The 57,671-nt window shown below is 70.8% G+C and carries 54 protein-coding genes, 3 tRNA genes and 1 pseudogene (1 of these 58 running past the window's edge); 22 read left to right on the forward strand and 36 right to left on the reverse strand.

Translation table 11 applies throughout. The features are described 5' to 3' along the window. Positions 1-58 precede the first annotated feature (58 nt). The 3 genes and pseudogenes from BIU89_RS15345 to BIU89_RS15355 form a co-directional block, all read right to left on the reverse strand. Entirely contained in the window at positions 59-499 is a 441-nt protein-coding gene (locus BIU89_RS15345) for a hypothetical protein (RefSeq protein WP_071247963.1), read from the reverse strand. A gap of 62 nt (positions 500-561) precedes the next feature. Beyond that, on the reverse strand, positions 562-1,227 hold the full coding sequence (locus BIU89_RS15350) for a hypothetical protein (RefSeq protein ID WP_139179259.1): 666 nt from the start codon (positions 1,225-1,227) through the stop codon (positions 562-564). 146 nt (positions 1,228-1,373) lie between these two features. Then, positions 1,374-1,580: pseudogene (locus BIU89_RS15355) on the reverse strand (winged helix-turn-helix transcriptional regulator); the annotation flags it as partial. Between the two features lie 394 nt (positions 1,581-1,974). Here BIU89_RS15355 and BIU89_RS19070 point away from each other — a divergent pair. Further along, the gene (locus BIU89_RS19070; protein ID WP_260678857.1) at positions 1,975-2,130 is read left to right on the forward strand and encodes an aldo/keto reductase; all 156 of its coding nucleotides are present in this window, start codon (positions 1,975-1,977) and stop codon (positions 2,128-2,130) included. 47 nt (positions 2,131-2,177) lie between these two features. Here the strand turns inward: BIU89_RS19070 and BIU89_RS15365 are convergent, their stop codons facing one another. From BIU89_RS15365 to BIU89_RS15400, 8 genes are all read right to left on the reverse strand, one after another. After that, a complete protein-coding gene (locus BIU89_RS15365; RefSeq protein WP_071247969.1) occupies positions 2,178-2,420 on the reverse strand; it encodes a hypothetical protein in 243 nt (80 codons plus the stop codon). Positions 2,421-2,609: 189 nt separating this feature from the next. Further along, complete coding sequence (locus tag BIU89_RS15370; RefSeq protein ID WP_071247972.1) at positions 2,610-3,248, reverse strand: 4'-phosphopantetheinyl transferase family protein; 639 nt, start codon at positions 3,246-3,248, stop codon at positions 2,610-2,612. 21 nt (positions 3,249-3,269) lie between these two features. Further along, positions 3,270-3,500: a tautomerase family protein gene (locus tag BIU89_RS15375; protein WP_071247975.1), complete on the reverse strand. Its 231-nt coding sequence runs from the start codon at positions 3,498-3,500 to the stop codon at positions 3,270-3,272. Further along, entirely contained in the window at positions 3,500-7,279 is a 3,780-nt protein-coding gene (locus BIU89_RS15380; RefSeq protein ID WP_083404412.1) for a non-ribosomal peptide synthetase family protein, read from the reverse strand. Before BIU89_RS15380 ends, BIU89_RS15375 begins: the two co-directional genes overlap by 1 nt. Before the next feature lie 26 nt (positions 7,280-7,305). Continuing rightward, positions 7,306-8,220 (reverse strand): EamA family transporter, encoded by a 915-nt coding sequence (locus tag BIU89_RS19000; protein ID WP_071247981.1) that lies wholly within the window; start codon positions 8,218-8,220, stop codon positions 7,306-7,308. Further along, positions 8,217-8,906, reverse strand: a complete 690-nt coding sequence (upp, locus tag BIU89_RS15390; protein ID WP_071247985.1) for a uracil phosphoribosyltransferase — start codon at positions 8,904-8,906, stop codon at positions 8,217-8,219. The genes BIU89_RS19000 and upp overlap by 4 nt, the downstream gene beginning before the upstream one ends. Beyond that, positions 8,903-9,595 (reverse strand): HAD family hydrolase, encoded by a 693-nt coding sequence (locus tag BIU89_RS15395; protein ID WP_083404414.1) that lies wholly within the window; start codon positions 9,593-9,595, stop codon positions 8,903-8,905. Before BIU89_RS15395 ends, upp begins: the two co-directional genes overlap by 4 nt. Continuing rightward, on the reverse strand, positions 9,592-10,551 hold the full coding sequence (locus tag BIU89_RS15400) for a pseudouridine-5'-phosphate glycosidase (RefSeq protein ID WP_071247989.1): 960 nt from the start codon (positions 10,549-10,551) through the stop codon (positions 9,592-9,594). Before BIU89_RS15400 ends, BIU89_RS15395 begins: the two co-directional genes overlap by 4 nt. A 100-nt stretch (positions 10,552-10,651) precedes the next feature. Here BIU89_RS15400 and BIU89_RS15405 point away from each other — a divergent pair, with 100 nt between their 5' ends. After that, positions 10,652-11,158: a MarR family winged helix-turn-helix transcriptional regulator gene (locus BIU89_RS15405; RefSeq protein ID WP_071247992.1), complete on the forward strand. Its 507-nt coding sequence runs from the start codon at positions 10,652-10,654 to the stop codon at positions 11,156-11,158. A gap of 137 nt (positions 11,159-11,295) precedes the next feature. Here BIU89_RS15405 and BIU89_RS15410 read toward each other — a convergent pair whose 3' ends face one another. Further along, the gene (locus BIU89_RS15410; RefSeq protein ID WP_083404415.1) at positions 11,296-12,267 is read right to left on the reverse strand and encodes an SDR family NAD(P)-dependent oxidoreductase; all 972 of its coding nucleotides are present in this window, start codon (positions 12,265-12,267) and stop codon (positions 11,296-11,298) included. A gap of 100 nt (positions 12,268-12,367) precedes the next feature. On the opposite strand from BIU89_RS15410, the gene BIU89_RS15415 reads away from it, so the two are divergent. Continuing rightward, complete coding sequence (locus BIU89_RS15415) at positions 12,368-13,207, forward strand: helix-turn-helix transcriptional regulator (RefSeq protein WP_071247995.1); 840 nt, start codon at positions 12,368-12,370, stop codon at positions 13,205-13,207. An 8-nt stretch (positions 13,208-13,215) separates the two neighbouring features. Here BIU89_RS15415 and BIU89_RS15420 read toward each other — a convergent pair whose 3' ends face one another. Next, entirely contained in the window at positions 13,216-14,148 is a 933-nt protein-coding gene (locus tag BIU89_RS15420) for an AraC family transcriptional regulator (protein WP_071247998.1), read from the reverse strand. A 172-nt stretch (positions 14,149-14,320) separates the two neighbouring features. Between BIU89_RS15420 and BIU89_RS15425 the strand changes: the two genes are divergently transcribed. After that, positions 14,321-14,677 (forward strand): putative quinol monooxygenase, encoded by a 357-nt coding sequence (locus BIU89_RS15425; protein WP_071248173.1) that lies wholly within the window; start codon positions 14,321-14,323, stop codon positions 14,675-14,677. Positions 14,678-14,724: 47 nt separating this feature from the next. Here the strand turns inward: BIU89_RS15425 and BIU89_RS15430 are convergent. Together BIU89_RS15430 and BIU89_RS15435 are read right to left on the reverse strand one after the other, a co-directional pair. Continuing rightward, positions 14,725-14,797 (reverse strand) — tRNA-Val (locus BIU89_RS15430). Positions 14,798-14,851: 54 nt separating this feature from the next. Continuing rightward, entirely contained in the window at positions 14,852-17,020 is a 2,169-nt protein-coding gene (locus BIU89_RS15435) for a hypothetical protein (RefSeq protein WP_139179267.1), read from the reverse strand. 248 nt (positions 17,021-17,268) lie between these two features. Here BIU89_RS15435 and BIU89_RS15440 point away from each other — a divergent pair, with 248 nt between their 5' ends. The 5 genes from BIU89_RS15440 to BIU89_RS15460 all read left to right on the forward strand — a co-directional run bounded on the left by BIU89_RS15440 (position 17,269) and on the right by BIU89_RS15460 (position 20,949). After that, complete coding sequence (locus tag BIU89_RS15440) at positions 17,269-17,913, forward strand: SatD family protein (protein ID WP_071248004.1); 645 nt, start codon at positions 17,269-17,271, stop codon at positions 17,911-17,913. Then, positions 17,913-18,767: a hypothetical protein gene (locus tag BIU89_RS15445; protein ID WP_071248007.1), complete on the forward strand. Its 855-nt coding sequence runs from the start codon at positions 17,913-17,915 to the stop codon at positions 18,765-18,767. Before BIU89_RS15440 ends, BIU89_RS15445 begins: the two co-directional genes overlap by 1 nt. 42 nt (positions 18,768-18,809) lie before the next feature. Beyond that, positions 18,810-19,343 (forward strand): hypothetical protein, encoded by a 534-nt coding sequence (locus BIU89_RS15450; RefSeq protein WP_071248010.1) that lies wholly within the window; start codon positions 18,810-18,812, stop codon positions 19,341-19,343. 77 nt (positions 19,344-19,420) lie between these two features. Beyond that, positions 19,421-20,401, forward strand: a complete 981-nt coding sequence (locus tag BIU89_RS15455) for an aldo/keto reductase (RefSeq protein WP_071248013.1) — start codon at positions 19,421-19,423, stop codon at positions 20,399-20,401. Continuing rightward, positions 20,398-20,949, forward strand: a complete 552-nt coding sequence (locus BIU89_RS15460) for a hypothetical protein (protein WP_071248016.1) — start codon at positions 20,398-20,400, stop codon at positions 20,947-20,949. Before BIU89_RS15455 ends, BIU89_RS15460 begins: the two co-directional genes overlap by 4 nt. An 18-nt stretch (positions 20,950-20,967) precedes the next feature. Here BIU89_RS15460 and BIU89_RS15465 read toward each other — a convergent pair whose 3' ends face one another. Further along, positions 20,968-22,542 carry a phenylacetate--CoA ligase family protein gene (locus BIU89_RS15465; RefSeq protein WP_254791666.1) on the reverse strand — a complete coding sequence of 525 codons (1,575 nt, stop codon included), beginning with the start codon at positions 22,540-22,542 and terminating at the stop codon, positions 20,968-20,970. Then, positions 22,539-23,576, reverse strand: coding sequence for a hypothetical protein (locus BIU89_RS15470; protein WP_071248019.1), 1,038 nt, complete (start codon positions 23,574-23,576; stop codon positions 22,539-22,541). Before BIU89_RS15470 ends, BIU89_RS15465 begins: the two co-directional genes overlap by 4 nt. A 106-nt stretch (positions 23,577-23,682) precedes the next feature. Here BIU89_RS15470 and BIU89_RS15475 point away from each other — a divergent pair, with 106 nt between their 5' ends. The 5 genes from BIU89_RS15475 (at position 23,683) to BIU89_RS15495 (ending at position 28,149) form a co-directional block, all read left to right on the forward strand. Then, a complete protein-coding gene (locus BIU89_RS15475; protein ID WP_171907809.1) occupies positions 23,683-24,057 on the forward strand; it encodes a holo-ACP synthase in 375 nt (124 codons plus the stop codon). A gap of 81 nt (positions 24,058-24,138) precedes the next feature. Next, a complete protein-coding gene (locus BIU89_RS15480) occupies positions 24,139-24,426 on the forward strand; it encodes an acyl carrier protein (protein ID WP_051596691.1) in 288 nt (95 codons plus the stop codon). Next, positions 24,423-25,598 carry an acyl-CoA dehydrogenase family protein gene (locus BIU89_RS15485; protein WP_071248024.1) on the forward strand — a complete coding sequence of 392 codons (1,176 nt, stop codon included), beginning with the start codon at positions 24,423-24,425 and terminating at the stop codon, positions 25,596-25,598. Before BIU89_RS15480 ends, BIU89_RS15485 begins: the two co-directional genes overlap by 4 nt. Then, positions 25,595-26,566 carry an amino acid--[acyl-carrier-protein] ligase gene (locus BIU89_RS15490; protein WP_083404418.1) on the forward strand — a complete coding sequence of 324 codons (972 nt, stop codon included), beginning with the start codon at positions 25,595-25,597 and terminating at the stop codon, positions 26,564-26,566. Before BIU89_RS15485 ends, BIU89_RS15490 begins: the two co-directional genes overlap by 4 nt. Continuing rightward, entirely contained in the window at positions 26,563-28,149 is a 1,587-nt protein-coding gene (locus BIU89_RS15495; RefSeq protein WP_071248027.1) for an alpha/beta fold hydrolase, read from the forward strand. The genes BIU89_RS15490 and BIU89_RS15495 overlap by 4 nt, the downstream gene beginning before the upstream one ends. Before the next feature lie 15 nt (positions 28,150-28,164). Here the strand turns inward: BIU89_RS15495 and BIU89_RS15500 are convergent, their stop codons facing one another. Next, complete coding sequence (locus tag BIU89_RS15500; RefSeq protein ID WP_071248030.1) at positions 28,165-29,091, reverse strand: alpha/beta fold hydrolase; 927 nt, start codon at positions 29,089-29,091, stop codon at positions 28,165-28,167. Positions 29,092-29,147: 56 nt separating this feature from the next. Further along, a complete protein-coding gene (locus BIU89_RS15505; protein WP_071248033.1) occupies positions 29,148-29,636 on the reverse strand; it encodes a peroxiredoxin in 489 nt (162 codons plus the stop codon). Between the two features lie 241 nt (positions 29,637-29,877). On the opposite strand from BIU89_RS15505, the gene aceE reads away from it, so the two are divergent. From aceE to BIU89_RS15535, 6 genes are all read left to right on the forward strand, one after another. Then, a complete protein-coding gene (gene aceE, locus BIU89_RS15510) occupies positions 29,878-32,622 on the forward strand; it encodes a pyruvate dehydrogenase (acetyl-transferring), homodimeric type (protein WP_071248036.1) in 2,745 nt (914 codons plus the stop codon). A 7-nt stretch (positions 32,623-32,629) separates the two neighbouring features. Then, entirely contained in the window at positions 32,630-33,856 is a 1,227-nt protein-coding gene (locus BIU89_RS15515; protein WP_027465341.1) for a PucR family transcriptional regulator, read from the forward strand. Between the two features lie 78 nt (positions 33,857-33,934). Continuing rightward, positions 33,935-34,876, forward strand: a complete 942-nt coding sequence (locus tag BIU89_RS15520) for an ACP S-malonyltransferase (protein ID WP_071248039.1) — start codon at positions 33,935-33,937, stop codon at positions 34,874-34,876. Further along, positions 34,873-35,925 (forward strand): beta-ketoacyl-ACP synthase III, encoded by a 1,053-nt coding sequence (locus BIU89_RS15525; protein WP_071248042.1) that lies wholly within the window; start codon positions 34,873-34,875, stop codon positions 35,923-35,925. Before BIU89_RS15520 ends, BIU89_RS15525 begins: the two co-directional genes overlap by 4 nt. A 121-nt stretch (positions 35,926-36,046) precedes the next feature. Beyond that, positions 36,047-36,295: an acyl carrier protein gene (locus tag BIU89_RS15530; protein ID WP_017886710.1), complete on the forward strand. Its 249-nt coding sequence runs from the start codon at positions 36,047-36,049 to the stop codon at positions 36,293-36,295. Positions 36,296-36,382: 87 nt separating this feature from the next. Next, entirely contained in the window at positions 36,383-37,627 is a 1,245-nt protein-coding gene (locus BIU89_RS15535) for a beta-ketoacyl-[acyl-carrier-protein] synthase family protein (protein ID WP_071248045.1), read from the forward strand. Between the two features lie 244 nt (positions 37,628-37,871). Here the strand turns inward: BIU89_RS15535 and BIU89_RS15540 are convergent, their stop codons facing one another. The 6 genes from BIU89_RS15540 to BIU89_RS15565 form a co-directional block, all read right to left on the reverse strand. Then, positions 37,872-38,372: a DUF3145 domain-containing protein gene (locus BIU89_RS15540; RefSeq protein WP_027465337.1), complete on the reverse strand. Its 501-nt coding sequence runs from the start codon at positions 38,370-38,372 to the stop codon at positions 37,872-37,874. Between the two features lie 176 nt (positions 38,373-38,548). Next, positions 38,549-39,394, reverse strand: a complete 846-nt coding sequence (locus BIU89_RS15545) for a DUF1684 domain-containing protein (RefSeq protein WP_071248048.1) — start codon at positions 39,392-39,394, stop codon at positions 38,549-38,551. Beyond that, on the reverse strand, positions 39,391-40,515 hold the full coding sequence (locus tag BIU89_RS15550; protein WP_081827323.1) for an AI-2E family transporter: 1,125 nt from the start codon (positions 40,513-40,515) through the stop codon (positions 39,391-39,393). Before BIU89_RS15550 ends, BIU89_RS15545 begins: the two co-directional genes overlap by 4 nt. A gap of 7 nt (positions 40,516-40,522) precedes the next feature. Next, a tRNA-Ile gene (locus tag BIU89_RS15555) sits at positions 40,523-40,597 on the reverse strand. Between the two features lie 13 nt (positions 40,598-40,610). Beyond that, entirely contained in the window at positions 40,611-41,822 is a 1,212-nt protein-coding gene (locus BIU89_RS15560; RefSeq protein WP_071248051.1) for a glycosyltransferase, read from the reverse strand. A 113-nt stretch (positions 41,823-41,935) separates the two neighbouring features. Further along, entirely contained in the window at positions 41,936-42,850 is a 915-nt protein-coding gene (locus tag BIU89_RS15565; protein ID WP_027465334.1) for a DMT family transporter, read from the reverse strand. Between the two features lie 39 nt (positions 42,851-42,889). Here BIU89_RS15565 and def point away from each other — a divergent pair, with 39 nt between their 5' ends. Continuing rightward, a complete protein-coding gene (gene def, locus BIU89_RS15570; RefSeq protein ID WP_071248054.1) occupies positions 42,890-43,465 on the forward strand; it encodes a peptide deformylase in 576 nt (191 codons plus the stop codon). A gap of 58 nt (positions 43,466-43,523) precedes the next feature. Here def and BIU89_RS15575 read toward each other — a convergent pair whose 3' ends face one another. The 11 genes from BIU89_RS15575 to dusB all read right to left on the reverse strand — a co-directional run bounded on the left by BIU89_RS15575 (position 43,524) and on the right by dusB (position 57,449). Then, positions 43,524-44,012 (reverse strand): hypothetical protein, encoded by a 489-nt coding sequence (locus BIU89_RS15575; RefSeq protein WP_139179269.1) that lies wholly within the window; start codon positions 44,010-44,012, stop codon positions 43,524-43,526. 137 nt (positions 44,013-44,149) lie between these two features. Further along, a tRNA-Asn gene (locus BIU89_RS15580) sits at positions 44,150-44,222 on the reverse strand. A 115-nt stretch (positions 44,223-44,337) separates the two neighbouring features. Continuing rightward, the gene (locus tag BIU89_RS15585; RefSeq protein ID WP_071248060.1) at positions 44,338-45,396 is read right to left on the reverse strand and encodes a D-isomer specific 2-hydroxyacid dehydrogenase family protein; all 1,059 of its coding nucleotides are present in this window, start codon (positions 45,394-45,396) and stop codon (positions 44,338-44,340) included. Next, positions 45,393-46,322 carry an ATP-binding cassette domain-containing protein gene (locus tag BIU89_RS15590; protein ID WP_071248063.1) on the reverse strand — a complete coding sequence of 310 codons (930 nt, stop codon included), beginning with the start codon at positions 46,320-46,322 and terminating at the stop codon, positions 45,393-45,395. The genes BIU89_RS15585 and BIU89_RS15590 overlap by 4 nt, the downstream gene beginning before the upstream one ends. A 147-nt stretch (positions 46,323-46,469) precedes the next feature. Then, complete coding sequence (locus BIU89_RS15595) at positions 46,470-48,167, reverse strand: ABC transporter ATP-binding protein (protein ID WP_071248066.1); 1,698 nt, start codon at positions 48,165-48,167, stop codon at positions 46,470-46,472. Beyond that, on the reverse strand, positions 48,164-49,234 hold the full coding sequence (locus BIU89_RS15600; protein WP_071248069.1) for an ABC transporter permease: 1,071 nt from the start codon (positions 49,232-49,234) through the stop codon (positions 48,164-48,166). The genes BIU89_RS15595 and BIU89_RS15600 overlap by 4 nt, the downstream gene beginning before the upstream one ends. Positions 49,235-49,236: 2 nt before the next feature. After that, a complete protein-coding gene (locus BIU89_RS15605; protein WP_083404423.1) occupies positions 49,237-50,313 on the reverse strand; it encodes an ABC transporter permease in 1,077 nt (358 codons plus the stop codon). A gap of 117 nt (positions 50,314-50,430) precedes the next feature. Continuing rightward, the gene (locus tag BIU89_RS15610; RefSeq protein WP_071248075.1) at positions 50,431-52,047 is read right to left on the reverse strand and encodes an ABC transporter substrate-binding protein; all 1,617 of its coding nucleotides are present in this window, start codon (positions 52,045-52,047) and stop codon (positions 50,431-50,433) included. Positions 52,048-53,024: 977 nt separating this feature from the next. Beyond that, a complete protein-coding gene (gene dnaG / locus BIU89_RS15615) occupies positions 53,025-54,944 on the reverse strand; it encodes a DNA primase (RefSeq protein WP_027465327.1) in 1,920 nt (639 codons plus the stop codon). Between the two features lie 40 nt (positions 54,945-54,984). After that, entirely contained in the window at positions 54,985-56,280 is a 1,296-nt protein-coding gene (locus tag BIU89_RS15620) for a deoxyguanosinetriphosphate triphosphohydrolase (protein ID WP_071248078.1), read from the reverse strand. After that, on the reverse strand, positions 56,277-57,449 hold the full coding sequence (dusB, locus tag BIU89_RS15625; RefSeq protein WP_071248081.1) for a tRNA dihydrouridine synthase DusB: 1,173 nt from the start codon (positions 57,447-57,449) through the stop codon (positions 56,277-56,279). The genes BIU89_RS15620 and dusB overlap by 4 nt, the downstream gene beginning before the upstream one ends. 47 nt (positions 57,450-57,496) lie before the next feature. Here dusB and BIU89_RS15630 point away from each other — a divergent pair, with 47 nt between their 5' ends. Further along, positions 57,497-57,671, forward strand: partial view of an aminoacyl-tRNA deacylase gene (locus tag BIU89_RS15630; protein WP_071248084.1) — the 5' end (the start) only. It continues 311 nt past the right edge of the window; the window shows 175 of its 486 coding nt (coding positions 1-175); it begins with the start codon at positions 57,497-57,499; its stop codon lies off the right edge, out of view.

The following is a 57,671-nucleotide window of genomic DNA, read 5'->3' on the forward strand; positions in this document are numbered from 1 at the left end:
TGGCACCGGGCCTCCCGTCCCGTCTCGTGACCGTCTCACGTCCGTCCCGCGTGCCGTCTCACGCGTCGGCGTCGGCGTCGGCGTCGGCTCGCGCAGCCTGCCGGGCCAGCGCCGCGTCCAGGAAGCGTTCGACGAACGGCAACGCCACCACGATCGCACCGACGACGGCCGCGACGGGGACGATCACCGTCCAGCCGCGCAGGATCGAGTAGATGGTGGCGCCGAGGACGACCCACACGACGACCGTGAGCGGCCGCACCGGACCGGCGCTGGCGGGCAGGTTGACCGCGTCGACGGCCGCGGGCATCGCTCGCCGTCCGAGCAGTGTCAGCATGACCCCGATGACGATGAACCCCGTCGCCCGGACGGTGCCGACCCAGGCGACGTCGCTCGCCGGATCCGCCAGCACACGCTGGATGAACACCACCGCCGACAGGACCCCGACGGCGAACAGGGTGACGATCACGAGGACGGTCAGGAGACGGACGGAGCGGCGCACGAGGACTCAGCATAGGGACCCGTCCCGGCGGCCCGACGCGGCGCCCCCGTCGCACCGGCTCGCTAGGCGACGACCACCTGCGCGTTGACCAGGATGTCGTGCAGGTCGGGACGGAGCGCATCCTGCGAGGTCGTCCGGACCTTCACGATGAGCGCCGCTCCGGGCTTCGCGAAGGCACGCGCGACCGTTGCCGACCAGGACCCGTCCGTGTTGTGCCCGGCGATCGACAGGAATTGCGCCGTGCCGCCCGTGATCGTCGGCAGGAGCTGCTCCTCGAGCCGGTCGGCCGGCAGCCCCGCAGCCGTGAACAGCTGCTCGGTGGCGGCACGGTCCCCGATCGTCGGGTCGAGGTCGGTCAGCCGCTGCTGCGTGATCGTCGCCACGGAGCCGTCCGTGTTCGTGTACTCCCGCGACCCGGTGGTCTGGTCCTCGCCGGTCTGCTCCCAGCCGTCGAGTGCCGAGACCTGGAGCCCGAACGCGGGCAGCGTGCTCGCCGAGAGCGCGTCGCCGTCCTCGAACGTGAGGTCCTTCGTGGCCGAGTCGACGGTGGCCGGCGCGGTCGGCGTCTCCGTCGGTGCCTGGGTCGGCGCTTGTGTCGGTGCCGACGACCGCGGTGTGGCCCGCTCCACTCCCGGTGCCGTGGTGCCGGTCCCGGCGCAGCCGGAGAGTGCGAGCGCGACGATCACGGTCGCCGTCCCCGCTGTGGTGATCCTGGATGTGATGGACATGTGGTTCCCCCTCGGATCCCGCCGTGCGCCCCGTGCACCGGTGGGTCCGTCTGGAGCCTACGGGTCGGAGCGGTGGTGCGCCCAGGACCGCGGCCACCACGAGGACGCCCCTTGACGACGTGTCACTCGGTGACGTCGAACCGTGCCTAGTGTGCGGCGACGTCGTCACGGTGGGCCTCCGACCAGCGCTTGAGCTGACGGACGGTCTCGTGCAGCGACAGCCCGAGTCCGGTGAGCTCGTAGGTCACGGACACGGGGACCGTCGCGATCGCGGTCCGTGCCACCAGGCCGTCGCGCTCGAGGGACCGGAGCGTCTCCGTCAGCATCTTCGGACTCACCCCGGCGAGCACCCGCGCGAGCTGACTCCCCCATGAACGACCCCATCACCGCAGGACTCCCCGGCGGCGCCTGGACACTCGGCGATCGCGTCGTCAGCCGGTTCGGGTACGTCGCGATGCAACTCGCCGGCCCCTGGGTCGTCGGCCCGCCGGAGGACCACGACGGCGCGATCGCGGTGCTCCGCGAAGCAGTCGCCAGCGGCATCACCCACGTCGACACCTCCCAGACGAAAGGCCCGCGGGTCGTGAACGACCTGATCCACGAGGCCTTGCCCCCTTACCGGTCCGACCTGCTCATCGCGACCAAGGCGGGCGGGCGACGGGGACGCGCAGGGCGGTTGGCCGCCCGGGAGCCGGACGAGATCCGGACGCGTGCAGAACGGCTACAACCCGGCTCGGAGCGACGTCGATGTCCGTCGCGCTCGCCTGGCTGCTGCAGCGTTCCCCGAACGTACTGCTCACCCCGGGCACGTCGTCGGTGGCGCACCTGCGCGAGAACATCGCCGGTGCAACGATCACACTGTCGAAGGACGACGTGCGGCAGCTCGACCAGATCGCGGGGTGATCCGCGGTGCCGGGCGTGCGCACACGCGACGTCCGACACCGGGTCGGCTACGAGTCCTCGGCCGCGTTTCGAGCACGGTTCCGTTCCTGCCTGCGGGTGAAGGACACCGACGCGAGTTGCAGGGCGGCGAGGATGATCCAGACGATCGCCATGGTGGTGTGGAACCCGGACGGTTCGACGATGGCGAGGACGAGCCAGATCAGGGCGAGGACCACCCACGTCCAGGCCAGCCACGGTAGGGGCCTCCCGATCATCCGTTCGAGCAGGGTGCGCTGCTTCGTCTCGGTCATGGGGGTGACGCTACCGCTCCTCCCGACGCCTCCGTCAGCCTGCTGGTGGCGTCTCGCGCAGTTCTGGGGACGTCGTCGTCCGGCGCAGCGGTCCCGGAGAGGAGGCCGATCGAGACTTGGCCGGCGGACGCTTCCCTTCGCTGCCGTCACCGGAAGCGTCTCGTCCTTCTCGAGCTGGACTGCCGCTGGCTACTGCTGCACACGGCGGGCAGTCGCCGCGGTGACGATGAGGCCCGACCCGGTGACCCATCTGACGTCGATGTGCACGCCAGGCAGCCCGGGTGTGGTCTGGATCGTTCCGTCTGCGTGTACCTCGGTGATCGCGATGTGGAGTGCTGGTTGGAGTTGGGTCTGCAGCTTGAAGACGGATTCCTTGGCGCTGAAGAGCAGGCGGTCCCAGTTGGTGCCGGCCGACAGGTAACGGGTTGCTGCGGTCTCCCCCGCGGTGAGGGTTCCTTCTGCGACCCCGGGCGGCAGGGGTGCGTCGGGTTCGGCATCCACGCCGACGGCGAGGACGTGTTCGCGTTTGGCGACGACCGCGGCCCGGTACCCGACGCAGTGGGTGATGCTTCCGACGATTCCTGCCGGCCAGACAGGCGCACGGTCCACGCCGACGGGGATGCTGGTCATGGGTTCGCCGAGCGCCCGGAGGGCTTCTCGTGCGCAGGACCGTGCTGTGCGGAACTCGGCGAGGCGTTCGGGCGATGCGTACGCGAGGGTCGTCTCTTCCTGTTCGAAGAGTTCGAGGTCAGTTCGGTTGCCGAAGGTCTCGTCGGTCGCCGTGTGGTTCTCGAAGAGGGCCGCGGCAAGGGAGCCTGATCCGTTCACACTTGCCGCCGCCCCTGGCCGTCACATGGAGTAGCCCGGTTTGCGGACGAGGTCTTCGTGGCGCGGAAGGATCTCGACGTCGAACACGTCGGCCTTCCAAGCGTCCTCCGGAACGCCGATCTCGTCGACGGACACAGCGCTCGGCGAGGTTCCGAGGATGTCCACCGCGACGGTCTCGAGGGCAGCCGCGAGACGCTGCCGTTGGTCATCGGTGAGCTCTGGGTGGAAGTGCCAGATCTTGAAGTGGGGCATCAACCCTCCTGCAGTTGTCGGTCGCCGAGCAGTTCGGCGATGATCGCTGCCGTCGGGTCACGGAGGATCGTGTAGTGGTCGACGGGGAGGTGGCAGAGCCGACCAGCGTCTTCGAGGGTCGTCTCCGTTGCTCGGAGGAACGACGGGCTGTCCCCGGTGGCGGTGAACACTTCCAAGCTCTCCAGCAGCCCGGTGACGTCCGGGGCTGGCGCTGCCCGGAACTGGAACGTGGTCGATGCGACCCGCAGGATCCTCCTTGCTAGTTCGGTGTCGAGATCGGGCCGCCATGCCTGCAACGCGGCAAGGAAGTGCCCCTCGTCGGTGATCGTGTCCAGGCGTCCTGACGCGTCGGCGTCCGGGAGCCGCCCGAGGAAGACGGAGTACGCCATCCTGAGGAAGTACGGGTCAGTGAACCGGTCGCCGGGGGTGACGTGGAGCCCCGGAACGAACGGTGAACCCGGAGCGACGAGGATGAGCCGACTGATCGTGCGTCCTCCCCGCTGCAGGGCGGCGGCAACGGTGGTCGCGACTCGAGCGCCGAACGAGTAGCCGGCGAGGGTCAGGTCCTGGTCGGGGAACGCTCCGCCGAGGAGCGCGACGTCCCGGTCGACCATCTCCTGCAGCGTCGGGTACGGGGTCTCTCCGACGTTCAGCCCATGGGTTTGGACGGCGTAGACGGCGAACTCCGAAGACAGGTGCTTCGCCAGCGCGCGGAGGTTCATCGGGTAGCCACCGAGGCCCGGCCAGATGATGCAGGGCTGCCCTGAGCCGTCGGCGAGTTTGATCAGCCTGGACGTGGGCGGGTCGGCGCTCAGCGCCGCGGCAAGGGCGCGGACCGTGGGCCGCTCGAAGACGGTCTGCACCGGGAGCGTCCCTCGGAGTTCCCGGTTGATGCGGTTGATCAGTTGCACCGCGTCGAGGGAGTTCCCACCGACGTCGAAGAAGTCCGCTGTGACGGAGTGCTGCTCGGCGCCGAGTACCTCGTTCCAGAGGGTGAGGATGCGCCCCTCGACGTCGCTTCCTGGTGGAACCGTTTCCACCGCGGGTGCGACGGTCGTCTCCATCGTGGTGATGAGCGCGGATCGATCGTGCTTCCCGCTGTTGGACACGGGGATGCTGTCGGTGACGGTGACCCGTGACGGCACCATGTAGTACGGGAGGGTCTTCCGGAGATCGTCGCGGAGGATCTCCTCCGGACCGCGCGTGTGCACGGAGTCTTCACGCATGCCGACCGACTCGACCTGCCCGTCGGACACCGCCCCGGCGACAGCGAAGTACATCAGAGGGTCACCTCCGACGATGCTCCGGTAGCGAACAGCGGATGGCAGGTCACGTCCCGTCATCGATGAGTACCCCGCCGACATCAGTCCGATGTTGGATGAGTTCATCTGCAGTCGTTGCAGGGTTCGACCGAGTTCCACGAAACCACGCCAGCCTGCTCCGGCGGGCACTGACATCGCCACTCCGAAACTGGACCGGTCGTACGTTTCCTGGTTGATGGCGATGACGTGCCGTCGTTCGATGACGTCCGCGCTCACACGTTCCAGGCCGTTCGGCCCGACATCGTAGGTTCCGGCGCGTCCGTCGGTGACGTTGCTGTGGAGCTGCACTGTCGTCCGCACCGGGAAGTCGTCCGGAGCCGGCCGTTCCGTGTGGAGGTCGATGACGGCGGTGCAGACCCGGTGGGTGTCGGAGATCCGCGGATCTTGCACCGGGGTGCGGTGGTGGGTGAAGTAGCCGAGCTCGGCGGACGCGTGGTCGAGGAGGCCAGCAATGTGCCCTGCTTCGAAGTGCAGCACCTCGTCGACGTTCGTGGCGTACACCGCTTCGATCGCGTCGCGGTCACCGACGAGCTGCACGCGGATGAGTCCGGGTGCTGTCTCGGTGGGCGCTGCTCCGACCTGCTGGAGCGCGTGGGTGTCGGGGTGGTACTCGTGGAGTCCGTCGTCGATGCCGTCGACGCCGACGACCTCGAGGTAGATGGTGGTGGCGTTGAGGGCGCCAGGGGACGCGTATGCGTACTTGGGAAGGAGCCGTTCACTGCTGCTGAACGGCCCGAACCAGCGGAGCAAGTGTCCGATGCGTTCGACGTTCATCGGCGCGGGCGGCACGGCCGGTTCCGGTTGCCGGGAGTCGGCGATGAACGTGGCGATGTCGTCCTTGGTCAGGTCGCCGCCGTCGTAGAAGCGGTACGTCTTCCGGGCGAACGCCGTCTTCCGCTGTTCGGGGGTGCCGTTCGCGGTGGGAAGGGCGGTTTCGTCCGATGGCGAGTGGGCGCTGTCGCGCTTGAGCGCGGCGAGTTGTGCCCGGACTTGGTCGTGTCCCTTCTTCGACCGGTGATGCTGTCCAGCACGGTCGGCGTCCATGACCGCGGCCTCTTCCGGGTCGAGTTCCACGAACGCGGCGAGGCGCGCGAGGCCGTCGCGTGGGTCGGTCCAGGGGACGACCGCGGCGGAGCGCACCCAGTGATGCTGTTCGATGGCGAGGCGGACTTCTTCCGTCTCCACACGGTGGCCGTTGATCTTCACCTGGTCGTCCACGCGGCCGTGGAAGTGCAGGTCCCCGTTCGGGTGCTGGGCGACGAGGTCCCCGGTGACGTACACGCGCGTGCGTTCCCCATCGACGTCGATGTCGATGAACCGTTCCGCTGTTCGCTCCGGGTCGTTCTTGTACCCGGATGCGACCTGGGGGCCTCCGATGACGAGCTCGCCGACGTCTCCGGCGGCGACGGGTCGGCGTGCGTCGTCCAGGACATGGATGGTGCAGCCGGGTACCGGCTGTCCGATCGTGATCACCGACTGGACATCGTCGATGTCGCGTGGGCCTACCCGGTGGAAGGTGGCGTTGATCGTCGTCTCGGTCGGGCCGTACAGGTTGATGAGCGCCGCGCGGGGTACCGCGTCGACGAGCTCTCGCGCGTCAGCGTTCGTCAACGCCTCGCCGCCGCTGAACACGTGGGTGAGCGTGTCGTTGGCGGTGAACGACGGCTCTCGGACGAGTGCGCGCCACAGTGTTGGAACGCACTGCAGATGCGTGACCCGTTGGGCGTGGACGAACTGCGCGATCCGTGCCGGGTCTCTGTGGATGCCGGCGGGGCCGATGATGATGGTTCCGCCGGTGGCGTTTGCGAGGAGTTCCCACTGCGCGGCATCGAAACTCGTCGGCGTCTTGAGGAGGACGCGGGAGCTGCTGAGTGTCATCTCCTGGGCGAGCCACCGCATCTGGTGGCTGATCGCCCGATGCGGAACCACGACGCCCTTCGGCTTCCCGGTTGAACCGGACGTGAAGATCACGTACGCGGGTCCGGCGGGATTCGAGATGTGCTGGTCCGCCGTCGGGTTGACGGTTGACAGAGCGTGGTCGCCCGTCTTGTGCACCCGCACGGTGTCCGGCGTCAACCTCCGGACGGCCGCGCCGGATCGCTCATCGGTGATGACGTGCTCGAGCTTCGAGTGGTTGATCATGTACCGGATGCGTTCCGCGGGGTAGTCCACAGCCAATGGGACGTACGCGGCGCCGGCGAGGAGGACACCCCAAGCCGCGGTGATGAGTCCGGCACCTGGTTCCAGGAAGAGCCCCACGGCATCGCCGGGGCGGACACCGGACTTCATGAGATGCGTCGCCTGTGCGTGCGCATGTGTCCACAGATCCGCGAAGGTGACGGTGGTGTCACCGTCGATGACCGCAGCGTTCCGAGGATTCTCCTCGACTGCGGCTCGCAGCAGTGCGGTGAGTGTCTCTGCGTCCCCAGATGCAGCGACCGATGTGAGTGTTGCCATCAGATTCCCCTTCCTGACGGTGGTGCTTACGAGATGGCTTGGCGCAGAGCGGCGCGTGGCTTGTACGCCGGTGTCAGCTGCCCGCCGAGCGAGCCGCCGAGCGCGACGACGAACCCGATGATCTGCACGGGGGTGAGTGCCTGCCCGAGGACGACCCAGCCGAGGACGGCTGCGGTGACCGGGCTGAGGACACCGAGGAGTGCGATGCCGGTGGGAGCGAGGGTCCGAGCCCCTCGGAACCACAGGCTGTACGCGAGCGCCCCGCCGACGAAGGTCAGCCATGCGTACCCCACGAGGCCGCCCGTTGTCGGGTCCCACGGCCCCCGGTCGAAGACAGGGATGAGCGGGATGATGGCAGCACCACCGACGATGAGCTGCCAGGCAGTGGAGTTCAGCGGATGTGTGTTCGGTGGGGTGCCCCACCGACGGGTGAGGAGGATGCCGGACGCCATCGACACGGTGCCAAGAACGGACGCGCCGAAGCCGAGCAGGTCGAACGACGCTCCCCCGGTCACGGACACCAGGGACACTCCGAGGAGGGCGACGATGCCCCACAGCAGGTGTGCCAGCGACGGTCTCCCCCATCGAAGCATCAGCGTCAACGCGATGATGATGAGGGGTTGCAGTGCGCCGACGACCGACGCGAGTCCGCCGGGAAGGCGGTACGCGGCGATGAACAGCAGCGGGAAGAAGCAGCCGATGTTGAGCATTCCGAGGACCGCGGTCCGGAGTCGCCAGCCACGAGGCGGGATGCCGGGCCGCATCGCCAGCAGCAGCAGCCCCGCCGGCAGCGCGCGGAGGACGCTGGCGGTCATCGGGTGGGCGGCGGGGAGCAGCTGGGTGGTCACGACGTAGGTGGTTCCCCAGACGATGGGTGCCACTGCGGCTGCCGCGGTGATGCCAGCGACACCGATGGCTGGCGTGTTCGCGGGGGCGGTCATCGGTACGTTCCGTAGTACCTGTCGCCGAAGTCTCCGATACCGGGACGCATGAACGCCTGTTCGGTGAGCCCCTCGTCGATGAAGCTCGTGACGACGCGGATCTCCGGGTACTCGTCGAAGAGCCTCTCGAGCGCCTCAGGGCAGGTGAGGAAGTTGACGAGGATGATGTCCGCTGGCCGGACGCCGGCAGCAGCGAGGACGCTGACCGCCATCTTCACTGTGCCCGCGGTCGCCATCATCGGGTCGAGGAGGAGCACCTCGCTGCCGGCGAGGCCGTCCGGCAGCTTGCTCCAGTGGAAGACGGGGACCTTCCGGTCGGGGTCCCTCTGGATGAGGATCTTCCCCAGCCGCGCATCCGGGACGATCGCCCGCAGCTCCGCTTCGAGGGCGTCGCCTGCCCGTGGCACCGACACGGCGAAGGTCTCCTGCTGGACTCGGCGGCGTCCGGGGAACGGAGCGCCGATGGGAGTGGTCGGGGTGCTGTCCGTGTGTTGCAGCCTGCCGAGTGCGTCCTCGAGGAGGAGCCGCATGATCCGTTGCGTTGTGAGGACGAACTCCAGATGGGTGGCGTCGGCGTCCCGCGCTGCCGCGTGCAGGGTCAGGAGGGCGTCAGTGCGGGCGAGTTCGTGGACCTGACGGCCAGCTCCTGTCGGCCGGTCGAGCGTTTCGGTGCTGTGGTTGCTCACGAGTGGACCGCATCCTTCGCAGTGGAGTCGAAGGCGAGCGCCGATGCGACCGCCGGGAAGTTGTTCGCGATGAAGGTGGGGTGCAGGGCTGCCATCGCCGCTGCGCTGGTCGCCCCGTAGGTCACCCCGATGGACCGCATGGGGACCGCGTCGGCCATGTGGATGTCGTCGGCGGTGTCCCCGACCATCACTGCCGCAACCGGGTTCGCGGAGAGCAACTGCAAGGCGTGCTGGCCAGCGTCCGCCGCGGGTTTCGGGGTTCGGACGTCGTCAGCGCCGACGATGACGTCGAAGAACGGAAGGAGGCCGGCCGAGTCGAGAATCAGTTCCGCGGCACCGTGGTTCTTGCTGGTGACGATGGCGAGCTGCTTCCCGTCCGCTGCCAGCGCCGCGACGCCGGCGGCGACGTCGGGGAACAGCAGGTTCTTCGCGTTCGGGACGATGTCGCGCCGGTAGTGGTCCTGGTACGCGGCGGTGACAGCGGTCGTCACCGGGTCGTCTTCGTCCCGGTTGACGAGCTTCCCGCACAGTGCCGGCAACGGTCTGCCGATCAGCGGGATGATGCTGGCGAGGTCCAGTTCCGTACCGGTGGTGTCGACGACCGCCGCGCGAAGCGCGACCGCGATGGCGGGAGGGGTGTTGATGAGTGTGCCGTCGAGGTCGAACAGGACCACTTCGACCGCGTTCACGACCGCGGCTCCCTCGTTGCTTCGGCGTACGCGACTGCTGTCTCCGCGCCGATCGTGGTGGTGCTGATGAGGACGGCCGCGTTCGCTGTGCTCGCCCGCCCCTGCGTTGCGTCGTCCACCGCGTCGAGGAGGTACCGGGTGACGCGTTGCCCGCTGACGCGTTCCGATGCCACCCGGAGGAGCGCTTCGTCGATGGCTGCGTCGACCTCGGCGGATGGCAGTGCGTCCGCTTCGGGGATCGGGTGCGTGACGAGGACCGCCCCGCTGTCCCGCATCGACCAGTGGCTGAGTGCTGTTCGCACGATCTCTGACATGTCGTCGGCTCGGTGTGGCACCGGGAGGCCACTGGAAACGCAGTAGAACGCCGGGAATTCATCGGACCGGTAGCCCACGACGGGGACGCCCGCTGTCTCCAGGTACTCCAAGGTGGCTGGCAGATCCAGGATCTTCTTCGCTCCTGCGGACACGACGATGACCTTGGAGCGCACGAGTTGTGGCAGATCTGCGGAGATGTCGAAGCTCTCGCTCGCACCGCGATGCACGCCGCCGAGCCCCGCAGATGACACGACGGCGATGCCGGCGAGGTCCGCGATGGCCATGGTCGCAGCGATCGTCGTCACGCCGGTGCCGCCGCGTGCCAGGCACGCGCCGAGGTCTCGGGTGGAGAGTTTCGGCAGTGTCGGCGAGGACGCGACCCGTTCGAGTTCCTCTCGGGTGAGGCCGACGCGGACGACACCGTCGAGGACCACAGTGGTCGCGGGGACGGCGCCAGCCTCCCGCGCCGTTTCCTCCACCCGCAGCGCAGTGTCGAGGTTCCTCGGGTACGCCAGCCCCTGGGCGACGACGTTCGACTCGAGTGCCAGTACGGCAGCACCGTCGGCGAGTGCGTCGGCGACCTCGTCGCCGAGGTGCAGTTCCATCGCGCCTCGAGTGGTGCCCCTCGCGTTGTTGTTCATCCGCTCGTCCCCCCAATTCTCTCAACGTCGTACTGTTGAACGTTGGTCAGTATAGGCAGCGTAGAGTTGATGTCAAACAGTTCAACGTGAAGGAGTGTGGATGCCCGACGCTGTCGATCGCGTGCTCGCGCAGTGGGCGAAGGAACGTCCGGAACTCGATGTGAGCCCGATGGCTCTGATCGGACGCATCAGCCGCGCGGAAGCGATCCTTGACAGGCGCATCGCCGCGGTCCTCGCCGAACACGACCTCCTGCCGGGTGAGTTCGACCTGCTCGCGGCGCTCCGCCGCGCCGGCACACCACACCGGCTGACCGTCGGAGAGATACTCGCCAGCACGATGGTCACATCCGGCGCCATCACGAACCGCCTCAACCGGCTGGTCGCGAAAGGGTTCGTGACTCGAGAGACCGACCCCGAGAACCGCCGCAGCGTGATCGTGACCCTCACGTCACAAGGCCTGGCAACCGTCAACGACGCGCTCGTCAGCCACGTCGAGAACGAGCGGGCCCTGCTCGCGGCGCTCGACGACGACGAGCGGTCGCAGATGATCGGCCTTCTCAGGAAGTTCCTCGAAGGCCTCGGTGACGTCGGCGGCCGTCAGCCGTGACCTGCAGGACCTTGCGGAGACGACCGAACCGGCAGACAGACGTGATCCGCTAGCCGACCCACTTCCCTCCACCCGCGTGTCGACGTTCCGCCCGGTCGGCCTCTCGCTGCTCGCTCGCTGCGACACTGCGGAGCAACTCAACGCTGGGCCGCAGGCCGCACGACGATCTCGTTCACGTCGACATCGGGTCGCTCGGCCACCGCGTAGGAGACGGCGCGGGCGATCGCGTCGGCGGAGATCGACTCGGCACGGTAGACGACCATCGCTGCGGCGGCGGCGGCGTCGGTGATCGTTGCGGCGAGCTCGGACTCGGTGACTCCGGGCGACACAGTGGTGACACGGATTCCACGCGGTGACTCCTGACGCAGCCCCTCGGTGATCGCCCGTGCTGCGAACTTCGTGCCGCAGTAGACGGCAGCCGTGGGCGAGACGTCGTAGGCGCCGACGGACGCGATCGTCACGACGTGGCCCGTGCCCTGCGCGAGCATGGTGGGCAGTGTCGCCGCGACGCTGTGGAGGAGGCCGCGGACGTTGACGTCGATCATCCTGTCCCACTCGTCGACGAGACCTGCGGCAAGGGGCGACAGCGGCATCACGCCGGCGTTCGCGACGAGCACGTCGATCCGGCCGAAGCGTGCCCGGGCGGCAGCCGCGAACTCCTGCACCGAGACGAGGGCGGTGACGTCGAGCGGCACTGTCATCGCCGTGCCACCCGCCGCCTCGATCTCGCTGACGAGCTCGTCGAGCCGGTCGGTGCGCCGGGCCCCGAGCACGACGGGGTGGCCGGCCGCGGCGGGACGGATGGCCGTCGCGCGCCCGATGCCGCTCGAGGCGCCCGTCACCAGGACGACCTTCCGTCGGTGCAGCACCATGCCCGCGTGGTGCAGGACGTCGTCCCTGAAGTCGCCGTCCGTGGTGAAGCCGGTGTCGTCTCGGTAGTCGATGTGGTCGCCGTCGACCTCGTAGGCGCCTACGTAGGCCGCCTCATGGTCACCTCGGGCCTCCACGTAGCGGCCGTCGGGCCGCAGCTCGTGGCGGATGCGGCCATCGGCGGTGACCCAGAGGCCGAGGTAGGGGTGAACGGGCTGGGATGCGCTGCTGGTGTCCATGCTCCCAGCCTCGACGCCGCGCAGTCCCGGACCATCGCCCTGTCCTGCCGGGGTGCGGCAGGACCAGGGAGACGGAACTCCTGCCACCTACCCTGGTCCCGTGCCCGCCGACGACCTCACCCTCGCCGCGTACCTGCGCGCCGTCCGCGGCCGCCTCGCCCCGGAGTCGCTCGGACTGCCAGGCGGAGGTGTCCGCCGGGTTCCCGGGCTCCGCCGCGAGGAACTCGCGGTGCTGGGTGGCGTCAGCGTCGACTACTACACACGCCTCGAGCAAGGGCGGGAGGTGAGCCCCGGCGCCGCCGTGCTCGAGGGCATCGCCGACGGGCTCGAGCTCGAGGGCGACGAGCGCGCCCACCTGTTCGCGTTGGCAGGACTGGTTGCTTCCCCGCGAGTCCCCCGCGTGGCGACGTCGGTGACGCAGGCTCTCGGGCAGCTGCTGGACTCGTGGTCGACACACCCCGCCTTCGTGATCGACCCCGCGCACGAGATCCTCGCCGCGAACGCCCTGGCCCGTGCGGTGTACGCACCCTTCGGACGGTTCGACAACCTCGTGCGGATGACCTTCCTCGACCCGACGGCGCGGCACTTCCACGCCGACTGGACCCGCGCCGCCGACGCAACCGTCGCGAGCCTGCGGGCGGCGACCGCGGAGTTCGGGAGCGACCCGCGCCTCCTCCGTCTCATCGAGGAAGTGAACGACGCCAGCCCGGAGTTCGCCGAACGGTGGAGCACGCAACGGGTACGGCGCAAGACGACCACCGCGAAGCAGTTCGCGCACGGGGAGGTCGGGCGGCTGGAGTTCGACGCCCACACCTTCGCCGTCGAAGGGTCACCCGGCCTGCAGCTCGTCGTCTACGGCTGCGAGGCCGGCTCTGCAACGGCGCGCGCGCTGATCCTGCTCTCCATGGGCGCGGCGAGCGAATCGACGATCAGCGAGTAGTGCTCCCGTCAATCGGGGCGCTCACCTGCGCGGGCGACCGTTCGGTACCGCCCGGGCGGGAGCGACCGTTCACGGCTGAACGCTCGGCTGAACGCGTAGACGGAGGTGTACCCGACGTCGGCGGCGATCTTCTGGAGGCCGTCGTCGGTGTCACGGAGTCGACGCGCTGCGAGGTCCATCCTCCAGCGGGTGAGGTACTCCCCCGGCGTGGTGCCTGCGAACGTCCGGAAGCGGCGCACCAGCGTCTGCTTCGACGTCGCGATGTCACGTGCGAGCGCCTCGGTCGTCCAGGGGTGACCGGGAGCCTCGTGGATCCTCGTGACAGCCCGCATCAGGAGCGGGTCGCGGAGGACTCCCCACCACAAGGCGCCGGGTTCTGGCGAGGAGGCGAGCCAGGTCCGCAGGATCGCGACGAGGAGGACGTCGACGAGACGATCGAGGACGAGGTGGGTCGCGAGGCCGGGACGAGCGAGTTCGTGCCCGATGAGTCGGACGATGTCCGCGAGGCTCGCGTCGAGCTGCTGTGCTCGGAGGTGGATCACCGGAGGAAGCAGGGCGAAGACCGGTGTGGATCCAGCGGGGTCGTGCGCGTACGAAGCGCCCAGGATCTGCGTCTGCTCGTCCCCGTCACCCAGGCGCAGGAGGCCACCACCCCGGCGTGCCTCGTCGGCGGCCGCGACGTCGCAGGAGTGGATGCCGACGCCGGGCGCACTGGAGAGCGCATGGGCGGCGCCGGTGGTGAGGACGACGACGTCGCCCGTCGTCATGAGCCTCGGGGCCCCGCCCTCGACCGTCAGGTAGGCGACACCGACAGTGACCGCGTAGACGACGGCGTCGCGATCCCGGACCCACTCCACGCCCCAGTCTCCGGCGGCCGCGATCCGGGCGCCGGCACTCCCCCGGACTCCGGAGACGTCGAGCACTTCGGAGAGGACGTCCACTTCGACGAATGTACGCCGGACTTCCCGGATGGACCAGGGAACGATTCCGGATGGTCCTCGCGGACATGAACCTGGTCCTCAGGGTCATTGAACGTCCCACCGGCCGCTCCTAGCGTTGGCGACGTCCGGAGCACTCGTTCGGGACGGCAACCACACGAAGGAAGCAGTCACCATGAGCACGACCGAAGACGCCGTCCCCGATGGCCTGATGCCCGCCGACGTCCTGGCCTCGACGACCCCGGTGGCCGTCTACGGGTTCGCCCGCGCCCGGGCCGGCAAGGAGCAGGAACTCGAAGACGCGATCCGCGCGATCATCCCCGCGGTGCGATCCGAGCACGGCTACGAGCAGTACTCGGTGCACACCACGAAGGAGCAGCCCGGGGCGTTCGCGTTCTACGAGCGGTGGTCCTCCGGGGCGGACATCGCGCGCCACGTGCAGCAGCCGCACATGCAGGACTACTTCGGCAAGCTCGCGGACCTCGTCGAAGGCGACCTCGAAGCCGAATGGCTGTCGCCCCTCAGCGACTGACTGATCGCTGGCCGGTCCTGGTGGGAGACCGGCCAGCGGTGGCTCGGTGGGCCCTGCCGGGATCGAACCGACGACATCCACGGTGTAAACGTGGCGCTCTACCAGCTGAGCTAAAGGCCCTCACCACGATCCTAGGGCGTCAGCGCTCGATCGTCGTCGAACCGAGCGGGCACGTCACGACACCCCGCACCGGGGTCGGTCGCAGCGGATCACGAGTCCTTGCACGTCCTCGTCCCGGTCCTCCGACACGCCCCCCGACAGCACGATGGGGGTGTCGTCGGCACTGAGGCCGATCGCCAGCGTGCTGGTGCCCGACCGTTCGTCCTGCACCGGCGGGAACCGGGCGATCGTCGTCTGCTCGGAGTTGGTGCACCGCGCGTCACGGCACGAGAGCAGTCCCAGAGTGCCGCGTTCCTCGTCACGGACCGCGACGAGTGGCCGCCCCGATCGGTCGATGACGAACGCCGGAAGGAGGCTCGTCGGCCCCTTCGGCGTGATGTCCGTGTGCGACGAAGACGAGCACGACGCATCCGCGCAGAACGTCAGCCGTTGGGTCGAGACACCGTTCGACCGCGCGAGCACGACCGGGTTCCCGTCGCCGCCGATCGCCACCCGCGCGTCGTACGCCTCGTCCCACTCCCGGACCGGCTCCCCCGGCGGGATCGCGTGCGACAGGTCGCGGACGACGGGCTGGCCACCGTCCGGGCTGAACGACACCAGCCGAAGGGCGGTGAAGGTCGGCGAACGAGCGTCGGTCTCCGACACCAGCGAGACCACCGCGGTGCCGTCCGGCGCGACGGCGACGTCCACGCCCTGGTGGTCCAGCGGCGGGATCCACGGCAGCGCCACCTGCCGAACCGTGTGTTCGACGCAGGACACGTCCTCGCAGAACACGGCGACCAGGTGCGAGCGTCCTTCCGGTTCACCGCCGCGGGCGATCCCGACCACGACCGGCCGGTCGCCGGAACTCGCGACTGCGACGTCGGTCATCCAGTAGCTGACGCGGTCCCGGTCGGTCTCAACGATGTCGACGGCGGCGACCGTGGTGCGACGCCCTTCGGGGCGATCCACGGCCGGTGCCTCGTCGGCGGAGTCGCGCTTCTCCGCCCGTCTGCCCGCGGGCCAGGCGGCACCGTCCGACTTCGCCGCATCGAGTTGGTCCGGCCGGGAGTGCACGACTTCGAGCTCGTACTGCTGCGCTTCCTCGCCGTCGAACCGCACCTTCCACTGGGCGGTGAGCAACCCGCCGTCGCCCGCGCTGCCGACCGCGGATCCGAGTGTCCGGCTGGGCATCTCCATGGCCCCGTCACAGGACGCCTGTCCACACATCCGAAGGCTGCTCGGAGGCGTGTACGGCGCACTCACGACAGCGGTCTGCCCCGTGACGTCGGCGACGTCTCCACCGGAGATGGCGCGCGCAGCGACCGACGCTGCGTCGTACTGCACGGCGCCGAGCGGGTTGCTCGAGACGACCACCGCGAACACCACCGCCGGCACGAGCAACGCCGCTGCTCCAATGAGGCCGGGACTCGCCCGTCGTTCCCCGGCCGCCGAGTCCGCCACAAGTGGTGACCGAAGTCGACCGCCTTCGTTCCGCGTTGCGGCGCCGCGCACCGCGATCGCGACGACGAGCAGCACCAGTCCGGTCACGGCGACACAGCACCAGGCGACGATGACGCTGCTCCGGAGCGCGGACGGCGGCAACAGGCGCAGCAGCAGCAGGACGCCGACCCCGAGCACCGTCGTCAGTGTCGCTCCCCCGACGAGCGCACGACGCGGCGTCGCCGTCGCCTCGTGTCCACCGCGGACGACGACCCGACCAGACTCCCAGGCACGACGGAAGGCCGATCGACGGGGCACACCGGCCACGAGCAACGCCCAGCCGAGCAGCAGGGGCGCCACGATGACGGCACCGAGCACCAGCAGCACGACGATCACGACGGCGCCCCATCCACCTGCCCGCCACGACACAGCGGTGGCTGTCCCCGCCGCCACCGCCACCAACGCGACGAGAGCGGCGTCGACGACGAGCCACCGGTGGTGGACCGACCACCGCCAGGCGTCGCGCGGCCCCGCCACCGCGTCGTCTGCGGCCGCGAGCATGACCACGGTGGTTGCGGTCACCCCGAAACCGAGCCCGAGCGCCGCGATGAACGTGCCCATGGCGAGCAGGGCGACGGGTACCCCGGCCCCGTCGAGCGCCACGAACGCACCGTTCACCAGGGCGACTCGACCACCCCGGATGCCGAGCAACAGCACCACCCCGGCCAGCACCAGCCCGGCAGCGAACGGCACGACGAAGGCGAGCACCGCGCGGCCCCCGCTCCACGCGATCGACGGCACGGGTGGCGGACCGTACTGCCGCCGCACCGCGGTCTCGGTCGGTCCCGCGCTGGCGACACCCGTCCCCGGTCGTGCACCATCCATCTGCTCGTCCCCCTCCGACAGCGTCCGCCCATGCTGTCAGGTTCGACGCCGGACGTCCAGAAGGTGACATTTCAGCCGCATGCCCGCGCAGTGGCGGGAGTGGCCGACGCGAATGGTTTAGCCCGAGGCTTACTTTCGACGATATGAAGCTCTACGCTTAACCCATGCAGTCCGAGCCCGTGATCGCCGTGATCGTCGACCTGGTCGACTCCCGCACGCTCGAGGACCGCGCCGCAGCCCAGCAGGACGTCGAGCACGCCTTCGACAGTACCGCGGACGTCACCGCGCTCGACCCCCTCCGTGCCACGGTGGGCGACGAGTTCCAGGTCATCTACGGCACGCTCACCGACGCCCTCGTGGCGACGACGGCCGCGACCCTCGCACTCCCGCCGACCGTGCAGATCCGCCTCGGCATCGGCCGCGGACAGGTCCGGACGATCGGCACCGGCGGCGCCGGCCCGCTGCAGGACGGCCCGGGCTGGTGGTCGGCGCGGGACGCCATCAACGAGACCCACCGGCGCGAGGACGGCCGGACCGCGTTCCTGCGGTCCTGGTACCACGACGCCGACGACCGCCACGGAACGACGGAGCGACTCGTGAACGCCTACTTCCTCAGCCGCGACCACGTCGTCTCGCGACTCACACCCCGCGCCCGCCGGATCGCACTCGGTCTGGTGCAGGGCCGGACGCAGGCACAGATCGCCGCGGACGAGGGGATCACCCCGTCGGCGGTGTCCCAGTCCGTGCAGAAGTCGGGCGTCGCCGCCCTGGTCGAGGGCCTGCGTGTCCTCGGGGACGGGGGCCGCTGATGCTCGCCGGAGTCCTCCTGACCCTCGTCGGGCTCGCCGACGTCGTCCGCGCACGGACCGGGACCGACGCGGCACCACGGCGCGTGCTGACCACCACGGTGATCGTCCTGCTCTGGGCCGCCGTGGCAACTGTGGCGGTGCTCGGCCTCGGCCTCGCCGTCTGGTCGGTGCTGGTCGCGGTCGTCCTCGCTGCCCTGTGGGTCGCGACGACGATCCCGGTGCGGTCCGGCGGCGCACCCGGCGGTCGCGATCGGGCACTCCCCTGGCTCCGACGCTCCGGGTCCTGGCCGGCCGTCCTGCTCGCGGTCGCCGTCGCCGTGCTGCTGCTCTGGGCACCGGCTGTCGACCCCTCCGGCTTCGTGGTCGACTGGCACCGTGACGCCGGCCCGGCCTTCGTCGGAGCGGTGCCGCTCGCCGCGCTCGTCGCCGGCATCGGGTCCGCACTGTTCCTGGTCGACTCGGCCAACGTGGTCGTCGCCCAGGCGCTGCCGCCGGGGCTGTCGCCCGACGCACGGCCCGGTGCAGTGGCGGCCGAACCGACCCGCCGGAAGCGCTTCGACCGGCGCCGCACCACCCGGGCGCCCGGGGCAGACACGGACACGGACGGCACGGTCACCCTCAAGGGCGGACGCATGATCGGCCCGATCGAGCGTCTGCTCTTGGCCGGGTTCTCGTTGGCCGGCGCCTTCCCCGTCGTGGCGGCGCTGATCGCCGCCAAGGGGATCGTCCGCTTCCCCGAGATCCGCCGCGAGACGACCGGGTACCAGGCCGAGTACTTCCTGATCGGCAGCCTGGTGAGCTGGGCGATGGCGTTCGCCGCCGCCGGCATGTGCTGGTTGCTGGCACTGGGCTGACGAACGCACCCCGCCCCCGATCACCGCAGGTACGCTCTCCCCGTGAACGGTGTCGGAGTCGGTGTCCTCGACGAAGCCGGGCGGCTCCGCCTGCTCGGTGCGGGTGTGACGGGCGCGGCCTTCGCCGTCGTCCTGGTCATGCTGGTCCTGTCATCGTGGACCGAGGCGACCACCGCCGTCCTGGTCTCGGTCGGCATCCCGACCGCTGTGGCGGGTGCCGCGATCGCCGTCGTCCTGCAGCGCCGCGCCTGGCGCGCCGAGGGCGGCTACGAACGGTCGATCGTCGTGCGCGAGTGGATCGCCGACGGCCAGGTGCCCGACGGTGTACCGGCGGACCAGTGGATCCCGCTCGTGCAGGCCCAGGCCGACCGTGAGGGCGCCGGCTGGGGCAAGGTCGTCCTCGGCGTCCTGTGGATCGCGATGACCTGGTCGATGCGCGACCAGCACGGCACGCTCATCACGACGATGCTCATCCTGCTGTGGAGCGCGATGGCCCTGTGGGCAGCCGTCTGGGTCATCCCCCGCGCCCGGGCGGCGCGAGCGCTCCTGCGCCGCGGCGTCGCCACGATCGGCTGAACCCCGCTCGGCTGAACCCCGCTCGGCTGAACGCTCGGCTGAACCCCGCCCGTGCCCCTCTGACTACGCTCGGGTCCATGCAGAGTCGCACCCTCGGCCGCACCGGCCGCTCCGTCTCCCCCATCGGTCTCGGCACCTGGCAGTTCGGCGGTGACTGGGGTCCCGTCTCCGAAGCCGACGCGAACGCCGTCATGGACGCCTCCGTCGAGTCGGGTGTCACCCTGTTCGACACCGCCGACGTCTACGGCGACGGCCGGAGCGAGCAGCTCATCGGCGCGTGGCGTGCCGCGAACCCCGACGTGCCGCTGACGATCACCACGAAGATGGGTCGTCGCGCCGACCAGGTCCCGGAGAACTACGTCGCCGCGAACTTCCGCGAGTGGGTGGACCGCTCGCGGAAGAACCTGGGGCAGGACACCCTCGACCTCGTGCAGCTGCACTGCCCGCCGACCCCGGTCTACGAGGACGACGCCGTCTACGACGCCCTCGACGCGCTGGTCGCCGACGGCTCGGTCGCCGCCTACGGCGTCAGCGTCGAGACCGCCGACCAGGCCCTCACCGCGATCGCCCGGCCCGGCGTCGCGAGCGTCCAGATCATCCTCAACGCGTTCCGCCTCAAGCCGCTCGACCGCGTGCTGCCGGCCGCCCTGGAGGCAGGGGTCGGCATCCTGGCGCGCGTCCCGTTGGCCTCGGGGCTGCTCTCGGGCAAGTACACGACCGACACGTCGTTCGCCGAGGGCGACCACCGCAACTACAACCGCCACGGCGAGGCCTTCGACCAGGGCGAGACCTTCAGCGGCGTCGACTACGACGACGGCGTGCGCGCCGCGCAGACCTTCGCGGCGTCCCTGCCGGACGCCGTCTCGGTCCCGCAGGCTGCGCTGGCGTGGATCATCGCGCAGGACGGCGTCACCGCGGCGATCCCCGGCGCACGCAACCCGGAGCAGGCGCGCTCGAACGCCGCCGCCGGCGACCTGCCGCCGATCGAGGGGCTGGACGCCACCGTGCACGACCTGTACGACACGTGGTTCCGCGCGAGCGTCCACGACCGCTGGTGAGACGCCGGAGCGTCGCGGTCGCGGTGGCCGCACTCCTGCTGCTGTCCGGGTGCGCCGCATCCGGACCGGCCATTGCCCGCGACGCTCCGCCCTGGCCACGGCCGACCGACCTGACGGCCCGCGCCGAGTCCGCCGGGCTCCGGAACGTCTGGGGCGAACGGCTGGCCGAGCACGTGCACACGCACCTGACGATCCTGGACGGCGACGAACCGGTGACCGTCCCGGCGAACGTCGGGCACTCGGACAGCCGGAAGTTCGCCGCCGAGATCCACACGCACGACACCTCGGGCATCGTGCACGTCGAGTCCCCGACGGAGCAGACGTTCACGCTCGGGCAGTTCTTCGACGAGTGGGGCGTCTCGCTCGGCCCGGAGCACGTCGGTGGCCTGCGCGGCGAACTGACGGTGTGGGTCGACGGGCACCGGAGGATCGGCAACCCGCGCTCGATCGAGCTCACCGACCTGCGCCAGATCGTCCTCGTCGTCACGACCGTCGGCGAGGTCCCGCACCTGCCGGCGCCCTTCGACTGGCCGCCGCAGTACGACTAGCGCCGGAACCGGCTCGGCTCAGGCCTCCTTCGCCGCGACCCACGACAGGTCGAGGTCCCACTGCGCGACCGACCCGGCCGGCAGCTGCCACACGTACTCGTTCTTGAGCTTCTTGCCGTCCTCGCGGAACGGCCCCGTCCGGTACGGGTAGAACGCCACCGTCGGCAGCGTGCCCGGCGGCGCCGTGCGGATCGCGTTCGAGAAGTCCTTGTTCAACCGCCGCAGCTCGGCGATCACGTCACCCCGGGCGGCATCCGCGTCGAACCCGCCGGCACCCGAGGCGAGCTGGAACGCGATGTGCAGCTGCCGGTCACCGCGGTCGTCCTCGTAGCTGATCAGCCGGTGGTTCTCGACGGCCTCGAGCAGTTCCGGGTCGCCGTACACGACGTCCCGCACCACGTCGGGTGCGACGACGGCGCCGTTGTAGTCGACGGACAGGTCGGACCGGCCGTAGTGGAACAGCAGCGGCAGGTCGAGCTCGGCCTCGGCGGCGAGCGCCGCGTGTCCGGTCGCCCGCAGTACGGACCGCAGCTCCTTCATCCGCACCACGTGTCCGCGGTCGTGGATGTTGTAGCGGATGCGTGGGCTGATGTTCTCGGAGCGGGCGATGGTGACGACGAGTTCGCCGAGGTCGTTCGTCTCGATCAGGTAACCGAACGGGTTGAACTGGAACACCATCGGCAGCACCCCGTACTCGCCCTGCTTGGTGAGGGCGGCGGAGAGTTCCGGTGAGGCGGCGATCGCCCGGCGCAGCTGCACGCTGAACGGGGTCTCGATGCCGAGGTTGATCTCGAGGTCGCTCGCCCCGTAGGAGCCGAGCACGGCCTGCGCGTACTGCTCGATGTGGGCGCGCATGTTCTCGCTGATGCCCTCGCCCCCGAACGCGGCGACGATCGTGTACTGGCTCCAGTCGAGCCGGTCGTCCTCGAACAGGGCCTTCAGGAACGGTGGGTAGCTGCAGATGATGTAGGTGAAGTCGGTGCCGAACTCGCGCATCGTCTGCACGATCTTGTCGCGGTCCGGGCCGATCGACTTGATCATGGAGGACTCGGTGAGCGAGGCGGTCACGTTCATCCCGGTGGCCCAGGCCCCGAGCGAGAAGGCGTTGAGCACGAACGGCTGCTTCGACAGGTCCTTGGCGGTGCGGGAGAACCCGAGCTGCAGCAGCTGTCGGGTGGCCTGGCGTTCGTCGGGGCCGCGCACCCAGCTGGTCGGGGTGCCGCTCGACCCGCTGGACTCGTCGACGACGACGCCGCGTCGGGGCAGGCGGCCGTCGATGCAGCGCTCGGGGATGCTCCAGCGCTTGACGTAGGAGTCCTTGTCCATCTCGGGCAGTCCCGAGATCGCCGCGGCGATCCCGCCACGGGTGTCGAGCCTGGAGGCGCGTCCGGACTCCGCCAGGAAGGCCCGGTACGCGGGGACCCGCTTCGCAGCCCGTTCCGCGGTCCGCCAGGCGCGCCAGCGTCCGAGGGTCCAGCGGAGTGGCTCGATGCCCGGCGTGAGCAGGAGCTTGTGGGTGCCGACGCGGGGCATGAACAGTGCGACGAAGGTCTCGACCACCCACACCACCGAGAACACCGCTGCGCGCTTCACCGGGTCCCCCCGACGGTCATCGCTGCTGCGGGTCGGCGGTGTGCCAGGGGTGGTGGGTCGCTGTGTCCGAAGCGGAACAGCATCCAGGCCATCCGCCCGTCGGACTCGTCGACGCCCGCGCGTTCGACGAACGCGGCGTGTGACCGCGGGTTGGTGATCACGGTCCCGAAGGGGTGCATGGCGATGCCGCGTGCGGAGAACTCGAGCCAGATGCGCATGAAGACCCGTCCGGCCTCGACGTACTCGGCCGGGGTGCTGAACGGTCCCTCGAGCCAGGCGAGCTGTCGGACGCCCCGCATGGTGGACAGGTACACCCTGCGGAAGACCCCGCCGATGCCCGGGGCCTGCCAGAGTCCGCGGTGCTCCATGGCGAACCGGAGCACCGGGCCGGGCATGAGCATCGTCTCGGCGGACAGCCCGTCGCCGGTGGCCGCTGCCTGTCGCTTCGAGAACCGCAGCCAGTGCAGGATCTCGTCGTGCACGGCGTCGTGCTGCAGGTCGTCGAACAGGGTCTCCTGGTTGACGCGCACGATCTCGTCGACGGTGGCCCGGTCGTCGGTGGTGCGGAAGCGTTGCCCGGCCGCCGACGCGATGGCGGACGCGGCCTCGATCGCGGTGGCGTCGACGAGCGTTGCGTCGTAGGGCCTGCGTGAGGTTCGCCGTGCGAGGAAGCCGGCCAGGGCCTCCCGGTCGTCCGTGGTGACCACGTGCGGACGCAACGTCACCGTGCCCAGCCGGTGCAGGTGGTCGTCCGCACCAGCGTCGAGCCGACCGAAGTCCATCTCGGCGTGGTCGAGCCGTTCCTGCACGGTGAACCCGTGCGCTCGTGTCACCACGTCGAGCCCTGCGAGGAACACCCCGGCGCAGACGTGCCCGAACGGGATGCCGAACGACTCCGCCGGCAACCCCCGTCGCAGGTCGTAGAACACGGTCGCGGTGCGGTCGTCCTCGACGCGCACGACGATCGGTTGCGAGTTGTGCGGCGACGGGTAGTGCCGCGCGTCCTCGATGATGCCCGTCCACGGTGATGCCATCGTTCCCCCTCGGTGGTCCCTGGCGACGATCATACGAACCCCCTCGGCGCCCCATGCCCCTCGGGGAATGCGCTGTGGAGAACTCGTGCGTAGCCTGCTCCTCGTGATGACCATCCGCACCGGCACCGACCTCGCCGCGGTCGAGGACGTCGTCGACGCCGTGACGGCGCACGGCGAGCGGTACCTGGACCGGGTGTTCACCCTGCGGGAACGCACCGACACCGGCGACGACCCGGAGCGCCTCGCTGCCCGGTTCGCGGGCAAGGAGGCCGTCGTGAAGCTGCTCCGGCCGGCTCCGGACCAGGCGATCCCGCTGCGGGACGTCGCCGTCGTGCTCGATGCCGGCGGGGCCCCAACGGTCGAGCTGTCCGGGGCGGCCGCGGCCCTGGCGGAGTCGATCGGGTGCGGCCCGATCGCGGTCTCGTTGGCACACGAACGGGGGCTCGCGGTGGCGACGGCGGTGGCCCTCTCGGAGCGCTGACCCGGCGCTCCGGACAGGGGTGCGGTTTCCCGCACCGGCACGGCGGTTTCCCGAGGGCCGTTCCTCTTTACGGTTGCAGTCATGGAACAGGACCCGAACCCCTCCAGCACCACCGCGACGATCGCCGACCCGGCCACCGACCGGGCCGTCCGTCGCGCCCTCGCCGAGCACGGCCGGCTGACGGTCGACGCGTGGGACGTCGCGTCGATCGCCGACCTCTACGCCCTCGGCCTGACCTCGCACGCCACCGTCAACGTGATGCTCGCGGTGGAGTCGGACCTCGACGTCGAGTTCCCCGACTCCGTGCTGAACCGGTCCACCTTCGCGAGCGTCGAGTCGATCACCGCGGCCGCGGAGCTCGCGTCGTGACCCTGGTCCTGCCCGCTCCGTCGGTCATCGACCGCTTCGCCGAGCGTGCGAGCGCGGTGGCCGAGGTCGCCGCACAGTTCGCCGACGAGGTCGACCGCGACGCTCGACCCCCGCGCGAGGCCATCGCCGCGATGCGGGAGTACGGCCTGCTCGCGGCAGCGGTGCCGACCGAGCACGGTGGCGAGGGTGCCTCCGTGGCCGAGCTCTCCGCGATCGCGACCGAACTCGGCCGGGCCTGTGCCGCGACCGGCATGGTGTTCGCGATGCACCAGGGCCAGGTCATGGCGCTCTGGCGGCACGGCGGCGACGGTGCCGGCGTGCTCGAGACCATCGAGGCCGTCCGTGGCGGTGCGCTCGTCGCGTCGGCCACCACCGAGCGCGGCGTCGGCGGTGACGCGCGGCGGTCCACGTGTTCCATCGAGCCGACCGACGACGGCCGGATCCGCCTGCGCAAGGACGCGCCGGTGATCTCGTACGCCACCGAGGCCGACGCGGTGTTCGTCACCGCCCGACGCGACCCGGACGCCCCGGCGTCGGACCAGCGACTGCTCATCTGCCGCACCGACACGATGGTCCTGTCGCAGACGTCCACCTGGGACACCATGGGGCTCCGCGGTACGTGCAGCAACGGGTGGATCCTCGACACCGAGACGACGATCGACCGCGTGTTCCGCGACGACTACGCCACGATCTCCGCCCAGACCGTGCTGCCGGTGTCGCACGTGCTCTGGGCCTCGGTCTGGCTCGGCATCGCGGTCTCGTCCGCCGAACGTGCCCGCAGCGCCGTCCGCAAGCAGGCCCGCGCCGCCGTCGGGACGACCCCGCCCGGTGCGCTGCGGCTGGCCGAGCTCCTGGTCGACCTGCAGGCCCTGGCCGACTCGGTGCGCCACGCCGCCGAACGGTTCGACGCTGCCGCCGACGACCCGGACGTGCTGGCCTCGAGCGCGTACGCCCTCGCCGCGAACGCTCTGAAGATCGGTGCGTCCGAGCGCGTCACCGACATCGTCACGAAGGCGCTGCGCATCGTCGGGATCGCGGGCTACGCCGCCTCGGGTCCGATGAGCATCGCCCGACACCTCCGAGACGCCCACGGGGCCGCCGTCATGGTGAGCAACGACCGTCTCCTCAAGAACGACGCAGACCTGGCCATCATGACGGGAGTGATCCTGTGACCATCACGGACACCACCACGCACACCACCGACACCAGCACCGCGGACACCGCCGCCGCGCTCGACGCCGCCCGCGCCGCCCTCCGCGCCCGCCTGCTCACCGACCGCGTCCTCCTCGACCTCGGCACGCCCGGCCTCTACGGCCGCACCGGGGTCTTCGAGCGCGTGTACGCCGCGGTCGACGCCGCAGCGGTGCGCAGCCAGCAGCACCTCGGCGCCGAGGTCCTGCGCTTCCCGCCGGTCGAGCCGCTCGCGTCGTTCGAGCGCACCGACTACATCGCGTCGTTCCCGGACCTCGCCGCGTCGATCTCCGGGTTCACCGGCGACGACCGCACCCACCGCGCACTGCTCGCCGCCCGCGAGCGCGGTGAGCGCTGGGAGGGGTTCCTCGAGCCGGCCGACCTCATGCTCACCCCCGCGGTCTGCCACCCGGTCTACGGCCTGATCGGCGACACCGTGCCCCGGCAGGGTCGGTTCTTCGACGTCCTCGGCGACTCCTTCCGCCGGGAGCCCTCGCTCGACCCGATGCGCCTGCAGGCGTTCCACATGCACGAGTTCGTGCACGTCGGCACGCCCGCGTCCGCGGCGGCCCACCGGGACGGCAGCATCCCGGTGATGCGCGCGCTGCTCGAGTCGTTCGGGCTCGAGATCGACGTCGTCCCCGCGAACGACCCCTTCTTCGGCCGCGTCGGGCAGATGCTCGCCCGCAACCAGGTCGAGCAGGCGCTCAAGTTCGAGTTCGTGACGAAGGTCTACGGTCCCGACCACGACGCCACCGCGATCAGCTCCGCGAACCTGCACGAGGACCACTTCGGCACCTCGTTCGGCCTCCGCACCGAGGACGGAGAGGTCGCGCACAGCGCCTGCATCGCGTTCGGCCTGGAGCGCATCACCATCGCCCTGTTCGCCGCCCACGGCACGGACCTCGACGCCTGGCCGGCGTCCGCCCGCGCGGCCCTCGCCCTGTGACCACGCTCCACGGCTGGTCCGGATCGCCGGCGATCCGCGCCGCGGTCCAGCTCCCCGCCGCCGCGCGCGCCGGTGTCGTCGTCTGCCCGCCGCTCGGGCAGGAGGGCGTCATCGCGTACCGCACGCTCCGTCTGCTGGCCGACCGCCTGGAGGCCCGTGGCATCGCCTCGGTGCGCTACGACCCGTCCGGACGTGGTGACGGCGCCCCCGACACCACGCCGGACGCGCAGGTCCGGTCCGCGCGCCACGCCGCCGCCGTGCTCCGCACGACGGGGGTGCAGCACGTCGCCTTCGTCGGGCTGGCCTCGGCGGCCCTCGTCGCGGCGAACGCGGCCGCGGACGCCGACGGCCTCGTCGTCTGGGACGCCCCGGCATCGGGCAAGGGCTGGCTCCGTCGGCAGCGCGCCCTCGCGACCATCACGATCGGTGCCGACCGCGTGGTCGACGGCGTCGAGAGCCTCATCGGGTTCGACGTCGAGCCGGACGAGGCCGCCGCACTCTCGGACCTCGCCTTCGCCCCGCGCACCGGGCCCACCGTCGCGCTCGTCCGCCCGGGTGCCCGGCCACCGAAGCCCCTCGGCGGCGTCGACGTGACCGAGGTCACCGGCAGCGCCGAGCTCCTCGACGGCACGAGCATCCACGCCCGCATCCCCGGAGCCGCCGTCGACACCGTCGTCGCCTGGCTCGACACGTGGGCACCCGAGACGGCGGTGCCCGTCCGCGCGCCCGTCCTCGACGAGGTCCTCGACGTCGACGGGCGCGTGTCGGAGCGGATCGTCCACCTCGGTGATCAGGGGCTGTTCGGGATCGAGACCGTCTCGTCCGCCCAGCACCACGACGCCCCCGTCGTCGTGCTCCACAGCGGCGGCGCCGAGCACCGCGTGGGCGCCACCGACTACCAGGTCGAACTCGCCCGCGCCCTCGCCCGCGACGGCGCCCGGGTCGTCCGGGTCGACCGCCGTGCCACCGGCGAGAGCACCGGCGTGCACGAGGACGAGCGGAGCTTCCTGTTCGCGCAGGAGTGGGTCGAGGACCAGTCCGCCGTCGTCACCGCACTCGCCACACCCTCGGACCGGCTCGTGCTCGTCGGCATGTGCGCCGGCGCCTGGGTCGCGGGCCGCGCCGTCGAGGAGGCCCCGCGCCTGGTCGTCGAGATCAGCCCGAACGACTACCGTCGCGTCCCGGCCGAGCCCGGCTCGTACGCCGACGGGGTCCGGGCGATCGACGCCCCGTCGCCCGCCCGGATGTGGGTGCGCGAGCGGTACAACCGGTTCGTGCCGAAGGCCGTCCGCGACCGGATCGCCCGTCGCGACCGGATGGGCGGGGTCGTCGGCCACGTCCGCCCGCTCGTCGAGCACGGCACCGACGTCGTCGTGATCGTCGCTCCCGAGGACGCAGCCCTGTTCGACCGGCTCGGTGGGCAGAAGGCCGTCCGGCGCTGGCCCGGTGACGACCGTCGCGGCTCGGTGTCCGTCGTCCGCGTCGAGGACGGCGACCACGCGCTGTTCTCCCCGGCCATGCGCGAGGCCGTCGTCGCCGAGGTGCGCTCCCGCGTCGCGGCGACGTTCCCCGTCCACACCTGACGCGGCCCGACCGGCTCAGCGGAGGCCGAGCTCCCGCGCGACGGCGTCGGGACGCTCGACGTGTGCGAAGTGCCCGCAGTCGTCGAGCAGCACCGTCCGGATCTGCGGCACGAGCACCCGCAGCGCCTCGAGGTCCGAGACGCGGGCGAACACGTCGTCGCGCCCGGCGATCGCCGTCACCGGGCAGGTGACGGCGCGCCACCGGGCGACGTCGTACGCAGCCGCCGACCGTGCCGCCTCGGTGAACTGCTCCGGCCGGAGTTCCTCGACGAAGGCCTCGAGCACGCTCGGGTCCAGGCGTCGCACGTGCGTGAACACCGGCGCCGCGACGAGCGGCAACAGACCGACCCGTGCGATCCCCCGGAGCAGCGGACGAGCGGCGCGACCGGTCACCGTGAGGCCCGCACGCAGCAGGGTGAACGCCGGCAGGGTGCCGAGCGCCCGCACCGGGTGCCGAGCTGCACCGGCGGTCGCGACCGTGGTGCCGGACACCAGGGCGAGCGACCGCACCCGCTCGGGCGCCACCACCGCCAGGTGCAACCCGACGAACGCGCCCATGGAGTGCCCGACCACGTCGACCGCGCCGAGACCCAGCGCGCCGAGGACAGCCGACACGGCACCCGTGACGGCGTCCAGTCCGAGCGGACCGTCCGGAGCCGGCGAGGACCCCCAGCCGGGCAGGTCGACGAGCACCAGGCCGCGGTCGCCGACGCCCTGTGCGGCGTGCAGCAAGGGTGTCCACGTCGACCAGGAGCCGGCGACGCCGTGCAGCAGCAGGAGCGGGTCCGGGCCGGCGCGGTGGTGCACCACGACGGGCCCGGTCGGGGCCTCCACGACCGTGCGGGTCAGCCCCCAGGTGCCGGGCGTGACGCGCACCGGGTACGGGGCGTACGCGTCAGCGGCGACCCCGTGACCACGTGGGTCGGTGTCGATGGCGTGCACCGGGCCTCCTGTCCGACCGTCGACGCGGACGCGTCCGTCAGGAGGGATTCGGAACGCTAGCCGACGGGGACGGGTGCCGAGCAGGCGGCGAGCCGGTCGAGGGCCGCCTTGTACTCGGCGACGTCGCGCTGCAGGCCGGGCTCGGTGATGATCGAGGCCTTGATGCGGCCCTGCACGTCGATGACGAAGGTCGCGCGCGTGGCGAAGCCCTTGTTCTCGAGGAACACGCCGTACTCCTTCGAGACCGCGCCGTGCGGCCAGAAGTCGGCGAGCAGCTCGAAGTCGTAGCCGTTCGTCTCGGCGAACGACCGCAGCGTCGCCTTCGAGTCGACCGAGATGCCGAGGAGCTCGATGCGCTGGTCCTGGAACATCGTGATGTTGTCCTGCAGGGTGCAGAGCTCGTTCGTGCACCCGGACGAGAACGCCAGCGGGAAGAAGACGAGTGCGACCGGGCGGTTGCCGCGGAAGTCGCTGAGTCGGACGTGCTCACCGAACTGGTTCGGGAGCTCGAAGTCCGGCGCGAGTGAGCCGATCTCCAGTGCCATCGCTACGTGTGCTTCTTCCTCGGGCGAGGGGTGTGCCCGTCGGGTCCGTGCGCCGCAGATCGCGTGTGCACGATCGGCCATGCTACGCCGACGACACGCGAATGCAAGCACCCGTCCACCTGCACGTCACCATCAGCATCAGCGTCGGTCCTGGGGCCTAGAGTGGACGGGGCCCCAGCCGGTCGCGACCCGACCACCGGAGCCACCATGTCCACCACCACGAGAACGAACGAGGTCAAGGGTGACGGTGAACGACCAGGACCCGTACAGCGCCGGGGCGAACGACCAGGATCCGCAGGAGACCGCCGAATGGCGTGAGTCCCTCGACGGGCTGGTCCAGACCCACGGACACCAGCGCGGTCGCGAGATCATGCTGAGCCTGCTCAAGCGGTCCAAGGAACTGCACCTCGGTGTGCCGATGGTCCCGACGACGGACTACGTGAACACCATCGCGCCGGAGAACGAGCCGGAGTTCCCCGGCGACGAAGAGCTGGAGCGCCGGTACCGCCGCTGGATCCGCTGGAACGCAGCCATCACGGTGCACCGTGCACAGCGTCCCGGCATCGGGGTCGGCGGGCACATCTCGACGTACGCGTCCAGCGCTGCGATGTACGAGGTCGGCTACAACCACTTCTTCCGCGCGCAGGACCACCCCTCCGGTGGCGACCAGGTCTTCTTCCAGGGCCACGCCTCCCCCGGCATGTACGCCCGCGCGTACATGGAAGGGCGCCTCTCCGAGGACCAGCTCGACGGGTTCCGGCAGGAGAAGTCGCACGCCGGCGGCGGCCTGTCGTCGTACCCGCACCCGCGCCTCATGCCGCACTTCTGGCAGTTCCCGACCGTGTCGATGGGCATCGGCCCGATCAACGCGATCTACCAGGCGCAGCAGGCCAAGTACCTGTCGAACCGCGGCATCAAGGACGCCATGGGCCAGCAGGTCTGGGCGTTCCTGGGCGACGGCGAGATGGACGAGGTCGAGTCCCGCGGGCAGCTCCAGGTCGCCGCGAACGACGGCCTCGACAACCTGAACTTCGTCATCAACTGCAACCTGCAGCGACTCGACGGTCCGGTCCGTGGCAACGGCAAGATCATCCAGGAGCTCGAAGCGTTCTTCCGCGGTGCGGGCTGGAACGTCATCAAGGTCGTCTGGGGCCGCGAGTGGGACGACCTGCTCGCCCGTGACACCGAGGGCGCGCTCCTCAACCTGATGAACCAGACGCCGGACGGCGACTACCAGACGTACAAGGCCGAGAACGGTGCCTACGTGCGCGAGAACTTCTTCGGGCGCGACCCGAAGGCGCTCGAGCTCGTCAAGGACTACACCGACGACCAGATCTGGAACCTCAAGCGCGGTGGCCACGACTACCGCAAGGTCTACGCCGCGTTCAAGGCCGCGACCGAGCACAAGGGCCAGCCGACCGTCATCCTGGCGAAGACGGTCAAGGGCTACGGCCTCGGCCCGAGCTTCGAGGGCCGCAACGCGACCCACCAGATGAAGAAGCTCACGCTCGACAACCTCAAGCAGTTCCGCGACGAGATGCGCATCCCGATCTCCGACGCGCAGCTCGAGGAGAACCCCTACACGCCGCCGTACTACCACCCGGGCAACGACGACGAGGCGATCCAGTACATGCACGAGCGTCGACGCGCGCTCGGTGGCTACGTGCCGGAACGTCGCACGAAGTACACGCAGTTCACGCTGCCGGACGACTCGAAGTACCAGGTCGTCAAGAAGGGCTCCGGCAAGCAGGAGGTCGCCACCACCATGGCGTTCGCGCGCCTGCTGAAGGACCTGCTGCGCTCGCCCGACTTCGGCGATCGCGTGGTCCCGATCATCCCGGACGAAGCACGCACCTTCGGCATGGACGCCTACTTCCCGTCGGCGAAGATCTACAACCCGAACGGCCAGCACTACACGTCGGTCGACCGCGAGCTCCTGTTGGCCTACAAGGAGAGCCCGCAGGGCCAGATCATCCACGTCGGCATCAACGAGGCGGGCGCCCTCGCGGCGTTCACCGCGGTCGGTACCTCGTACTCGACGCAGGGCGAGCCGCTCATCCCGGTCTACGTCTTCTACTCGATGTTCGGGTTCCAGCGCACCGGCGACGCCATCTGGGCCGCCGGCGACCAGATGACCCGTGGCTTCATGATCGGCGCCACCGCCGGCCGCACCACGCTGACGGGCGAAGGCCTGCAGCACGCGGACGGCCACTCGCCGCTCCTCGCCACGACGAACCCGGCCGTCGTCTCGTACGACCCGGCGTACGGCTACGAGATCGGCCACATCGTCAAGGCCGGCCTCGACCGCATGTACGGCACGAACGAGGACGGCTCGCCGAAGCACGCCGACCCGAACGTCATGTACTACCTGACGGTCTACAACGAGCCGCTGGTGCAGCCGGCCGAGCCCGAGGGCGTCGACGTCGAGGGCATCCTCAAGGGGATGTACCTGCTCAAGGCGAGCGAGCACGACGGCCCGAAGGCCCAGCTGCTCGCGTCCGGTGTCGCCGTGCCGTGGATCCTCGAGGCGCAGCAGCTCCTCGCCGAGGACTGGGGCGTGTCGGCCGACGTCTGGAGCGTCACGAGCTGGGGTGAGCTGTACCGCGACGGTGTGGCCGCCGAGCAGCAGGCGTTCCTCAACCCGAACGAGCCGGCCCGCACGCCGTTCGTCACCGAGCGTCTGCTCGGCACCGAGGGCCCGGTCGTCGCCGTGAGCGACTTCATGCACCTGGTGCAGGAGCAGATCCGCCCGTTCGTGCCGACCGACTACGCCACGCTCGGCGCCGACGGCTTCGGCTTCTCGGACACCCGTCCGGCCGCTCGCCGCTTCTTCCACATCGACGGCCCCTCGGTCGTCGTGCGGACGCTGCAGCAGCTCGCCCGCCAGGGCAAGGTCGACGGCGCGCTCGTCCAGCAGGCGATCGACAAGTACCGCCTGCACGACGTGACCGCCGGCACCACCGGCAGCGCGGGCGGCGAGAGCTGATCAACCCGTGACGACGGTCCGCCCGGACCACGAGAGCCAGGAGAGCGCGCGCGAGCGTGCGCTCTCCTGGCTCCGTCAGGTGTCCGGAGAACTCTCCACCGCCACGATCAAGCGACTCGAGGACACGCTCCCCTGGTACAGCGAGATGCCGCCGGGGCGCCGCTCCGCCGTGGGCCTCGTCGCCCAGGCCGGCATCACCTCGTTCATCAGCTGGCTCGAGGGCACCGCGTCGACACCGTGGATCGCCGCGGCCGACGTCTTCGGGTCCGCCCCGCGGGAACTCCTGCGCTCGGTGAGCCTGCAGCAGACCCTGCAGCTCATCCGCGTCGTGGTGACCGTGGTCGAGGAACGCGCCGCCGACGACGAGATGCTGCAGGAGGCGATCCTCAAGTACTCCCGCGACATCGCGTTCGCCGCCGCCGACGTCTACGCCCGCGCGGCCGAGGCCCGTGGCCTGTGGGATGCCCGGCTCGAAGCGCTCGTGGTCGACTCGATCCTCTCCGGCGAGTACGACGACGAACTGCCCTCCCGCATCGCCGCCCTCGGGTGGCACGGCCACGGCGAGGTCGCGGTGCTCGTCGGCACCGCACCGAAGCAGCTCGAGGTCGACCAGGTCCGGCGCACCGCACGGCACATGGACGCCGACGTGCTCGTCGGGGTCCAGGGATCGCGGCTCGTCGTGGTGATCGGCCGCGCCACCCCGCGCGACGACGTCCCCGAGGGCGAGGAGCCCGTCTCCTTCACGACCATCGCGCAGGCCCTCGAACCCCTGTTCGGCGAGGGTCACCTGGTGCTCGGCAACGAGGTCCCCGGGGTCGTCGACGCCTCGACGAGCGCGAAGGCCGCCCTCGCCGGGTTCGCCGTCGCGCGTGCCTGGCGTGGCGTGCCCCGCCCGGCCCTGGCCGACGACCTGCTACCCGAACGGGCCCTGGCCGGCGACCCCCTCGCAAGGTCGGCCCTGGTGCAGCGCATCTACGTCCCGCTCAAGGACCAGTCCACCGAGCTCCTGCAGACGCTCTGGTGCTACCTGGACACCGGGCGTTCGCTCGAGGCCACGGCGCGCGAGCTCTTCGTGCACCCGAACACCGTGCGCTACCGCCTGCGCCGGGTCGCCGACATCATCGGCTGGGACGCCACGCACGCCCGTGACGCCCTGATCGTGCAGTCGGCGCTCATCCTCGGCGCGATGTCCGAGTCCGCGACCGGACGCCGCCGCATCACCCCACGGCGGTAGAGAACCAACAATGTCCCGCGGGGATTCGTGTGGGAAGTCCACACGGGCCCCGCGGGACGAGAACGCGAGGATTGTCCGGTGATCGTCGTCGTCGCGCCCGGACAGGGCTCCCAGACCCCCGGCTTCCTCGCCCCCTGGCTCGAGGACGCCACCGTTCGTGAACGAGTCGGGCAGTGGTCGGAGTCGATCGGCGTCGACCTCGCCGAGCACGGCACGAACTCCGACGCGGACACCATCAAGGACACCGCGCTCGCACAGCCCCTCATCGTCGCCGCCGGCCTGGTGACCGCCGACGCACTGCTCGCCGAGGGCCGTCGCGCCCTGGTGGGCGGGGTCGCCGGACACTCGGTGGGCGAGTTCACCGCCGCCGCGGTCGCCGGGATCCTCGAGCCGACCGACGCCGTCGCCCTGGTCGCCGAACGCGGCCGCGCCATGGCCGACGCCGCAGCGCTCGAGCCGACCTCGATGGCCGCCGTCCTCGGTGGCGACGCCGACGCCGTGGCCGCGGCCCTCGCCGAGCACGGCCTGGTGCCCGCGAACCACAACGGTGGCGGCCAGACCGTCGTCGCCGGTGCGGCCGGCGCCATCGCTGCCCTCGCCGCCGACCCGCCCGCCAAGGCCCGCGTGATCCCGCTCGCCGTGGCCGGTGCGTTCCACACCCGGTACATGGCCCCTGCCGTCGAGCGGGTCGCCCCGGTCGCGGCCGCTGCCACGGTGCAGGACCCGACCCTGCCGATCTGGACGAACGCCGACGGCTCCCGGGTCGACGACGGTCGCCGCTTCGTCGACCTGATGGTCCAGCAGATCGCGAACCCCGTGCACTGGGACGCGGTCATGGAGTCGTTCTCCACCGCCGGTGTGACCGGCATCATCGAGCTCGCACCCGCCGGTGCCCTCGTCGGCCTGGCGAAGCGCGGCCTCCGCGGCACGCCGACCGTCGCGATCAAGACCCCCGACGACCTGCCTGCAGCGATCGACCTGCTGCAGCGCGCGGGCCAGGAAGCAGACGCAACCGCATGACCGACCCGACCACCCCGACGGACGTCCCCACGGGCCTCCCGACCGGATCCGCGCGCCCGCTGCTCCAGCAGCGCCGCGGCCACGAGTTCACCCGCATCCTGGCGTTCGGCGCCGCCCGCGGCGAGAACGTCGTGCCGAACGACGACCTCGTCGGCCCGATCGACTCGTCCGACGAGTGGATCCGGCAGCGCACCGGCATCATCACCCGCAAGCGCGCGGGCAAGGACGTCGAGGCCGTCGACCTCGCCGAGGCCGCCGCGCGCGAGGCCATCGAGAAGGCCGGCATCGAGCCGTCCCAGATCGGCGTCGTGCTCGTGAGCACCGTGACGCACACCGTGGCGACCCCGTCGATGGCGTCGCTGCTCGCCGAGCGCATCGGGGCCACCCCGGCGGCCGCGTACGACATCAGCGCCGCCTGCGCCGGGTACGCCTACGGCATCGCCCAGGCCGACTCGTTCATCAAGTCCGGACTCGCCGACCACGTGCTGGTCGTCGGCGCCGAGAAGCTCAGCGACGTCGTCGACCCGACCGACCGCTCGATCTCGTTCCTGCTCGGGGACGGTGCCGGCGCCGCCGTGATCGGCCCGAGCGACTTCCCGGGCATCGCCCCCACCATCTGGGGTTCCGACGGCTCGAAGTGGGACGCCATCGGCATGACCGCGACCTACAACGAGTGGGAGGCCGGCGCGCCGCGTCCGACCATGCGCCAGGCAGGGCAGACGGTGTTCCGCTGGGCCGTCTGGGAGATGGTCAAGGTCGCCCGCCAGGCGCTCGAGACCGCCGGGGTCCGCCCCGAGGACCTCGCCGCCTTCGTGCCGCACCAGGCGAACATCCGCATCATCGACGAGTTCGCCAAGCAGCTCGGCCTGCCCGAGACGGTGACGATCGCCCGCGACATCACCACCACCGGCAACACCTCCGCCGCGAGCATCCCGCTCGCCACGCACCGCCTGCTCGAGGAGCACCCGGACCTGTCGGGCGGCCTCGCCCTGCAGATCGGCTTCGGCGCCGGACTCGTCTTCGGCGCGCAGGTGGTCGTCCTCCCCTGATCCCCGCCCGGTCGCGCAGCCGCGCGCCGGTCCCCATCCCGACGAGCCTCCGCGCACCCGGACCCCGCGTGCCCTAGGCTGGTCAACGGTCAAACGACACCCCCCTTCAAGGAGAACACTCATGGCCCTGTCCAACGAAGAAGTCCTCGCCGGCCTGGCCGAGCTGATCAACGACGAGACCGGTATCGCCACCGACACCGTCGCCGCCGACAAGTCCTTCACGGACGACCTCGACATCGACTCCATCTCGATGATGACCATCGTGGTCAACGCCGAGGAGAAGTTCGACGTGAAGATCCCGGACGAAGAGGTCAAGAACCTCAAGACCGTGGGCAACGCGGTCGACTACATCGTCAAGGCCCAGGCCTGACACGAGCTTCCTGAGCGCCGCGGCCCGCGGACCCCTGCGGGCCACGGCGCTCATCTTGTTCACCCCAACGAAAGAACACGTCGTCCCATGACCAAGAAGACCGTCGTCGTCACCGGGATCGGTGCGATCTCACCCCTCGCCGCGACCGCCCCGGACACCTGGGACGCGCTGCTCGCCGGCAAGTCCGGCATCACCCGCATCGAGGACCCCCGTTACGCCGAGCTCGAGCTCCCCGTGGAGTTCGCCGGCCAGGCGCGCCGGTTCCTCACCGACCAGCTCACCCGCCCCGAGTCGAAGCGCCTCGACCCCTCGTCGCAGCTGTCGCTCGTCGCGGCGCGCGAGGCCTGGGCTGACGCCGGCATCGACGACGAGTCGGTCGTGCCCGAGCGCCTGATCGTCGACTGGGCGACCGGCATCGGCGGCGTGAACACGCTGCTCGACGCCTGGGACACCCTGCGCGAGAAGGGCCCGCGTCGCGTCCTGCCGATGACGGTCCCGATGCTCATGGCGAACGGCCCCGCCGCCGCCATCGAGATGGAGTTCGGCGCCCGTGGCGGCGCCCGCACCTACCTGTCGGCCTGCGCGTCCTCGACCGAGTCACTGGCCGAGGCGTACCGGCACATCGCCGACGGCGACGCCGACATCGTCATCACCGGTGGCGCCGAGGCCGCGCTGCACCCGCTCCCGCTGGCCGCGTTCGCCGCGATGCAGGCCCTGTCGCGCCGCAACGACTCCCCCGAGACCGCCTCGCGTCCGTACGACGTCACGCGTGACGGCTTCGTGCTCGGTGACGGCGCAGCAGCGCTCATCCTCGAGTCGAAGGAGCACGCGGAAGCCCGCGGCGCGACCATCTACGCCGAGGTCGCCGGCTCCGGCATCACCTCCGATGCCTTCCACATCACCGCGCCGGACCCCGAGGGCAGCGCCGCCGCCCGTGCGGTCCTGCAGGCCCTCGAGCACGCCGACGCGAGCATCGAGGACGTCGTGCACGTCAACGCGCACGCCACTTCGACGCCCGTCGGCGACGTCGCCGAGTACCACGCGATGCGTCGGGTCTTCGGCGACCACCTGGACGACGTCGTGGTGTCCGCCACCAAGGCGTCCACGGGGCACCTGCTCGGTGGTGCCGGTGCGATCGAGGCGGTCTTCACCGTCCTCGCGCTGCACAACCGCGTCGCCCCGCCGACGATCAACCTGCACGACCAGGACCCGGAGATCATGATGGACGTGGCCCGCGAGCCGCGTGCCCTGCCCGAGGGCGACCTGCTCGCGGTCAGCAACTCGTTCGGCTTCGGCGGCCACAACGCCGTGGTCGCGTTCCGCAGCGTCTGATCCGTCACACCCTCTGCCAGGAGGCCCGTCCCGCGTCGTCGGGGCGGGCTTCCGTCGTTCCGGTGGTCGGGTCGCAGTCCCGCCAACACGCCGTCGTGTCGCTGAGGCACCCCGGGAACGACGAGACGCCGCCGTGTTCGGCGGCGTCTCGAGTCTTCAGCGGTGTCAGGACAACACGCCGGCGTGTTGCGCACCCGACGCCGACGTCCGGCCCACCCGAGACGCCGGCGTGTTGCGAGTCGGGTCAGCCGACGCGGTGCAGCCAGACGACCGGGTTGCCCTCGGCCGCGTGGCGGAAGGGCTCGAGCTCGTCGTCCCAGGCCTGCCCGAGGGCGAGTCGGAGCTCACGGTGCAGCTCGAGGGCGTTGCTGCCCGCGACCTCCATCGCGTAGCGCACCCGGTCCTCGGGGATGACCATGTTGCCCGTGACGTCGGTCTGGGCGTAGAACACACCGAGGTCGGGCGTGTGCATCCAGCGGCCGCCGTCCGAGGCGCTCGTCGGCTCCTCGGTGACCTCGTACCGCAGGTGCTCCCACCCGCGCAGGGCCGACGCGATCGCGGCACCGGCGCCCACCGCACCGGTCCACGTGTACTCGGTCCGGCGCGCACCGTCCTGTGCGGGCTGGTCGAGCCACGAGAAGTTCACGGCGCGGTTCATCGCGCGACCTGCTGCCCATTCGACGTGCGGGCAGAGCGCGCGGGGTGAGGAGTGCACGTAGAGCACTCCTGTCGTCGTTCCGTTCACGGTTCCTCCGATACGTCAGGTGCGACTTCCCCATCGACCTGGTGCGGAGGATCCTGACCCGAGGGGCCACGGAACCATCGGTATGCGATTGTGATGTCCCGACGGGACACGCCCATTATGCAGCGCCACGCCTGGGAACGGCAAGGACCCGACCGGATCAGTGCCACCGCAACCCGTCAGTGCAGGACGGCACCGTTCGCGTCGACCGGGTGCCGCTCCCCCGCCGTGATCGGCACCGGGACGCGGTTGTCCTCCGGTGGGATCGGGCAGGCGTATTGGTACGAGAACGCGCACGGCGGCAGCACCAGCTGGTTCCAGTCGAGCTCGACCGTGGCCTCGGCGCCGGGGTCGTCGAGGTACAGGAACCGACCCATCGAGTAGGTGCTGCCCGGGTCGTCCTCGGGCAGGGCACTCGTGGCGTCCTGCACGATGAGCTGCAGCCGGGCGGCTCCGCGGTGGGCAGCCGACCGGACAGCGACGAAGCGCACCGCGGCACCACCCACGACGGTCTCGACGTGTCCGGCGACCGGCAGGGCGTCGCCGGCGGCGTCACGGACGCTGCCACGGGCCTCCGGGGCGTCCCCGACCAGCGGGACGTACGTGCCGGACGTCACCCAGTCGCGGGACCACGCGAAGCGGGCGATCTGCGCGAAGCGGGCGATCGCCTCGGACGACGGGTCCCAGACGCGCAGGGTGTCGCCGCTGACGGTGCCGGCGAAGCCGTCCGGCAGCGCGACGGTCGACGGCACGACGGCGGTGTCCCCGGCCACCAGGACCGTGCCGTCGACCGGGACGCCGTCGACGACGACGCCGTCGGATGCCTCGGCCGTCACGGTGAGTCCGCCGACGGCCGGGGCCCACGTCCCGGGGACCGGCCAGACCGGCTGCGGGTGATCGACGTGCTGGGCGTTCACCAGGGCGAGCGGCCCACGGGCACTGCGCGCCCAGCGGTCACGGTCGTGGACGTGCTCGGCGAAGGCGGCGACGACCGCGTCGTCGGGTGCGCCGGTGCCGTTCGTCACGCCTGCTCCTGGCGGGGGTAGATGACCTTCTGCACGATGATGATGACCGACGCCGCGACGGGCAGCGCCACGAGCGCGCCGAGCACGCCGCCGATCGTGCCGCCGGCGACCGCCGCGATGACCACGAGGGCGCCGGGCACCTGGACCGCCCGCGACATGATGCGCGGGGAGATCAGGTAGGCCTCGACCTGCATGTAGACCAGGTAGTAGATGCCCGAGAACAGGGCGGTGGCCGGCGACGCGAAGAAGCAGAGCAGCGAGATCACGATCGCGGCGGCCAGCGTGCCGACCAGCGGGATCAGCGAGCCGAGGAACGCGATGAACGCGAGCAGCACGGGCAGCGGTGCACCGATGATGAGCAGGAAGACGAAGCTCAGGATGCCGTTGATGAGCGCCTGCGACACCTGCCCGACGACGTACCGGCCGACCGCCTGCGTGATCTGCTCGCTCACGTCGATGAAGTTCTGGCGACGCGACGCCGGGACGAACCGGTAGGCCGCGCGCTTCATGCCCCGCATCGACGCGAGGAAGTAGAGCATCAGGATGATGACGATGAGCGCCCCGGTGACCCCGGACAGGATCCCGCTGCCGACCGCCAGGATCCCGCCGCCGACGCTGAGCAGGTTGCCCGGCTTCTCGACGAAGGACTGCAGCGACTGCAGCGCGTGGTCGATGTCGAACGACCCCGCGAACTGCTTCGACAGGTCCTGCACCCACGGCTGCTGCGAGATGTCCTGCACGATCTCGGGGAAGTTCTGGACCAGGTTCGAGGTCTGCTCCACCAGGATCGGGACGACGGCGAAGACGATGCCGGCGAAGGCCCCGAGGACGACCACCACGACGATCGTGATCGCGGACCAGCGCGGGATGATCCGCTCGAGGAACGACACGAGGGGGTCGATGCCGAGCGCCAGGAACAGCGCGACCCCGATGTAGACCAGGACCGTGCTCAGCTCGTTGATGATCGACCCGGCGAGCAGCGCGACGAGCACCCCGATGGCGCCCATGAACCCGATGCGGAAGGCGTTCACGCGCACGCCGGTACCGCCACGGGTCACCTCGAAGGTGACGTTCGGTGTCGGTGCGTGGTCGTCCTGCGACGTGTCGCGCTTCCTTGGCATGTGCACGTAGGGCGGGCGGGACTCGAACCCGCGGATCGTTCGGTTATGAGCCGACTGCCTTGACCAGCTTGGCTACCGCCCCTCGCCGGGGACCCTCAGGCCACCGGCTCACCACGATACAGCGACTCGAACGTCGACAGCGTGCGGTTGATGTCGTGTGCCTCGATCATGGCCAGGCTGCGTTCCCGCATCGCCACGTACTCCGACTCGGGCGCGGTGAGCACCGTCGTGAGCTTCGCCGCCAGGTCGTCCACGTCGCCCGGGGTGAACAGGTACCCGTTGCCGTCGATCAGGTGCGGCAGCGCCATCGAGTCGGCGGCGACGACGGGCAGCCCCGAGGCCATCCCCTCGAGCGACGAGATGCTCTGCAGTTCCGCCGTGGACGGCATCGCGAACACCGTCGCGTTGGTCAGGGCCTCCTGCTTGCGCTCGTCGGAGACGAACCCCAGGAACCGCACGCGGTCCTCGAGCCCGAGCTCCTTCGCCAACGCGGTGAGCTTCGGGATCATCTCACCGTCGCCGACGATCGTCAGCGTCGCGGACAGCTCGGCGGGCAGCAGCGCCACCGCGCGGACCAGCACGTCGAGGTTCTTCTCGGGGGCCACACGACCCACGAACACGATGTCGTTGTTGACCGGGCGTCCCTCGCGCGCCACGTACCGGGACGCGTCGATGCCGCACGAGATCGCGAGGACCTGCTGTCCGGCGATGGCCTTCCGCAGGTAGTCGGCGGCCAGGTTCGTCGGCGTGGTGATGGTGTCGGCCAGCCGGTAGGTCTTGGCGGCGTCGCTCCACGCGATCTTCAGCGCGAGGGGCAGCGTCCACTTGCCGAACGGCGTGTACTCGAGCAGGTTCTCGGGCATGAAGTGGTTCGTCGCGATGACCCGGATGCCGCGGTCGTTCGCCTCGTGCACGATGCCGCGACCGATGACCACGTGCGACTGGATGTGCAGCACGTCGGGCTTGACCGCGTCGAGGATCGGGGCCGTCCACTTCCGGACGCTCCACGGCCACACGAAGCGCAGCCACGGGTGCAGCGGCCACTTGTACGACTTCAGGCGGTGCACGACGAGCGTGACGCCGTGGTGCTCCTCGTCGAAGGTGCCGTACTGGCGGCTCGAGGCCGGGGCCACGACGTGGACCTCGTGCCCGCGCTCGGCGAGACCGACGGCGAGCTGCTCGGCGAAGGTGGCGGCGCCGTTGACGTCGGGGGCGAAGGTGTCCGCTGCGATCAGCACGCGCAACGGTCGGTGACCGCCCGTCGCACCCGTCGGTCCGGCGGTGGCGGTGGTGGCGTCTCCTGACACGGCTGAGTTCGTCCTCTCGTGGGCGATGGCTGGTCGGCAGTGACGCTATCGCACCAGGATCGACGGTCGCGTCAGCCGCGCGGATGAGGGCGGCGACCACCGGGCGCGCGGCGTCAGGCCCGGGTCTGCGGGTGGTGCTTGGCGAGCAGGAACACCCCGGTGATGGCGATGCCCGCGGCGACCACGAACCCAGCCACCGCGAACAACGGCGCCCCCGAGGCCTCGCCGAGCACGATGACGCCGATGCCGACCGCGACGATCGGATCGATCACCGTCAGCCCCGCGATCACGAGGTCGGCCGACCCGCTCGAGTACGCGTTCTGCACGAAGTACCCGCCGAGCGACGCCGCCACGACCACGCCGGCGATCGCGAGCACGGTCAGCCAGTCGAAGGTGCCGTTCACGAACCGGTTGAGCACGACCTTGGCCAGCGTCGCCACGAACCCGTAGAGCACCCCCGCCCCGACGATGTAGTAGAGCGCACTGCGGTGCTTGGCCACCAGACGGAACGACACCAGCACGAGCACCAGCACGACGGCCAGGATCACCAGCACGGTGACGAGCTGCTGGCGGGTGATCGCGCTCTCGTGCCCGACGAACGCCGCGATCCCGACGAAGATGCCGACACCGATGATGCACGTCCACACGGCCCGCCGCGCACGACGACCGAGCGGCACACCCGACGACCGCGACGAGAACCACGTCGTGATGACCAACGCCACGGCACCCAGCGGCTGCACGACGATCAGGGGGGCGAACGTGATGCTGATGAGCTGGAGCACCACCGCGATGCCGAGCATGAGCGTGCCGAGCACCCAGTAACCGCTCGAGACGAGCCCGACCACGTGCCTGACGCTCAGCCCCTTCGACTGCCGACCGAGACGCGCCTCGACCCGCTGCACCCCGCGGCTCTGGAACTGCGCCCCGAGCGACAGGAAGACCGCACCGATCAGGGCCACCGGGATCATCAGCGCCTGGAACGGCGTGAGGTTGCTCACGGCGTCCGGCAGCTGGAGGTCCGTCGTCACGCGTCGAGGCTACCGTCCCCCGCCGGATAACCTGGGTGAATGGCCGTTCTCCCGATCCGCATCACCGGCGAACCCGTCCTGCACGAGCGTGCAGCCGAGGTCACCGCGTTCGATGACGACCTCCGCACCCTCGTCGCCGACATGCTCGAGACCATGGACCTGGCCCCCGGCGTCGGCCTGGCCGGACCGCAGGTGGGTGTCGGCAAGCGCCTGTTCGTGTACTCCTACACCGATGACGACGACGTCCTGCACCGGGGCGCCGCCGTCAACCCGGTCCTGTGGATCACGCCCCCGGTCCCCGAGTCCGTCGAGGAGCTCGACGAGGACGAGGAGTCCGAGGGCTGCCTCTCGATCCCGGGCGAGCGGTTCCCGCTCCGCCGCTCCGAGAGCGCCCTGCTGCGGGCCTTCGACGAGCACGGCACCCCGTTCGAGGTCGAGGCGCACGGCTGGCTGGCCCGGATCTTCCAGCACGAGTACGACCACCTGGACGGCTGGCTCTACGCCGACCGCCTGGTGCACCCCTACGGCAAGCAGGTCGCCAAGGCGATCCGCAAGAGCAGCTGGGGCGGACCCGGCCAGTCCTGGTTGCCGGGTCGCGACCACCCCGAGGGCTGACGCCCGTCCTGCCGCCGTCGGCCCGTCGCGGGTGCGGCGGTCGGTCTGGAGGCCCGGCTCAGCCCCGGTAGGCCGCCAGTGCGTCCCGCAGGTGGTCGGTCTCCGGGTGTCCGGGGCAGTACCGCAGGAGGCCTGCGGCCACGTGCGCACCGCGCTCGTCGGCGACCGCCGACGTCCACGGGTCCGAGCCGCGCACCGCGCAGGCGCTCGCGAGCTCGACCAGGGTCGCGTCGCCACGCGCCACGGTCACCGCGGCCTGCTGCTGGCTCGACGGCACCGAGCCGGTCAGGCGCTTCGCCGAGCAGTCGGTACGCTCGGCATCCCACACCGCCGAGTAGGTCGTGTAGGTCTCGCTGTCCGATCCGCCGCGGTCGCAGACGAACGCGAAGACCACCGGCGACGCGCCTGAGCCCAGCCCCGTGTCCGAGCTCGTCGGGTCCTCGGAGGCATCGGTGTCCGGGCCGACACTGCTGCAGCCGGTGAGCACCGCCGTCGCGGCGACGACCACGCCCAGGAGCGCGAGTCGAGGCGAACGGGAACGGTGCACCTGTGAACGCTAACAGCATCGACCGGGCACGAGCCGCGCGAACGCTGCGGATCCGGTGCGCAGGTGCGCTGGTGTGCAACTGCAGTTCGGCAGCGGGAACGCAAAAGGTCCCCATCCAGAAGGATGAGGACCTGTCGCTCCCCGAGTTGGACTCGAACCAACAACCTGCCGGTTAACAGCCGGCTGCTCTGCCAATTGAGCTATCGAGGATCACTGTTCGCTGGCGAATGACGTGCGAACAACGGGTAACAGCATAGCAGGACCCTGGCGCCGTCCACCGCATCGGACACGCCGCCCGGGCGCGCCGCGTGGTGGAGCCCCCGGGTCAGTACCCGGCGACCGGGTCGACGACGCCGACGAAGCCCTCGCCGTCGCCCCCGAGGAACGCCGTGGCGTTCAACCGGACGCGCTCGGCCAGCAGGGGCGCGACCATGTCCGGGGTGTCGGCCTGGTGCGGGGTGATGACGGCTCCGGGCTCGGACCACAGCGGGTGCCCGTCGGGCAGCGGTTCGGGGTCGGTGACGTCGAGGCCGGCCGCGGCGATCTCCCCGGCGCGCAGCGCGGCGACCAGGGCGTCGGTGTCGACGAGTCCGCCGCGCGCGATGTTCACGAGCCGGGCGGAGGGCTTCATGATCCGGAACTGCCGCTCACCGAAGAGCTTCGCGGTGCCCGAGGTCATCGCCGCCGCGATCATCACCACGTCGGCGTCGGGCAGGACCTGGTCGAGCTCGTCGGTGGTGACGGTCCGCGCGGCTCCCGGGACGGGGTCGAGCGAGCGGCGCACGACGGTGACGTCGACGTCGAACGGCGCGAGCAGCCGGAGGTACTCGAGCGCGATCCCGCCGGCACCGATCACGACGACGTTCCGCCCGTACAGCGAGACCCCCTCGGGCTCGGTCGCCCACGACGACGCACGAGCGCGCTTCTGCAGGACCCGGAGCGTGCCGAGGGTCAACGCCAGCGCGTGCTCGGCGACCGGCTCCGCGTAGGCACCCTTGGCCGACGTGAACAGCACGCGGTCGCCGTGCTCCTGGATCAGGTGTGCGAAGGCGTCGACTCCGGCGAACGGCAGCTGCACCCACCCGACGGCGGAGTGCCGGCGCAGGGTTTCGTCCAGGCCGGCGGGATCGCGGTTGTCGAGCCAGACGATGCCGCGGGTGTCCGGGCCGAGCGGCCCGACCGTCCCGCCGGCCTCGGTCACGACCCGCGCGTGCAGGTCGCTCGGTCCGACGGTCCCGCTGACCTCGGGGGCCGCACTCACGGGCCGGTCGGCCGGCGCGGGCAGCACCGCGACGGGGCCGGACTCCGGGGGTCGGATCGGCAGGGGCGTGCGGGCGGTGGGGACGACTGCCCGGTGCCCGCGGGCCGGCTTCGCGGCGCTCACAGGCCCTCGGGCCGGTCGGTGCGCGGGCCGGTGCCGGCGGCGAGCGGACGGCGCGGCGCCGACGAACGGCGGGACGTGCTCGGTGCCGGCCGACGCTTCACCCCGCGGGCCGCGGTCGAGGCGAGGGTCTTCACGTAGGGGTCGACGGGGTTGTCGAGGACCTCGTCGAAGGTGCCGAGCCCGACGAGCCGGGCATCGGCCATCACGGCGACACGGTCGGCGAGGGCGCGGGCCTCGCGCAGGTCGCTGGACACGACGACGGCCGAGAACTGCCGGCCGCGCTGCAGCGCCGCCAGGGCCTCGAGCACGGACTGCCGCACGAGCACGTCGACGCCGCGTGCCGGTTCGTCCGCGACCAGCAGCTGGGGTTCGAGCACGAGCGCCTTCGCCAGGGCGACACGCTGGCGCTGCCCGCTCGAGAGCTCCCACGTGTTCAGGCGCATCGCCCCGAGCGGCAGGTGCACCGCGTCGAGCAGCCGGGCCACGATGAGCCCGGCCTCGCGCCGGTCGAACCGGCGGTCGCGTGCGTAGATCGGTTCGGCGACGGCCTCGCCCACGGTCAGGTCCGGGCTGAGCCGGTCGGCGCCGTCCTGCGGCAGGTAGCCGATCCGGCCGCTCAGCCGTTCGAGCTTGCGCGACGAGGGGCGGAGGCCCCGGGTCTTCTGGCCGAGCACGGTGAGCTCGCCGCCGACGATGTGTCGACGGAGGGCTCCCTCGCCCTCGCCGTGGGACCCGAGCTGGCCGGCGATGGCGGCGGCGAAGGTCGACTTGCCCGAGCCCGACTCACCGAGCAGGGCGAGGATCTCCCCCTGCCGGACCGTCAGGCTCACGCCGTCGACGGCCCGGATGGACTCGCCCCCGCGTCCGCCCCGGTACTCGATCGACACGTCGTCCGCGACGACCGCCGGTCCGTTGACCGCGATCATGGGTCCCCTTCCACGCCGCCCCCTGGCGGCGGTTCGCGACGGACCGCCCTGGCAGGTCCGTCGTGCGTACAGCAGTGGAGCCGACCACCCTGGAGGCCGGCGTGCGTCGACGACGCTGGCCGGGCCTCCAGGGTGGGTCACGTCGGGTCAGGACCCGGCGTGCTCCAGTCGCTCCAGCGTACGCCGTCGCTCCGCCTGCTCGGCTGGGTCCGGCACCGGCAACGACGCGAGGAGCCGCTGCGTGTAGGGGTGCTGCGGCGCGCCGAGGACCTGCGCCGTCGTGCCCGTCTCGACCAGGTCACCGCGGTACAGCACCGCGATCCGGTCGGAGAGCGCGCCGACGACCGCGAGGTCGTGGCTGATGAACAGCGAGGCGAAGCCGAGGTCCTGCTGGAGCTCGAGGAAGAGCTCGAGCACGCGCGCCTGCACGGAGACGTCGAGCGCACTCGTCGGCTCGTCGGCGATGAGCAGCTTCGGCCGGAGCGCGAGCGACCGGGCGAGCGACGCGCGCTGGCGCTGCCCACCGGAGAGCTCGTGCGGGTAGCGGTCGCCGTACGCGGCCGGCAGCTGCACGGCCTCGAGCAGCTCGTCCACCCGCTTGCGTGCAGCGCGGGGACTCGAGACCTCCCGGTGCACGACCAGCGGCTCGGCGACGCACTCGGCGATCGTCAGCAGCGGGTTGAACGAGGTCGCCGGGTCCTGGAACACGAACCCGATGTCCTTCCGCAGGTGCTTGAAGTCGCGTTCGCGGTACCCGAGCATCTCGGCGCCGAGGACCTTGAGCGAGCCGCCGGTGACCTTCGTCAGGCCCGCCATGGCCCGGCCGATGGTGGTCTTGCCGGAGCCGGACTCCCCCACCAGGCCGAGGACCTCGCCCGGACGGATCGCCAGGTCGACGCCCTTGACCGCCTTGAACGCTGGCGAGCCGAGCCGCCCGGGGTACTCGATCTCGAGCCCCTTCGCCTCGACCAGCGGGGTGACGTCCTCGGCGATCGCGGCGCGCCGGGCCACCCCGGTGGACGCCTCGAGCCGGGGCACCGCCGCGAGCAGCCGCTTGGTGTAGTCGGCCTGGGGCGTCGCGAACAGCGCCGACGCCGTGGCCTCTTCGACGATCTCGCCCTGGTACATCACGGCGACGCGGTCGGCCAGGTCGGCGACCACACCCATGTTGTGCGTGATGACGACGATCGCGGTGCCGAACTCGTCGCGGCAGCGGCGCAGCAGGTCGAGGATCTCGGCCTGCACCGTCACGTCGAGCGCCGTCGTCGGTTCGTCCGCGATGATGACGCTCGGCTCGAGGGCCAGTGCGCTCGCGATGACCACGCGCTGCTTCTGCCCGCCGGAGAACTGGTGCGGGTAGTGGTCGACGCGGGTCTCGGGGTCGGGGATGCCGACGCGACCGAGGTAGTCGATGGCCTTCGCCCGAGCTTCCTTCTTGGACACACCGCCGTGGGCGCGGAGCCCCTCGGCGATCTGCCACCCGACGGTGAAGACCGGGTTGAGGGCGGTCGACGGTTCCTGGAACACCATCGCCCCGGCGGTTCCGCGCAGGCTGCGGAGCTTCTGCGCGCCGACGCTCACCACGTCGGTGCCGTCGAGCAGCACCGCGCCGCCGAGCGTCGCCGTCTCCGGCATGAGCCGCAGCATGCTGCGCGCCGTGACGGACTTGCCGGAGCCGGACTCGCCGACCAGGGCGAGCACCTCGCCGGGGCGGACGTCGAGGCTGACGCCCTTGACCGCGTCGACGGCGCCGCCGTCGGTCGCGAACGTGACGGTCAGGTCGTCCACGACGACGACCGGTTCGGTGGTGGTGTCGCCCGGTTGCAGGCGGGTGGTCGGGGTCATGCGCCCGTCCCTTCCGTGTCGTTCCCGGCGGTGCGCGGTGCCGCGGCGTCGCGCGTGTCGCGGGGTGCCTCGGGGTCGCGCGTTTCGCGCGTCTCGCGTGTTTCGCGCGTGGACACGAGCTGCTTCAGGCGTCGGCGTGCACGCAGGCGGGGGTCGGAGATGTCGTTCAGGCTCTCGCCGATGAAGGTCACGCCGAGCACGAGCACCACGATCGCGACACCCGGGTAGACACCGGTCCACCAGACACCGCTCGCGACGTCCGAGAGCGCGCGGCTCAGGTCGTAGCCCCACTCGGCGCCCGACGTCGGGCCGATGCCGAACCCGAGGAAACCGAGGCCGGCCAGGGTCAGGATCGCGTCGCTCGCGTTGAGCGTCAGGATGAGCGGCAGCGAACGCGTCGAGTTCCGCAGGACGTGCCGCGTCATGATGCGCCACGGGTTCGTGCCCATCACGCGCGCCGACTCGACGAACGCGTCGTTCTTCAGCCGGACGGCCTCGGCCCGGACCACGCGGAAGTACTGCGGCACGTACACGACGGTGATCGAGATCGCCGCCGCGATGATGCCGCCCGAGTAGCTCGAGTTGCCGCCGGAGATGACGATGGACACGATGATCGCGAGCAGCAGCGACGGGAACGCGTAGATGGCGTCGGCCACGACCACCAGGACGCGGTCGAGCCAGCCGCCCAGGTACCCGGAGACCATGCCGAGCAGGACGCCCACGATGATCGAGACGATCACGGCGACGATGACGACGAGCACGGCCGTGCGGGCGCCGTAGAGCACGCGGCTGAACACGTCGAAGCCGCCGACCGTGGTTCCCCAGATGTGCTCGGCACTCGGTTCGCCGGTGCGCGGGAAGCTCTGCCCGTCCGCGCCCTGCAGCTGACCGAAGCCGTACGGGGCGAGGAGCGGTGCGAAGACCGCGACGAGCAGGTAGAGGGCGCAGATGACCACGCCGACGATGAGCATGGCGCGCTGCCAGCCGGTGCTCCGGCGGAGCTGGACCACCACGGGGAGCCGCTTCCAGAGCGGCTCGTGGCGGTCGACGAGGGTGGTGTCGACCATCGTCAGAACCTCACTCTCGGGTCGATCAGGGCGGCGACCACGTCGACGATGAAGTTGGTCACCGCGACGATCACCGCCAGCATCGCGACGATGCCCTGCACCGCGACGAAGTCACGGGCCGACAGGTACTGGTTGAGCTCGAAGCCCAGGCCGCGCCACCCGAAGGTCGTCTCGGTGAGCACCGAGCCACCCAGGAGCATCGCGATCTGCAGCCCCATCACGGTGATGATCGGCACGAGGGCCGGACGGAACGCGTGGGTGCGGACGAGGCGCGACTCGCGCACGCCGCGGGACCGGGCGGCGTCGACGTACTCCGAGCCGAGCGACCCGATCATGTTCGCGCGCACCAGGCGCAGGAAGATGCCCGCCGTGAGCAGACCGAGCGTCAGCGCCGGCAGGACGGCATGCTGCAGCACGTCGCCGATGACCGCGGCGTTGCCGGTGCGGAGCGCGTCGATGATGTAGATGCCGCTCGCGCCCGGGATGCCGTCGAGGATGAGCGACACCCGGGTCGAGGCACGGTCGCCGAGGGGCAGCCAGCCGAGCCACACCGAGAAGACGAGCTTGAGCAGCAGACCACCGAAGAACACCGGCGTGGCGTAGGTCAGGATCGCGAGCGCACGGAGCAGCACGTCCGGCCACTTGTCGCGCGTGTACGCGGCGAGCATGCCGAGAGGGATGCCGAGCACGAGCGCGACGATGAGCGCGTAGAACACGAGCTCCGCGGTCGCGCCGCCGTACGTGACGATGATGTCGGTGATCGGACGGTTGTCCGTCGACGAGGTGCCGAAGTCACCGCGCAGGATGTTGCCGAGGTACTCGAAGTACTGCACGAGCACCGGCCGGTCGTACCCGGCGGCGTGCAGGCGTTCCTGCAGCTGGCTCGGCGTGAGACGACCGCCGACCGATGCGGTGATCGGGTTCCCGATGACGCGCATCAGGAAGAACACGAGCGTCACCAGGATGAAGACGGTCGGGATGATGAGGAGGAACCTGACGAGGATGTACCGGCCGAGTCCGCCGCCACTGTTCTTGGCACTGCGTTGTGCCTGTGGCTTGGTGGGATCGGTGCCGTTCACGTCCTGCGTCGCCTCGGGAGTGCTGAGGGTCACGGGGTGTGTGCCTTTCGTCGCCGTTGCACAGGCGCGCGGGCGTTCCTCGTGGGAACGCCCGCGGCCTGCACGTGGGGCTTGGTGCTACTTGCTCAGGGTGGCGTACCGGAACTTGAACGAGGCGTCGAGGGTCAGGCCCTTGACGTCCTTGCCGGCGACCGCGACGGACTTGCCCTGCAGCAGCGGCAGCGTCGAGATCTGGGTGGCTTCGCGCTCCTGGGCCTGCTCGATCAGGGCAGCACGCTTGTCCGTGTCGGACTCGGCCTGCTCCTTCGCGATGAGGTCCTGGATCTCCGGGTCGTCGTAGTGGTTCTGGACGAAGTTCTCCTTGGTGAAGAACGGCGACAGGTAGTTGTCGGCGTCGGAGAAGTCCGGGAACCAGCCGAGCTGGTACACGGGGTAGGCGTCCTTGGTGCGCTCCTGCGCGTAGGTCGTGTAGACCGTCGACTGGATGTTGACGGTGAACAGACCGGAGTCCTCGAGCTGCTGCTTGAGCAGCGCGTACTCGTCGTCCGAGGCCGAACCGTAGTGGTCGGGCGCGTACTGGATGTCGAGCTGCACCTTGCCCGTGACACCGGCGTCCGACAGCGTCTTCTTGGCCTTCGCCACGTCCGCGCCGCCGTCGCCGTCGCCGTACATCTCCTTGAACGGCTGGACCGCGCCGGTCAGGCCGTCCGGGACCATCGAGTAGAGCGGGGTGAAGGTGTCGTTGTAGACCTCCTTCGCGAGCTGGGCACGGTCGACCACGTCGGCGGCAGCCTGACGCACGGCCAGGGCCTTCGCCTCGTCGGCGTCGTCCTGCCCGGTGCCGAACGGCTGGGTCTTGAAGTTGAAGACCACGTAGCGGATCTCGCCGCCGGGGCCGTCGGTGACCTTGAGGGAGTCGTCCTTGCGCAGGTCCGAGATGTCGGTCGGCGTCAGGGAGCGGTACGCCACGTCGACGTCGCCCTTCTGCACGGCGAGCTTGAGGTCGGTCTCCTTGGTGTAGTAGCTGGCGGTGACCTCGTCGGTCTTCGCCTTGCCGAGCAGGCCGTCGTACTTCGGGTTGGTCTTGTACTGGATCGTGTCGTTCTCCTTGTAGGAGCTGATCTGGTACTGCCCGGCGAAGGCCTTGCCCTTGACGATGTCGTCGGCGCTGGTGAGCTTCGTCGCGCTGAAGACGTCCTCGTCGACGATCGGACCCGCGGGGCTCGAGAGCACCTGCGGCCAGGTCTGGTCGGCGTGGTCCAGGTTGAACACCACGGTGGTGTCGTCCGGGGTGTCGATGCTCTTGAGGTTGGCCAGCAGCGACTGCGGACCGTTCTCGTTGTTGATCTTCAGCTCGCGGTCGAACGAGAACTTCACGTCGCTCGACGTGAGCTTGTTGCCGTTCGCGAACTCGAGCCCGTCCTTGAGGGTGACCTCGTAGGTCGTCGGGTTCGTGAACTCCGCCTTCGTGGCGATGTCCGGCTCGACGTCCGGGCTCCCCACGGGCGTGTTCATCAGGAACGGGAACACCTGGTTCTGCACGGCGAAGGAGCCGTTGTCGTAGGAACCGGCCGGGTCGAGGGACGTGATCTTGTCCGTCGTCCCGATGCTCAGGCCGTTCAGTTCGGTGTCACTCACGCTGCTGCTCGCGCAGCCGGTCAGCACCAGCGCCGTCGCTGCTGCACCGGCGCCGAGCGCGATGCCGCGCTTGCCCCACTTGGTCACGGATGCCATGTCCGCTGCCTCTCTGGTCATGATTGCAAGAGTCCTGAGCCGGAGGGTGGAACGTCTGTGTGCCCGGCCAGGAACGCTCATTGGTATCACCCTGTCACGGAACAGAACGAACCGGGGGCGATTTGTTTACACCGCTGTAATGCACGGGCCTGCCGCGTGATGCATGATTCCGCCGGAGTCGAGCGGCGCGTCACGCACGAAAGTTGCGTGGTGCAACCTGGGGCGTACGGCGCTGGTTTACCGGCCGTTCCTGCCCTTCCCACCCTGAAAGTGCCGGGGCTGCCGTCCCACGGGACGCCCGGCGACGGTTCCCGCGACCTCGGGGGTGCGCCGGGCGCGTCGTGCGACTTCACCCCCGGCCGGGAGGCCCGCCCCGCGTCCGCCCCGCCCCTCGCCCCCGCCGACCGGTCACGACTCCCCGCCCGACCCACGTCCGCGCCGCCCCTCGCCCCCGCCGACCGGTCACGACTCCCCGCCCGACCCGCCCCGAGCGGTCACGTCCCGTCGTCCGGACCCCGGCCAACTGACGGTTTGCGACCACTCGACGCCCCACACGCGGCACGTCCCGACCACTCACGCACCCGAGGTCGCACCACCTGCCGCTCGCAGCCCCCCCCCCGTGCGACAGTTCGTGCCACCTCGGCGAGACGCACCCGGCGCGTCGTGCGACTTCACCCCCGGCCGGGAGGCCCGCCCCGCGTCCGCCCCGCGCCCGTCCCGCCCCTCGCCCCCGCCGACCGGTCACGACTCCCCGCCCGTCCCGCCCCGAGCGGTCACGTCCCGTCGGCCGGACCCCGGCCAACCGACGCTTTGCGACCACTCGACGCCCCACACGCGGCACGTCCTGACCACTCACGCCATCGCCGACACAACCAGCAGCCGCTCGCAGCCCCACCGCGCGACAGTTCGCGCGACCTCGGCGAGACGCACGCGGCGCGTCGTGCGACCCCGCGCCCACCAACAGCGCGGGAAGAGCCCTAGGACGCCTCGGCGTCGGCGCGCAACCGCATACGCTGCCCGTCGATGTCGACGAGCTGCCGCTGGATCTCGGCGCGGCGCTCGGCCTGCTCGTGCGGGTCAGCGCGCTGCAGCTGTCCGAGCAACGAGGCCTTGCGGGCGAGCAGGTCGCGCTCGACCAGGGCCACGACGATGCTCCGGCAGTAGGCCGCCAGGTCCTCCGCGTTGCGCGCGGGGATCGGTGCGAGGGCGAGTTCGTGCGTCAGGGTGCGGAGGGGTGCCGGCACGTCGGCGAGCAGCCGGTCGAGCCAGTCCCCCGCGCCGATGACGTCGACGTTGGCGACCACGGCGTCCCGCACGGCGGCGAGCATCGGCGTCGAGAACGTGGCCGACGCGGCGAGCCCGAGCATCGGTGCCCCGACGGACGTGGGCTGCTGCACCATCGCCATCACGGCGTCGCGCTCCATGCGGCTGATCGGGTCGTTCGGCAGCGAGCGGATCCCGGCGACGGGCTCGTCGGGGGTGTCGGCCCCGTCGGTGCCGGTTCCGGCACGGCCGTCGCGCCCCGAGCCCGCGGACCGGTCGTCCTGGGCAGCGGACCCCGCACGACGCCGGGCGGTCTCGACCGACCGACGGACCTCGGGGATCTCCATGCCGAGCCAGCCGGCGAGTTCGCGCACGTAGCCCTGTGTGAGCGAGCGGTCGCGGATGCCGGCGAGCACGGGCGCAGCAGCGCGCAGGGCACCGACGCGCCCCTCGACGGTCTCGAGGTCGTGGCCGTCGAGCGTGCGGCGGATCATGAACTCGAACATCGGGCGCTTGTTCGTGACCAGTCGGCGGATCGCGTCGTCACCGCGGGCGAGCCGGAGGTCGCACGGGTCGAGCCCACCGGGCGCCACGGCGACGTAGGTCTGCGCGGCGAAGCGCTGTTCTTCGGCGAAGGCACGCGAGGCTGCGCGCTGCCCGGCCTCGTCGGGGTCGAACGTGAACACGACCTCGCCGTTGGCGTTCGGGTCGGCGCCGGCCAGGTCACCGAGCATCGGCCGAAGCACCTTGATGTGGTCGACGCCGAACGACGTGCCACAGGTGGCGACGGCCGTCGTGACGCCCGCGACGTGACACGCCATCACGTCGGTGTAGCCCTCGACGATGACGACCTGCTTCTGCTTCGAGATGTCGCGGCGTGCCAGATCGAGCCCGTAGAGCACCTGGCTCTTGTGGTAGATCGGGGTCTCGGGCGTGTTGAGGTACTTGGGACCCTTGTCGTCCTCGAGCAGGCGGCGCGCCCCGAAGCCGATGGTCGCCCCGGTGACGTCGCGGATGGGCCACATCAGGCGCCCGCGGAACCGGTCGTACGGCGAGCGGTCACCCTGGCTGACGAGGCCGGCGGACACGAGTTCCTCCATCGTGAAGCCGCGCCCGCGCAGGTGGTCCTTGAGCATGTCGTAGGACTTCGGGGCGAACCCGACGCCGAAGTGCTGGGCGGCCGAGGGGTCGAACCCGCGCTCCCCCAGGAACCGGCGGGCGGGGTCGGCGGCAGCCGTGGTGAGCTGCCCCGTGAAGTACTCGAGCGCGGCTTCGTTCGCGGCGATCAGCCGGGCACGGGTGTTGTAGTCGGTGCGCGGCCCGTCGCCCTCTTCGTAGTGCAGGGTGAAGCCGATCTTCGCGGCCATGCGCTCGACGGCCTCGGCGAAGGTGGTGTGGTCCTGCGCCATGATGAAGCTGAAGACGTCGCCGTCCTCACCGCAGCCGAAGCAGTGGTAGCGGCCGACCTGGGGCCGGACGTGGAACGACGGGGAGCGTTCGTCGTGGAAGGGGCAGAGGCCCTTCATCGACCCGACGCCCGCGTGCTTCAGCGTGACGTAGTCGCCCACGACGTCGGCGATGTTGACACGCGAGCGGACCTCGTCGATGTCGTTCCGCGCGATCCTGCCAGCCACCCCTCGATCCTAGTTCGTGGGACCGACGTCGGCGGACCGGTCAGACGGCGATGTGGACCGGTTCACGGTCACCCACCACCAGACGTCGGTGCCACGCGAGTGCACCCTGGTCGGTCAGGCTCGCGACCTGGTCGACGACGGCGCGCAGTCGGCCGGCGTCGTCGCCCGCGGCGTGCCAGTCGGCGGCGAAGCCGGGCTCCAGGTCGGACGCCCCCGTCGCCGCCAGCGCGTCGAGCAGTTCGGTGAGCACGCGGCGCTGGTCTTCGTACACGGGCTGACGGTCGCCCTGGGTCATCACGAAGGCCGCGACGATGCCCTTGAGCACCGCGATCTCACCGATGATCTCGGGCGGGGTGACGACCGACGCGGCGAACCGCACGAGCGACCCCGAGGCGTAGGACTCACGGGTGGCCGTCGTGGCGGTGCGCGCGAAGCGCCCGATCAACTGCGACGTCAGGTTCTTCAGGCGTGCGGCGTCACGGCGGGAGCCGTCGTACGCGGTCATCCAGAGCGGCAACTCGCGCAGGCGGTCGAACGCCTCGAGCAGCTCGTCGCGGCTCAGGTCGTCGCCGACCCAGGCGTGCATGGCGCTCACGATGTCGTTCTCGCCGACGCGGTCACCCAGGGCCGCGACGTCGATGAACCCGGCGACGACGGCGTCCTCGAAGTCGTGCACCGAGTACGCGATGTCGTCGGCGAGGTCCATGACCTGCGCCTCGATGCAGCGCTGGCGACGCGGGGCGCCGGCGCGGAGCCACTCGAAGGCGTCGTGGTCATCGTCGTAGAAGCCGAACTTGGTGCGCCCGGAGGACGACTCCGAGACCCCCTGCGCCGCCGGCCACGGGTACTTGCAGCTGGCGTCCAACGACGCGCGGGTCAGGTTGAGCCCGTAGGGACGGTCGACGTCGGAACCCGGCCGGACGCCGTAGACCTTCGGCTCGAGCCGCGTCAGCAGCCGGAGCGTCTGCGCGTTGCCCTCGAAGCCGCCGATCCCGGTGGCCCAGGCGTTCACGGCGGTCTCGCCGTTGTGCCCGAACGGCGGGTGCCCGATGTCGTGCGCCAGGCACGCGGTGTCGACCACGTCGGGGTCGAGCCCGAGCGAGTTGGCGAGCTCGCGGCCGACCTGCGCGACCTCGAGCGAGTGGGTCAGCCGGTTGCGGGCGAAGTCGAGCCCAGCCGTCGGGCTGAGCACCTGGGTCTTGGCGGCCAGACGCCGGAGGGCGCTGGAGTGCAGCAGTCGGGCGCGGTCACGGGCGAAGTCCGAGCGGCGGTTGCCGTGTTCTTCGGGGAGCCAGCGCTCCGCGTCGGCCGGGCCGTACGAGGCGGCGGCGCTCATCCGCCGCTGTGGTGCAGCTCGGCGGCGGCCAGGACCTTGCGGAACTCGGAGTCGACGTCGCGGCTCTCGAGCCAGCGGTCGGGCAGGGCGGTGCGCTTCGGGTGCCCGGCACGACCGCGCGGCCCCTCGGCATCGGCACCCGGGTATGGCGCGTCGTGGTCGAGCTGGCCGAGGAAGTCGTCGATCTCCTGCAGGCTCGACGCCATCGCCAGGCCGGCCCGGACGTCGCTGCCGATCGGGTACCCCTTGAAGTACCAGGCCACGTGCTTGCGGATGTCGCGGCAGGCGTGCTCTTCGTCGCCGAAGAACTCGACGAGCAGCTCGGCGTGCCGGCGGAACCCGTCGGCGACCTCGCCCAGGGACGGCATGTACCGCAGCCCCTCGCCGCGGAACGCCGCGGCCAGGTCGCCGAACAGCCACGGGCGGCCGAGGCAGCCACGCCCGACGACCACGCCGTCGGCGCCGGTCTCGTCGATCATCCGGAGCGCGTCGGCGGCCGACCAGATGTCGCCGTTGCCGAGGATCGGGATGTCGGTGACGGTCTCCTTCAGCGTGGCGATCGCGGACCAGTCGGCGTGCCCGGAGTAGTGCTCGTTCGCGGTGCGGGCGTGCAGCGACACCGCGGCGACACCGGCGTCGCGCGCGATGCGTGCGGCGTCGAGGTAGGTCAGGTGGTCCTCGTCGATGCCCTTGCGCATCTTCACCGTGACGGGGACGTCACCGGCGGCACGCACGGTCTTCGTGACGAGCTCCTGGAAGAGGTCGAGCTTCCAGGGCAGCGCCGCGCCGCCGCCCTTCCGCGTCACCTTGGGAACGGGGCAGCCGAAGTTGAGGTCGATGTGGTCGGCACGGTCCTCACCGACGAGGATCGTCGCCGCCTCGGCCACGGTGTTCGGCTCGACGCCGTACAGCTGGATCGACCGCGGGGTCTCGGACTCGTGGTGCTGGATGAGCTGCATCGACACGGGCGTCCGTTCGACGAGCGCGCGCGAGGTGATCATCTCGCACACGTACAGGCCGGCGCCGTACTCGCGGCAGAGCCGGCGGTAGGCCATGTTCGTGATGCCCGCCATCGGCGCGAGCACGACCGGCACGTCGACCTCGATGGGGCCGATGCGCAGGGGCTTCGCCGGACGGGTCGCCGTCCCGGGTGCGTCAGTGATCGTCATACGTCTCCCATTCTCCCACGTCGGTGCGCGCCGGTAGCGTTCTCCACATGACGACCGACGCCAGCACCCGGTTCGACGCCGACGCCCAGGCCCGTGGCCTGCCGGTCGAAGTGGTCGAGCGCCCGGCCGCGAACTCCCTGCACGAGGCCGCCGAACTGCTCGGCATCGAGCCCGGCGACATCGTCAAGACCCTGGTGGTGAAGCGCCACGACGGCGGGTTCC

Source organism: Curtobacterium sp. MCBA15_005 (assembly GCF_001864855.1).
GTDB lineage: Bacteria > Actinomycetota > Actinomycetes > Actinomycetales > Microbacteriaceae > Curtobacterium > Curtobacterium flaccumfaciens.

Bases quoted from the DNA above. Each gene is read 5' to 3' on its own strand.
- BIU89_RS15455 (WP_071248013.1), top strand. From the start codon at position 19,421: ATGCAGAGTCGCACCCTCGGCCGCACCGGCCGCTCCGTCTCCCCCATC.
- dusB (WP_071248081.1), bottom strand. From the start codon at position 57,449: ATGACGATCACTGACGCACCCGGGACGGCGACCCGTCCGGCGAAGCCC.
- BIU89_RS15425 (WP_071248173.1), top strand. From the start codon at position 14,321: ATGAGCACGACCGAAGACGCCGTCCCCGATGGCCTGATGCCCGCCGAC.
- BIU89_RS15375 (WP_071247975.1), bottom strand. From the start codon at position 3,500: ATGCCCCACTTCAAGATCTGGCACTTCCACCCAGAGCTCACCGATGAC.
- BIU89_RS15550 (WP_081827323.1), bottom strand. From the start codon at position 40,515: ATGCCAAGGAAGCGCGACACGTCGCAGGACGACCACGCACCGACACCG.
- BIU89_RS15600 (WP_071248069.1), bottom strand. From the start codon at position 49,234: ATGGTCGACACCACCCTCGTCGACCGCCACGAGCCGCTCTGGAAGCGG.
- BIU89_RS15525 (WP_071248042.1), top strand. From the start codon at position 34,873: ATGACCGACCCGACCACCCCGACGGACGTCCCCACGGGCCTCCCGACC.
- BIU89_RS15620 (WP_071248078.1), bottom strand. From the start codon at position 56,280: ATGAGCGCCGCCGCCTCGTACGGCCCGGCCGACGCGGAGCGCTGGCTC.
- BIU89_RS15530 (WP_017886710.1), top strand. From the start codon at position 36,047: ATGGCCCTGTCCAACGAAGAAGTCCTCGCCGGCCTGGCCGAGCTGATC.
- BIU89_RS15590 (WP_071248063.1), bottom strand. From the start codon at position 46,322: ATGATCGCGGTCAACGGACCGGCGGTCGTCGCGGACGACGTGTCGATC.
- def (WP_071248054.1), top strand. From the start codon at position 42,890: ATGGCCGTTCTCCCGATCCGCATCACCGGCGAACCCGTCCTGCACGAG.
- BIU89_RS19000 (WP_071247981.1), bottom strand. From the start codon at position 8,220: ATGACCGCCCCCGCGAACACGCCAGCCATCGGTGTCGCTGGCATCACC.
- BIU89_RS15365 (WP_071247969.1), bottom strand. From the start codon at position 2,420: ATGACCGAGACGAAGCAGCGCACCCTGCTCGAACGGATGATCGGGAGG.
- BIU89_RS15595 (WP_071248066.1), bottom strand. From the start codon at position 48,167: ATGACCCCGACCACCCGCCTGCAACCGGGCGACACCACCACCGAACCG.
- BIU89_RS15470 (WP_071248019.1), bottom strand. From the start codon at position 23,576: ATGGCATCACCGTGGACGGGCATCATCGAGGACGCGCGGCACTACCCG.
- BIU89_RS15505 (WP_071248033.1), bottom strand. From the start codon at position 29,636: ATGGCACTGGAGATCGGCTCACTCGCGCCGGACTTCGAGCTCCCGAAC.
- BIU89_RS15610 (WP_071248075.1), bottom strand. From the start codon at position 52,047: ATGGCATCCGTGACCAAGTGGGGCAAGCGCGGCATCGCGCTCGGCGCC.
- BIU89_RS15445 (WP_071248007.1), top strand. From the start codon at position 17,913: ATGCTCGCCGGAGTCCTCCTGACCCTCGTCGGGCTCGCCGACGTCGTC.
- BIU89_RS15480 (WP_051596691.1), top strand. From the start codon at position 24,139: ATGGAACAGGACCCGAACCCCTCCAGCACCACCGCGACGATCGCCGAC.
- BIU89_RS15400 (WP_071247989.1), bottom strand. From the start codon at position 10,551: ATGAACAACAACGCGAGGGGCACCACTCGAGGCGCGATGGAACTGCAC.
- BIU89_RS15350 (WP_139179259.1), bottom strand. From the start codon at position 1,227: ATGTCCATCACATCCAGGATCACCACAGCGGGGACGGCGACCGTGATC.
- BIU89_RS15405 (WP_071247992.1), top strand. From the start codon at position 10,652: ATGCCCGACGCTGTCGATCGCGTGCTCGCGCAGTGGGCGAAGGAACGT.
- BIU89_RS15380 (WP_083404412.1), bottom strand. From the start codon at position 7,279: ATGGCAACACTCACATCGGTCGCTGCATCTGGGGACGCAGAGACACTC.
- BIU89_RS15475 (WP_171907809.1), top strand. From the start codon at position 23,683: ATGACCATCCGCACCGGCACCGACCTCGCCGCGGTCGAGGACGTCGTC.
- BIU89_RS15440 (WP_071248004.1), top strand. From the start codon at position 17,269: ATGCAGTCCGAGCCCGTGATCGCCGTGATCGTCGACCTGGTCGACTCC.
- BIU89_RS19070 (WP_260678857.1), top strand. From the start codon at position 1,975: ATGTCCGTCGCGCTCGCCTGGCTGCTGCAGCGTTCCCCGAACGTACTG.
- BIU89_RS15535 (WP_071248045.1), top strand. From the start codon at position 36,383: ATGACCAAGAAGACCGTCGTCGTCACCGGGATCGGTGCGATCTCACCC.
- BIU89_RS15410 (WP_083404415.1), bottom strand. From the start codon at position 12,267: ATGGACACCAGCAGCGCATCCCAGCCCGTTCACCCCTACCTCGGCCTC.